This window comes from Mangrovactinospora gilvigrisea, assembly GCF_001879105.1.
GTDB lineage: Bacteria > Actinomycetota > Actinomycetes > Streptomycetales > Streptomycetaceae > Mangrovactinospora > Mangrovactinospora gilvigrisea.
This window is the reverse complement of record NZ_MLCF01000027.1, coordinates 1-53797: the sequence shown is the minus strand read 5'-3', so window position 1 is coordinate 53797 and position 53797 is coordinate 1. Positions and strand designations below refer to the sequence as shown.

The window sequence follows — 53797 nt, the reverse complement described above, 5'->3', positions numbered from 1 at the left end:
ACATACGAGACCGTCACCAGGTCCGCAGCGGGCACCGCGACCTCCGACGCCCCCTCCGCCACCAGGAACAGCTCCCACTCCGCCGCCCCCAGCCCCCCGGCCCGCGCCAACTCCCGCCCCACCGCGACCACCTCCGGCGACCGCTCCAGCACCCGGGCCCGCTCCAGCGACCCCGACGGCCCGCCGAACGCGTCGAACGCCGCCCACACAGCGGCCCCCGTCCCCCCGCCCACATCCACCTGGGTGACCGGCGCGAGCCCCGAGGGCCCGGCCCCGTCCGTCCGCAGCGCAAGCTCCCCCAGCGCCGCCCGGACGGCGGCGTACGTCGCCGGCATCCGGTACGCCGCGTAGGCCCGCGCCGCCCCCGGCGTGGCGAGGATCGCCTCCGGCGCCGCAACGTCCGCGCGGTACCGCGCGATCAGCGCCTCGACGTCGCGCGCCAGCCGCGCCCCGCCGGCACCGCCCCCGACGACCCCGTCCAACGCCCCCCGCAGCGCCTCCGGAAGCTCCCACATGTGTGACTCGTCCGCCTTTCTCCGCCTATCGCACCCGCGTCGGCCGCGTCACTCTATCCGCCCGCCCCTCCCCACACCCGCGCCCCGGCGGTACGGTCCCCCTCATGTCTCTCGACGCCCAGACCCACGCCCTGCTCACCGCCGTGGCCCGCAGGTCGGCCGCGGAGACCGACGGCTCCGCCTACGACATCCTGGAGGCGGTCGGGGAGTTCGCCCAGGAGCGCGGCATACCCGCGTCCGCCGCGGAGATGGAGCACCTCGCCGACGCCGCGGCCGTCGAGCACACCGCCGCCCGCTTCGTCGCCGAGGGCTACGCCGCCTTCGACGAGGTCTGCGAGGACGTCACCACCACCATGGCCGAGGAGGAGCAGATCACCCTCGCCCCGGCCACCGTCCAGGCCATCGTCGCCGCCGCCTGGGACGCCCGGCTGCAGGAGCAGCGGACCTGGCCGGACGTCACCGACAACGATCGCCTCGCCCGTGCGTTCGACGACCTGGAGGCCTCCGGCATCGTCGCCCGCGAGGACTTCACCTGCTGCGCGCAGTGCGCCGCCAACGAGATCGACGACGAGATCCGGCCCGGCTCCGCCCCCGAGGGCTACGTCTACTTCCACAACCAGGACACCCAGCGCGCCGTCGAGGGCGGCCCGCTGCTGCTCGGCTTCGGCAGCTTCGTCGCCGCCGGCCACCCCGACTACCCGGCGCTCTCCCGAACGGTCGGCACCCGCGTGATGGCGGCGCTCTCCGCGCACGGCCTCACCGCCGACTGGGACGGCGACCCCGGCCGCCGCATCGCCGTCACCCTCGCCTGGCGCAAGCGCCTCCCCTAGCCCGCGCCGGGCCGCCCCGATCCGGCCACACCGGCCCTCCCAGAGCTAGCAATCCGCGCAGACCAGCCGAACTCAGCCCGTTTCCCCCGGGGTTGCCGCATCATGGGCACTAAGGAACCGGCGCACGCAACGCCCTCCGGCTGGAGGCCGCCCCCCATGAGCCTGCACCAACCCCTGACCCTCTCGGACGCCGCCACCGGGTACGGAGCCACCACCTCGGCCCACCCGCGCAGCGTTCTCGCCCGGCGCTGGAACCGGCTGCGCCACGGCCCCGAGGCCGAACCCGGCCCCGATCCCGACACCGGGACCCGTCAGGTCCTCTCCCTCCTGGAGATCGCCGAGCAGGCTCTCGCCGTCGTCCCCGAGTCCACCCGGATGGTCACCTCCTGCGGCACCGCCGCGATGGTCCCCGTCACCGTCGGACGCCGCTGCGGCGAGCAGCTCAACGCCGTGCAGCAGCTCCGCTCCCGCCTCGAGGACCTGGACGTCAGCGCCGAGTACGCCACCGTCGCCGACCGCCTGGTGCGGCTGCTGACGCAGCACCAGTGGCTCGTCCACCGGGCGATCGGCCTCGCCTTCACCGCCCGCCCGGAGGACCGCACGGACGCCTACCGCGCCCGGGTGCGCGGCTGGCCCCCGGCCGGCGAGGGCGATCCGGCGGCGGAGCTGGTCGCCATCCGGGACGAGCTCCGCCGCTGGTGCGCCGACATCCGCCTGCCGGGCCGCCGGCGCCGCGCCGGCTAGCGCACCGTCACCCGGGTGTAGAAGGACGGCTTGTAGCCCCAGGAGATGGCGGTGATCCGCACCTTCTTCCCGGGCCGCGGCGCCTCGATGTACTTGCCGCCGCCGAGGTAGATGGCGATGTGGTACGCCCCGGACGCCTTGCCGTTGTTGGACCAGTGCACCAGGTCTCCCGGGCGCAGCCGGCTCGCGCTGATCCGGGTGGTCGCCGCCGCCTGCTGGGCGGTCACCCGGGGCAGCCGCACCCCGGCCCGCAGATACGCCTGCTGGACGAGCCCCGAGCAGTCGAAGGCCCGCGGCCCGTTGCCTCCCCACGCGTACGGCTTGCCGAGCTGGGCGCGGGCGTAGGCGATCGCCCGCCCGGCCGCGGTCGCGGTGATCGCCCGCGCCCCCGGGCGCGCCGTGTCCGACGAGGACCGCCCGGACGGCCGGGACGCGGGAGGCGGCGCCGGCCGCGAGCCGCGCGAGAAGTCCGGCCCGCGCGTGCCGTTGCCGGTCCCGCCGGCGTCGACCCAGGCGCGATATCGGTCGTAGTGGCTGGTCCAGTACCAATGCCCGTGCTTGAGGTACCAGTAGTGCGGCCTGCTGGACGCCACCGCCGGCGCCGCCTCGGCCGAGGCGGGCGCGGCCGCCGCGCCGGCCGTCGCCGCCGCCGCGGCGAGCAGCACCGCGGCGGTGCCGCCGCGCAGCCCGCGGACGCGGCAGGTCCTGGTGGCGGTGCGGACCTGCGCCGTCCGCCCGACGTGCGTGCCCCTGCGGGGGTCGCTGTGATCGTTCATGACGCCATGTCAGCACGGCGCAAGGGCGTTATCCGGTAAATCGGACTAATTACCCCGTTAGGCGGCATCCCGGTGGCGGACCCGCGCCGGAGTCCGTAATGCGCTAGCCCTCCAACTCCCCGACCTGCGCAAACCTTGACACGCCGTCACGCCGTCACGCCGACGGACCGTCAGGCCCGGATCGGCCGGAGTCAGCCGTAGAGCCGCCGCATGGTGAAGTCGACCATCTCCTCGACCGCCCGCGCGTCGAAGACCGCCCGGTGGTCCCCCTCCACGTCGAGCACGAAGCCGTACCCGGTCGGCAGCAGGTCGAGCACCTCGGCGCCGGTGATCACGAAGTACTTCGACTCCTTGCCCGCGAACCGCCGCAGCTCCTTGAGCGAGGTGAACATCGGGATCAGCGGCTGATTGGTGTTCGGCATGGCGAGGAAGCCCGGGGTGTCGGCCCGCGGGCAGTAGATCCGGGAGGCGATGAAGATCTCCTGGAAGTCCTCCGCCGTCATCGCCCCGCCGGCGAAGGCGCGCAGCGCGTCCGCCATCGTCGGCCCCTGCGGTTCCGGGTAGCGGCCGGGTTCGGGGGCGCCGCCCTGCTGGGGGGCACCCTGCTGCGGGGGCGGGTAGCCGTAGCCGCCCTGCCCCTGGTAGCCGTTCTGACCGGCGTCCTGGTAGCCGCCGCCCTGGGGATACCCGTAGCCGGAGCCGCCGCCGGCCTCGTAGCCGCCGCCGTACTGCGCACCGTTGTGCGCCCCGGGACCCTGCGGCCCGCCGCTCGGGGTCGTGCGCTCGTAGCCGTACACCCGACCAGGCTAGCGAGTCCCCGGGGGAGCAAGCTAACCCCTGGGGGATTGCCTATGGTTACCGACGGGTAGCATAATCGTGGCTACCCACGGGTATCGAGCACGCGTCTAACCCTGCGCCTACCCTTCCCGACGGCAGACACGATCGACCGGAGAGCAACGCCATGGGGCATTACAAGTCCAACCTCCGCGACCTGGAGTTCAACCTCTTCGAGGTCTTCGGCCGCGACGACGTGTACGGCAAGGACGCCTTCGCCGAGATCGACCCGGACACCGCGCGCTCGGTGCTCTCCGAGGTCGAGCGGCTCGCCACGGAGGACCTCGCGGAGTCCTTCGCCGACGGCGACCGCAACCCGCCCGTCTTCGACCCGGACACCCACACCGCCACCCTCCCGGACACGTTCAAGAAGTCGTACCAGGCCTTCATCGACGCCGAGTTCTGGCGCCTCGGCCTCCCCGAGGAGCTGGGCGGCACCACCGCCCCGGCTAGCCTGCACTGGGCCATCGCGGAGCTGGTGCTGGGCGCCAACCCGGCGGTCTGGATGTACGCCGGCGGCCTCGACTTCGCCACCGTCGTGCTCCGCCTGGGCACCGAGGAGCAGGGCAAGGTCGCCCAGCGGATGATCGACCACAAGTGGGGCTCGACCATGGTCCTCACCGAGCCGGACGCCGGCTCGGACGTGGGCGCCGGCCGCACCAAGGCGTCTCTGCAGGACGACGGCACCTGGCACATCGAGGGCGTCAAGCGCTTCATCACCTCGGGCGAGCACGACCTGAGCGACAACATCGTGCACCTGGTGCTGGCCCGCCCCGAGGGCGCCGGCCCCGGCACCAAGGGCCTGTCGATGTTCATCGTGCCGAAGTACCGGTTCGACTGGGAGACCGGCGAGCTGGGCGAGCGCAACGGCGCCTACGTCACCAACGTCGAGCACAAGATGGGCCTCAAGGTCTCCACCACCTGCGAGCTGCGCTTCGGCGAGGAGCGCCCGGCGGTGGGCTACCTGCTCGGCGAGGTGCACGACGGCATCCGCCAGATGTTCAAGATCATCGAGTCGGCGCGGATGATGGTCGGCACCAAGGCCATCGCCACCCTCTCCACGGGCTACCTCAACGCCCTGGAGTACGCCAAGGAGCGCGTCCAGGGCGCGGACCTGACGCAGTCGACGGACAAGTCGGCGCCGCGCGTCACCATCACGCACCACCCGGACGTCCGCCGCTCGCTGATGTTCCAGAAGGCGTACGCCGAGGGCCTGCGCGCGCTGGTCGTCTACACGGCCTGCGTCCAGGACCGGATGCTGCAGGCGGACCCGCTGGGCATGGGCAAGAACGCCGACCCGGCCGACGTCCGCCTCAACGACCTGCTGCTGCCGATCGTCAAGGGCTACGGCTCGGAGAAGTCCTACGAGCTGCTGTCGCAGTCGCTGCAGACCTTCGGCGGCTCCGGCTACCTCCAGGACTACCCGCTGGAGCAGTACATCCGGGACGCCAAGATCGACACCCTCTACGAGGGCACCACGGCGATCCAGGGCCAGGACTTCTTCTTCCGGAAGATCGTCAAGGACCAGGGCCAGGCGCTGGGCGCGCTCGCGAACGAGATCAAGGAGTTCACCGGCTCGCTGGCCGAGGGCTTCGCCGCCGAGAAGGACGCGCTGGCGCGCGCCACGGCGGACCTCGAGGGCATCGTCGGCGCGATGATCACCCAGCTCGCCGCGACCGAGCAGGACGTCACCAGCCTCTACAAGGTGGGCCAGAACACCACCCGCCTGGTGCTGGCCTCGGGCGACCTGATGGTCGGCTACCTGCTGCTGCGGCAGGCCGTGGTGGCGACGGAGGCGCTGGGCGGGGACGTCTCGGAGAAGGACCGGGCGTTCTACCAGGGCAAGATCGCCGCGGCGCGGTTCTTCGCGGCGAACGTGCTGCCGCTGCTGACCGGCCAGCGCAAGCTCGCCGAGCGCGTCGACAACTCCATCATGGAGCTCCCCGAGGACGCCTTCTAAGCGGGTTTGGCGAAGCAGGGTGCCTTTCCGCGTCGTTCGGTGCGTGCAGCCGCAAGGCGCCCGAGCTCGTTCGTAGTGGTTCTTACGTACGTGCTTGGGCAACGCCGCAGATGCGCGTGCCGGGCGGCGCGGGGAGTGTGCCCTACTTCGCCAAGCCCGCTCGGGCCGCTCGCCGTCTGCCGCCCCTCGCCCCGGCTCCCCGCCCGGCCAGGCCTCGCCTGGCCGGAGGGGTGCCGGGGCGGACGCGTAATCTGGCCCCCATGAGCCACTTCGACCGCGCGCACACCGCCGACCTCATGGCCTTCACCGGGGCCAGCCCGACGCCGTACCACGCCGCCGCCTCCGCCGCGGCCCGGCTGGAGGCCGCCGGCTTCGCGCGCGTCGAGGAGACCGACCCCTTCCCCGCCGAGCCCGGCGGCCGCTACCTGGTCCGCGGCGGCACGCTCGTCGCCTGGTACCTGCCGCAGGCCGCCGCCGGCGACCCCGCCGCGCCGTTCCGGATCGTCGGCGCCCACACCGACTCGCCGACGCTGCGCGTCAAGCCGCAGCCGGACTTCGCCGCGCACGGCTGGCGCCAGCTCGCCGTCGAGATCTACGGCGGACCGCTCCTCAACTCCTGGCTCGACCGCGACCTCGGCCTCGCCGGGCGGATCGCGCTGCGGGACGGCTCCGTCCACCTGGTCGACTTCCACCGGCCGCTGCTGCGCGTCCCGCAGCTCGCCATCCACCTGGACCGCGGGGTCAACGACAACGGCCTCAAGCTCGACAAGCAGCGCGGCATGCAGCCCATCTGGGGCCTCACCGGCGCCTCGGACGAGCGCGGGCTGCTGGACTTCCTCGCCGCCGAGGCCCCCGAGCTGCGCGCCTCCGGCGCCACCGCCGCCGACATCCTCGGCTGGGACCTGTCGCTCTACGACCTCCAGCCGCCCGCCTTCCTCGGCCAGAGCGAGGAGTTCTTCGCCTCGGGCCGCCTCGACAACCAGCTCTCCACGCACGCCGGCACCGCCGCCCTGGCGGCCGCCGCCACAGCGCCCGGCGCGGACGCGCTGACGCACATCCCCGTCCTGGTCGCCTTCGACCACGAGGAGAACGGCAGCCAGTCCGACACCGGCGCGCACGGCCCGCTGCTCGGCACCGTGCTGGAGCGCAGCGTGCACGCCCGCGGCGGCAGCGTCGAGGACCGCGCCCGCGCGCTGGCCGCGTCCGTCTGCCTCTCCTCCGACACCGGCCACGCCGTGCACCCCAACTACGCGGAGCGGCACGACCCGACGCACCACCCGATGCCCAACGGCGGCCCGATCCTGAAGGTCAACGTCAACCAGCGGTACGCCACCGACGGCGTCGGGCGGACCGTCTTCGCCGCGGCCTGCGAGCGGGCCGGGGTGCCGTACCAGACCTTCGTCTCCAACAACGCGATGCCCTGCGGCACCACCATCGGCCCGATCACCGCGGCCCGGCACGGCATCGCGACCGTCGACATCGGCACCGCGATCCTCTCGATGCACTCCGTCCGGGAGCTCTCCGGCTCGGACGACCCGCATCTGCTCGCCTCCGCACTGAAGTCCTTCCTGGACGGCTGAGCGGCGGCGGCCGCCGCTCGACGGTCCGGTCGCCCGACCCTCCGGTCGCCAAGACCTCGCCAAGGAAAAGTCAAGGTGAGGTAATGTCGGCGGCGCCGTCCGACGGTTGCAGCGATCGGGGGTGTCACGCGGCATGGACGGGAACGACTGCCTGGACCTGCTGGCCCGGGTCTCCAGGACCGGCCGCCGGCCCCGCCGCGACGAACTGGAGGAGCTCCGGCTGCTCGGCGAGCGGGCCGCCGAGTCCGGGCTCGGGCTGCGCGAGCTGATCGGGGGTCAGCTGCGCTCCGCGCGCGCCGCCTGGCCCGAGCTGCCCGGCATCGCCGGCGCCGCCACCGCCGCCGAGGCGCGCCGCGCCGGCGGCGACGTGCTCGCCGCGCTGGACGCCGCCGTGGAGGCCGTCGTCACCGGCTACCAGCGGGCCCAGCGGCTCGCCGCGCACCGCGAGGAGACCGAGCGGCGGGAGTTCGTCGACGACCTGCTGCACGGCCGCAGCGGGCTCGGCCGGCTCGCCGAGCGGGCCGACCGGTTCGGCCTGCGCCTCGCCCGCACCCACCGCGTCGCCGTCGCCGCCGTGGCGGAGGGGCCCGGCTTCGACGACGGGCACCCCGTCACCCGGCACGTCGACCGCGAGCTGACCGCGCGGCTGCGCTCCCGGCATCCGCTGCTGGCCACCAAGGAGGGGCGGCTGGTGTGCGTGGCGCCGGGCGGCGACCGGCGGGTCACCGAGGCGTTCGCGGCGCTCGCCATGGCCGGCGCGCGCGGCGCGGGCGGGGCGGTGCGGGTCGCGGTGGGGCGGCCGCACCGCGGGCCGGGCGGGGTGGCGCACTCCTACGAGGAGGCCCTCAGCGCGCTGGACACCGCCGAGCGGCTCGGCCTGGCGGCCGATCTGCTGGACGCGGCCGAGCTGATGGTCTTTCCGGTGCTGCTGCGCGACCGGGCGGCGATGGCCGATCTGGTGCGCACCGTACTGGGCCCCCTGACGGGGGCGCGGGGCGGGGCGGAGCCGCTGCTGGAGACGCTCGCCGCGCATGCCGAGGCGGGCTACAACCGCAGCGAGACGGCGCGCCGGCTGAGCCTCAGCGTGCGGGCGCTGACCTACCGGCTGGCGCGGATACGCGAGTTGACGGGGTACGACCCGGACGACGCGCTGCACCGCTACACCCTCCAGACCGCGGCGCTCGGCGCCCGCCTCCTCCGCTGGCCCGAACACGCCCTCTGAACCCGCCGGGTACCGCCGCGGCCCGGCGGCCCCCCGTCCGCCGACACCGCGACCGCACCGCGGGGCACCGCGGTGCGGACCGCCCCCTCGACTCCGGTCCGCACCCGCACGCGCCACCGCCGGCGCCGCGCCCCGCGCGCCGTCATCGTGCCCCGCGCCTTCCGTCCGCCGCATTGCCGAACCTCGGCAGTCTTTATGCGCCCTTGACGACATCGCCGGGCACCGCCGCGCGGCCAAGCCGCGGCCCACCCCGACGACATTTCCGGGAACGGATGGTGATCCAGCTCACCGACGGGATAATGCCTGCAGTCCTACTCCTGCCTTCCCGCCGCGTCGCCGAGGGACCATCCGTGACATCCATACCGAATTCCCGCCGAATCCCGCACGCCTCCCACATCCTGCAGCCCCTCGTCGACGCCTGGACGCAATCGACGGAGGCGATCCAGGAACTCGTCGCGCCCCTCGCGGAGCCCGACTGGAACCGCGCCACGGAGTGCCCCGGCTGGTCGGTCCGCGATGTCGTCTCGCACCTGATCGGCACCGAGCTGGGCCTGCTGGGCGATCCTCGCCCGATCCACACCCTGCCGCGCGACCTGCGCCACGTCGTCGACGAGCCGACCCGCTACAACGAGGTCCCGGTCGACGTGCGGCGCTGCCACACCGCCCCGGAGATGACGTCCGAGCTGGAGCTCGCGCTGATCCGCCGGCGCCGCTCGCTGCGCGACCTCACCGACCCCGACCAGGAGGTCCTCGGCCTGATGGGGCGCCAGATGCGGCTCGGCTCCCTGCTGCGGCTGCGGGCGTTCGACGTCTGGGCGCACGAGCAGGACATCCGCCGGGCGATCGGCGTCCCCGGCAACCTCGACACCCCGGCGGCCTACGTCGCGCGCGACTCCATGGTGGCGGCCCTGCCGGAGGTCGTGACGCGGGCCGGCGCGGCCCCGCACACCGCGGTGAGCGTGGACGTCCACGGGCCCATCGAGTTCATGCGCACCGTCGAGGTCGACCCGGTCGACCCGGCGCGCGCCGCGGTCGGCGAGCACGCGCCGTTCTCCCCGCGCGTCACCCTCACCACCGACTGGGAGACCTACGCCCGCCTCGCCTGCGGCCGCATCCGGCCCGAGCGCGCCGACGTCAAGATCGAGGGCGACACCGCCCTCGCCACCAAGATCCTCGCCGAATTCTCGATCACGCCGTGACCGCGCGAGGGGCGCGGGGCCGCAGGGCTACTCGCGCTCCCCGCGCAACTCCCGCTCGATGCGGTCTATGTGGGTGCCCGCCAGCTCCGCCGCGCCGACCGCCTCGCCCGAGCGCAGCGCGTGCAGGATCGCCTCATGGTCGTCGATGGAGCGCCGCACCCGGTCCGTCGTGCTGCGCGCGAACTCCACGCCCATCCGCAGCTGACGGTCCCGCAGCTGGTCGTACCAGTTCTCGATGATCACGTTGCCCGCGGCCACCACGATCGCGCGGTGGAAGGCCCGGTCCGCCTGGGCGAAGCCCTCGCCGTTGCCGGCCGCCTCCGCGGCCTTCTGCTCGGCGACCAGCTCCTCCAGCTGGTCCAGCAGCTGCACCGGTGCCGGGATCGCCGCCCGCACCGCGAACTGCTCCACCAGGCGCCGCGCCTGCATCACGTCGGCGATCTCCTGGGCGCTCACCGGAAGGACGAGCGCGCCCTTCTTCGGGTAGAGCTTGAGCAGCCCCTCCATCTCCAGCCGGAGCAGCGCCTCGCGCACCGGAGTCCGGGAGACGCCGACCTCGTCGGCGAGACCGCCCTCGGTCAGCAGGGACCCGCCCGCGTACCTGCGACTCAGAATGGCTCGCTTGACGTGGGCGTACACGCGTTCGGCGGCTGGGGGCATAACGCATACACCTTAGATGCAATCAGGCGGCCCGGCAATGGCTCGCAACGGAAGTGTCGGCTTGGCTGAGACGAATGTACTCAGCCCACCGACCAGTTGACGATCCGGGTCATGGACCTGCGGCGGAACGCCTCGTCCCGGACCCAGGGCGTGGCGTCCCGGACCACCGCGGAGACCCGGTGCCGGCCGGGCGGCAGCCACCCGGTGTCGAAGGTCGCCCCAATGGAGCAGCCGCGGCAGCCCGGACGGCTCCACGCGCGCCCGTCGACCGTCCAGCGCACCCGGATCCAGGCGTGCCCGATCAGGTGCAGCGGCCGCACCCAGAGCAGATGCCCGCCCCGGCCGCGCCGGCCGTGCGCGACCAGCGGCGAGGCGACCCGGTAGAACTCCTCGATCAGCGCCTCCCGCGAGGGCAGGTTGTAGACGCTGCCGAGCGTCCGCATGATCGAGTCGCGGGTGGGGCGCAGCACCCCGTCGGCGCCGGCGTAGGCGCCCACCCGCCCGCCGCTGGGGTCGCGGGCGCCCAGCCAGCGCCGCCAGGGCACCGGCCGGCCGGGACGGCCCAGGTTGGGGTAGTCCAAACGGGCGGGGTCGTCGCCGTAGGCGCCGTCGTACTCGTCGCCGAGGCCGCCGAGGGTGTGGCCGATCTCGTGCTGGAAGACGGGCCCGGCGTCCGGGTTCCCGCCGCCCACGGTGGTGGACGCCGAGCCGCCGGCGCCGCCGTAGGTGGTGGAGTTGGCGACCGCGATGATCCGGCGGCGGGGCTCGTTGCCGCCGGTGACGGCGGCGACGCGGTGCTCGTCCGCGCAGAGCAGCCGCTCCACGCCGTGGCACCAGTAGTGCATTCCGAGCGGGGTGGCGCGCTCCCGGCTCCCGACGCCGGCGAGCGGGGAGGCGAGGTCGAGGCGGCGCTCCCGGAAGACCTCGCGGTAGGTGCGGTACGGCTCCTCCGCGGCGAAGGCCCGCCAGAGGCGGTCGACGTCCTGCTGGAACCGCGCCTCCTGGCCGCGGGTGAAGCCGTCGCCGACGAAGAGGAGTTCGATGCGGGCGCCGTCGCGGGCCGGCGGATCGGGCGGCCAGGCGGCACCCACCAGGCCGGCCACGGCGACCAGCAGCAGCCCCGTCCACAGGCGGCGCAGCCGCCATCGCGGACGTTCCGGGGATCGCAGCACGGACCAACGGGTACCCGCTTGCTCATCTCATCTGACAACCCGTCAGCCCGATTCCCCCGGACGGCCCCCGCACCGCCGCGCCGTCCCTATAGTCAGTACATACTTGAGTCCAGAAAAAACATTGACGCAGTACAAGTTCGGCGTCTACGGTTCTCCCCATGACGCCGATCAGCACCTCCTCCGCCGCCCCCGCCCGCACCGCGCCGTATGCGCACCTGGCCCCCCTGGTGGTCGACCTGGTGCTGCCGCTGGCCGGCTACTACCTGCTCTCCCGGGGCCTCGGCACGAGCACCACCACGGCGCTCGCCGTCTCCAGCGTCCCGCCGGCGCTCAGCACCGTGTGGATCGCGGTGCGGCACCGCCGCCTGAACGCGCTGGGCGCGCTGGCCCTGCTGGCCACCGGCGCCGGCCTGGCCCTCGCCGCGGTCGGCGGCGACCCCCGGCTGATGCTCGCCAAGGACGGCCTGGTCAGCAGCGTGATCGGGATCGCGATCCTGCTCTCGGTGGCGGCCGGGCGGCCGCTGATGTCCCGGGTGATGCGACCGATGATCACCAAGGGCGACCGGGCGAGGCTCGCTGCCTGGGACCGGCTCTCCTCCGGCCCGGACGCCTCCGCGGAGTTCCGCGCCGCCGAGCGGACCTTCTCGCTGATCTGGGGCGGCGCGCTGCTCGCCGAGTGCGCGGCCCGGGTGGTCGGCGCCTACACCCTGCCGGTGGGCACCATGCTCTCCGTGCACAGCCTCTTCGTGGTCGCCGGGGTCCTCGCCGCCGTCAAGCTCTCCAAGCCCCACGCCGAGCGCATCGGCGCCCTGCTCAGGCAGGCCTGAGCCAGCACTGCGCCCCGGCACCCCGCCCGCCCTGCACACGCAGGACGGGCGGGGTGCCGGGGCGAGGCGGCGGCTTGCCCGCTACGACCAGGCGATCAACCGATCGGGGTCGCCGAGCACGGCTCCCACGTCAGCGAGCACCCGCGAGCCCAGCTCGCCGTCGACCAGCCGGTGGTCGAACGAGAGCGCCAGCGTCGTCACCTGACGCGGCCGCACCTTCCCCTTGTGCACCCACGGCATCTCCCGCACCGCGCCGAAGGCGAGGATCGCCGCCTCGCCCGGGTTGAGGATCGGCGTCCCCGTGTCGACGCCGAAGACGCCCACATTGGTGATCGTCACCGTGCCGCGCTGCATGTCCGCCGGCGCGGTTCTCCCCTCCCGGGCGGTGGCCGTCAGCCGGCCCATCTCCTGCGCCAGCTCCAGCAGCGTCAGCCGCTGGGCGCCCTTGATGTTGGGGACGATCAGGCCGCGCGGCGTCGCCGCCGCGATGCCCAGGTTGACGTCCCCGCGGACGACGATCTCCTGGTTGGGCTCGTCCCACGAGGCGTTGACCTCCGGGTGCCGCCGGATCGCCGTCAGCAGCGCCCTGGCCACCATCAGCAGCGGCGAGACCCGCACGCCCTCGAAGTCCTTCGACTCCTTGAGCTTGCGCACCAGCTTCATCGTCCGGGTGACGTCGACCTGGAGGAACTCCGTCACATGCGGGGCGGTGAACTTGCTGGCCACCATCGCCTGGGCGGTGGCCTTCCGCACCCCGCGGATCGGGATCCGGACGTCCTCCGCCGCCGCGGGCGCCACCGGGGCGGCGGCCACCGCGGCCGCGGGCGGCGCCCCGGCCTCGGCGTGCAGCCGGACGTCCTCGCGGGTGACGAGCCCGCCGGGCCCGGTGGGGCGCACCTCGGCGAGGTCCACGCCCAGGTCGCGGGCGAGCTTGCGCACCGGAGGCTTCGTCAGCACCCGGCCGGACGGCCGCCCGTTGGCGGCCGGCGCCACCGGGGCCGCCGGCGTCGCCGCGGCGGGCGCCTCGGGAGCCGCCTTCGGCGCCCGGCGCCGCACGGGCGCGTCGCCGCGCAGCCCGTAGCCGACCAGCACCTCGTGCTTCTCCTCCGGCTCGCCCTCCGGCGCCGCCGGAGCGGCAGGCGCGGCCGGAGCCGGCTCCGCCGCGTCGGTGCCCACCGTCACGATGGGCGTGCCGACGTCCACCGTGGTGCCCTCGGCGAAGTGCAGCTTGCGCACCACCCCGTCGTAGGGGATCGGCAGCTCGACGGCGGCCTTGGCGGTCTCCACCTCGCACACCACCTGGCCGTCGTGGACGGTGTCGCCCTCGGCCACGTACCACTTGAGGATCTCGCCCTCGGTCAGTCCCTCGCCGATGTCGGGCATGAGGTAGTCGCGGTCCATATGAACTCCTCAGCTCCCCTCAGTACGCCATCGAGCGGTCGACGGCCTCGAGCACCCGGTCCACGCCGGGCAGGTACTCCTCCTCGGCCTTCGCCGGCGGGTAGGGCGCGTGGTAGCCGCCCACCCGCAGCACGGGCGCCTCCAGCGAGTAGAAGCAGCGCTCGGTGATGCGCGCCGCCACCTCGCCGCCGATGGCGCCGAAGACCGGGGCCTCGTGCACCACCAGGGCGCGGCCGGACGCCTCGACGCAGGCCTGCACGGTGTCGAAGTCGATCGGGGAGATCGAGCGCAGGTCGACGACCTCCAGCCGGCGGCCCTCCGCGGCCGCGGCGGCCGCCGCGTCCAGGCAGGTCTTCACCATCGGGCCGTAGGCGATCAGCGTCAGGTCGGCGGGCGCGTCCCCCTCGAAGGGGCGGTGCACCCGGGCCTGGTGCAGCCCGATCGACGGCTCGGCCGCGGTGTCCAGCGCGCCCTTCTGCCAGTAGCGGCGCTTGGGCTCCAGATAGAGCACCGGGTCGTCGCTGCGGACGGCCTGCTGGAGCATCCAGTAGGCGTCCGAGGAGTCGGACGGGCTCACCACGCGCAGGCCCGCGGTGTGCGCGAAGTACGCCTCCGGGGACTCGCTGTGGTGCTCCACCGAGCCGATCCCGCCGCCGTAGGGCATCCGGATGGTCACCGGCATCCGGAGCTTGCCGAGCGCCCGGGCGTGCATCTTGGCGAGCTGGGTGGTGATCTGGTCGAACGCCGGGTAGACGAACCCGTCGAACTGGATCTCCAGGATGGGCCGGTAGCCGCGCAGCGCCAGGCCGATCGCGGTGCCCACGATGCCGGACTCGGCGAGCGGGGTGTCCACGACCCGCTCCTCGCCGAAGTCCTTGTAGAGGCCGTCGGTGACGCGGAAGACGCCGCCGAGGCGGCCCACGTCCTCGCCCATCAGCAGGGTCTTGGGGTCTTCCTCCAGCGCCTTCCGCAGTCCGGCGTTGATCGCCTTCATCAGCGGCATGGTCTCGGTCGCCATCTCAGCGGCCCCCTTCCTGCTCGGCGTCCGCCAGGCTCTCGGCGAAGCGCCGGTAGGCGGCGCGCTCCTCGTCCACCAGGGCATGCGGCTCGGTGTAGACGTTGTCGAAGATCAGCGAGGACGGCTCGGGGTTCGGCATCGAGCGGACGCCGTCGCGCAGCCGCTTGGCGAGCTGCTCGGCCTCCGCGTCCACCGTCTCGAACCAGTCGTGGTCGGCGATCCCCTCGCGCGTCAGGAGGGCCTTCAGCCGCGCGATCGGGTCCTTCAGCTTCCACTGCTCCTGCTCGGCGCTGAGCCGGTAGCGGGAGGGGTCGTCGGTGGTGGTGTGCGCGCCCATCCGGTAGGTGTACGCCTCCACCAGGACGGGGCCGCCGCCGGAGCGGGCGTGGTCGAGCGCCCAGCGGGTGACGGCCTCCACGGCGAGCACGTCGTTGCCGTCCACCCGCACGCCCGGGAAGCCGAAGCCGGCGGCCCGCTGGTAGAGCGGCACGCGGAACTGGCGCTCGGTCGGCTCGGAGATCGCCCACTGGTTGTTCTGGCAGAAGAAGACGACCGGCGAGTTGTAGACGGAGGCGAAGTTGAAGGCCTCGCTGACGTCGCCCTGGCTGGAGGCGCCGTCGCCGAAGTAGGCGGTGACGGCCGCGTCCGCGCCGTCCTTGGCGATGCCCATGGCGTAGCCGACCGCGTGCAGCGTCTGCGAGCCGATGACGATCGTGTAGAGGTGGAAGTTGTTCTCGTTGGGGTCCCAGCCGCCGTGGCTGACCCCGCGGAACATGCCCATCAGGGTCAGCGGGTCGACGTCGCGGCACCAGGCGACGCCGTGCTCCCGGTAGGTCGGGAAGACGTAGTCGTCCGGGCGCATCGCCCGGGCCGAGCCGATCTGGGCGGCCTCCTGGCCGAGCAGCGAGGCCCACAGGCCCAGCTCGCCCTGGCGCTGCAGGGTGACGGCCTCGCCGTCGAAGCGGCGCACCATCACCATGTCGCGATAGCGGTCGCGCAGCTGTTCGGGGGTCAGATCGATGGAGTAATCGGGGTGCTCGGCCCGCTCGCCCTCGGGGGTCAGCAGCTGCACCAGCTCGGCGGCCTCGGTGGCGGGCCGGCCGGAGGCCGGGGCCGTCGAACCGGTGCGGCGGCGGCCGCCGCCGCGGGCGCCCTTGCCCCCGGCGCGCACCGAACTGCTCTTCGTGGTCACGTCTCGCTCCTCCGTCTGTCCGGCCCCGGGTTCGCCGGTCGGCCGGTTGCGGTCGCACGCCCCGGCGCGGCTCACGGGGTGTGTGGGCGGGCCGGGACGAGCGTGACAGGTCGTCCGGCGGGAGGTCGGCGACATGCCGGACGTGCCGCGACCGCGGTGGCGTCCGAACGCCTTGTCGACCCCGTCACCTGCGATTTTGTGGGAATTCCTAGTAGATCGCTGTTGCCGCAGGTTGCCGGGACATCCGCACGGTATCCCGACGCGCGCTCTGTTGTAAGAGGTTCTCTTCCGCCGCCCGCTCCTACTTCCTCGTTCGGCTCCCGTCCATGGCGAAGCTCTACAAGATGCTGTGCCAAGCTTGTCGGTGTGACCGAATCAGCACAAATCAGAGTTTTCCTGCTGGATGACCACGAAGTGGTACGCCGGGGGGTGCACGAACTGCTCTCCTCGGAGGACGACATCGAGGTGGTGGGGGAGGCGGGTTCGGCCGCCGACGCCCTGGTGCGCATCGACGCCACCCGCCCGGACGTGGCGGTGCTCGACGTCCGGCTGCCGGACGGCAGCGGTGTGGAGGTGTGCCGCGAGGTCCGGTCCCGCAACGCCGACGTCAAGTGCCTCATGCTCACCTCGTACTCGGACGACGAGGCGCTCTTCGACGCGATCATGGCGGGGGCCTCGGGCTACGTCCTGAAGGGCATCCGGGGCACGGACCTGCTCACCGCGGTCCGCGACGTGGCGGCCGGCAAGTCGCTGCTGGACCCGGCGGCCACCGCGCAGGTGCTGGAGCGGCTGCGGAACGGCCGGGGCCGCGAGGACGAGCGGCTCTCGGGCCTCACCGACCAGGAGCGGCGCATCCTCGACCTGATCGGCGACGGGATGACGAACCGCCAGATCGGGCAGCAGCTGCACCTGGCGGAGAAGACGGTGAAGAACTACGTCTCCAGCCTGCTGGCCAAGCTCGGCATGGAGCGCCGCACCCAGGCGGCGGCGTACGTGGCGCGGATGAAGGCGGGCGAGGAGCGGCGGCGGGACTGACGGCCCCCGCAGCGCGACGGCACCCCACCACGAGGGTGGGGTGCCGTGCTGTGCGGCCGGTCAGCGGTCGGTCACCCGCCGGTGAGCGGGGTCTCCGTGCTGCCGCCCGTCGGCGAGGGGGGCGCCGAGCCGCCGCCGCCCGAGGTGTGCGAGACCGTCGGCTTCGGGCTGCTGGTGCCGGTGCCGCCGCCGCCCGAGGTCTTCGTCGGCGAGGACGTCGGCGTGGGCTGCGTCGACTGCGTCGGGCTGGAGCTGTGCGTCGGGGTGTAGCTCGGCGTCTCGCTCTGCGTGCTGCTCGAGGTCGGCGACTGGGTCGGCGAGGAGGTGTGCGACGGCGTCGAGCTGGACGAGGTGGTCGCCGACTGCGTGGGGCTCTGCGTGGTGCCGCCGCCCCCGCCGCCGCCGCTGTTGTTGGTGGCCGCCCAGACGCCGATGGCGATCGCCGCGATCGCCGCGATCACCACGATGGCCGCCACCAGCGCCTTGCGGCTGCGCCGCGGGCCGCCGCCGTCCGCCCCGTCCAGCTCGACGGGGGCGCCGGGGCCGCCCGCGCCGCCCATCGCCGTGGTGGGCTGGGTGGCGCCGACGCCCGGCGTGCCGGCGTAGGGCGTCGCCCCGCCGTAGGCCGGGTCCATCCGCTGGGTGGGGGCCGCCGCCATGCCCGCCACGCCGTACATGCCGGTGGCCAGCTGGGTGGAGCCGGTGCCGGTGAGCGCCACCAGGGCGTGCTGGATGGCGCCGCGGAACTCGTCGGCGCTCTGGAAGCGCTCGTCCGGGTCCTTGGCGAGGGAGCGCAGCACCAGGCCGTCGAGCTCCGGGGGGACGCGCGGGTTGGCCTGCGAGGGCGGCACCGGCGGGTCCTGGACGTGCTGGTAGACCACCGACAGCGGGGTCTCGCCGGTGAACGGCGGACGCAGCGTCAGCAGCTCGTAGAGGAGGCAGCCGGTGGCGTAGAGGTCGGAGCGCGCGTCGACGCCCTTGCCGAGCGCCTGCTCGGGCGAGAGGTACTGCGGGGTGCCCATCACCATGCCGGTCTGCGTCATGGTGGAGGCGCCGCCGCCCAGCGCGCGGGCGATGCCGAAGTCCATCACCTTGACGGCGCCCTGGTTGGTGATGATGACGTTGGCGGGCTTGATGTCGCGGTGGACGATGCCCATCCGGTGGCTGTAGCCGAGCGCCTCCAGCACCCCGGAGGCGACGATCAGGGCCTGCTCGACCGGCGGCTCCTCGGCGTCGATCAGCAGGTCGCGGATGGTGCGGCCCTCGACGAGCTCCATCACCATGAACGGCAGCGGCTCGCCGTTGACCATGTCCTCGCCGGTGTCGTAGACCCCGACGATGGCGTGGTGGTTCAGACCGGCGACGGACTGCGCCTCGCGCGTGAAGCGCTGCCGGGCAACGGTGTCCTGGGCGAGGTCGGCTCGGAGCAGCTTGACCGCGACGGGGCGGCCCAGGCGGACGTCCTCCGCCGCGAAGACCTCGGCCATACCGCCCCGGCCGATGCGCTGGATCAGCCGGTAGCGGCCGGCACCCACGGTGCCGAACTCGCCGCCACCGCCGCTCATGCCGTTCGGGTTGCCCTCAACGCCCTCGGGGGGCTGCGTTGGTCCCATCACTCCTCGCCGTGCGGTTCATCACCGTGGTGGTGTTCTGCTGAACGGTACCGTCTCCCGCTGTCGGTAGGGCAAACGAACCAGCCTCGGCCGGCGTTCGCCACCCGTCCGGGGAGCCCTGCTCCCGCCCCCACCCCCCGGCGGCCTCGGGCCCGGTGGATCACGGCCCGGAGGACACCGTCAGGGTGACCGTGGACCCCTTCTTGACCTGTGAGTTCTGATCGGGCTTCTGCGACAGCACGGTGCCCTTGCGCCACACCGCGCTCGGCGACTCCACCGTCTTGACCTTCAGGCCGACCGCCGGGCGCTCGGCGCACTCGGTCGACCACTTGACGGTGTTGAACGACAGGTTGGGCACCGTCACCGTGTTGTTCTGCCCGGGGAAGGTGTTGTCGCAGTCCTTGAAGTCGGAGGCCTTGTAGCCGCCCTTGGGGTCGACCGGCCCCTGCAGCCCGTCGTTCGACTTGGCCGCGGCGGAGTGCGAGGAGGAGGTGTGCGGGTTCGGCTTGCCGCCCCCGCCTCCGGAGTTGGCGAGCATGAGGCTCACCCCGGTGATCGCGCCGGCGGCCACCACGGCGGCCACCACGATCAGCGGGCCGCGCTTGCGGCTCGCTCCGGACGGCGCGCTCGGCGCTCCCCCCACCGGCTGCTGTTGGTACGGGTTGGGCGTCGGCGGGCCGCCGGCCTGCGAAGGCGGCCCGTAGCCCGAGTACACCTCGGAGATCGGGGCGCTGTAGCCGGACTGCGGGCCGCCGGGGGCGCCCTGCTGGATCGGGCCGAAGGCGTACTGCTGGCCGCTGGCGGCCTGCGAGGGGTGGACGCCCGGGTGCGCGCCGCCGGTGACCATGGGGGCGGTGCCGCCCAGGGTGTCCGGGGAGTTGATGCGGCGGATCTCCGCGATCATCTCGTCGGCGCTCTGGAAGCGGTGCGCCGGATCCTTCGCGAGCGCCCGGTTGACCAGCGCGTCCACCGCCGGGGGGATGGCCCGGTTGATGCCGGACGGCACCGGCGGCGGCGTCTGCACATGGTGGTAGGCGATGGAGAGCGGCGAATCGCCCTCGAAGGGGAGCTGCCCGGTGAGCAGCTCGAAGAGCATCACACCGGTGGTGTAGAGGTCGGAGCGGGCGTCGACGGCCCGGCCCAGCGCCTGCTCGGGGGAGAGGTACTGCGGGGTTCCGACGACCATGCCGGTCTGCGTCATCGAGGTGACGCCGGACTGCACGGCGCGGGCGATGCCGAAGTCCATCACCTTGACGACGCCGCGCCGGGTGACCATCACGTTCCCGGGCTTGATGTCGCGGTGCACCAGGCCCATCTCGTGGCTGGCGGCGAGCGCGGCGAGCACATCGGCCGTGATGGTCAGGGCCCGGTCGGCGGGCATCGCGCCGAACTGCTCGATGTCGGCGTTGAGGACGTCGCGCAGCGGATCGCCCTCGACGTACTCCATGACGATGTACGGGACCGGGGCGCCCTCGTCGCTGGGCTCCTCCCCGGAGTCGTACACCGCCACGATGTTCGTGTGGTTCAGCCGGGCCACGGCCTGGGCCTCGCGGCGGAACCGCTCCCGGAACGACTGCTCCCGGGAGAACTCGGAGTGCATGGTCTTGATCGCGACATTGCGGTCGAGGACCGTGTCGTACGCCCGGTGCACGGACGCCATGCCGCCCTCGCCGAGCAGCCCCTGGATGAGATAGCGGCCGCCCGCGCCGAGCGTGCGACCCGCCTCGCCCTGTCCGTCGGTTCCGTTGACCATGCGCCCCTGACTCTCCCCGTAAGTGGCTGCCCGAGCTCGGGTTGATTGCCGGACCAGTCTGCCCGACCGCGCCGACAGCGAAAAAGCGGGTTGACCGTTCCGTCACGAAGTCAGGACACGGCCGTGCCGCGCCGGTTGGCGTCCGGACCCCGGCAGACCGTGGTCGACGCGTCCGGCGCGGTGGCCGCTCACAGTATTACAAGTACGGCCCGGACGTGGCTTCCGGACGCTCGTGCCCCTCGGCGGCGACGCCGGGCGGCAGGGCGCGGCGCATCTGCTCCAGCTGCGCGCGGGCGGCCATCTGCTGCGCGAAGAGCGCCGTCTGGATGCCGTGGAAGAGGCCCTCCAGCCAGCCCACCAGCTGGGCCTGCGCGATGCGCAGCTCGGCGTCGCTGGGCACGCCCTCCTCGGTGAAGGGCAGCGAGAGCCGCTCCAGCTCCTCGATCAGCTCGGGGGCGAGCCCCTGCTCCAGCTCGCGGACGGAGCTGGCGTGGATCTCCTTGAGGCGGACCCGGCTGGCCTCGTCGAGAGGTGCCGCGCGGACTTCCTCCAGCAGCTGCTTGATCATGCTGCCGATCCGCATCACCTTGGCCGGCTGCTCGACCATCTCGGCAACGGACTCCTCGCTGCGGCCTTCCCCGCCCTCCCCGCCGCCGGCGCCGGGGACGGAGCCGACGGCCATGCCGTCCGGCCCCACGACGAGGACGTGCGGGCTGCCGCCCTCTTGGGGGATGTCGTTCGTCGGCGTATTCATGCGTTCCATCCTCTCTCACCGCGCGCCGTGGCGGGGTAAGAGGAGGATGACGGTTCAGCGGCGGCGGAACCTCAGCGCGAGCAGGAAGGCGCCGCCGCCCATCAGGGCGAGGCCGGCGCCGAGCGGGACCGGGTCGAGGGCGCCGCCCTCGCGGCGCGAGGCGGCGGCGTCCGCGGCGGGGACGGTCGCGGCGGCCGGCTGCCGCGCGGTGCCCGCCGGGGGGCGGCCGACGGGGGCGCCGTCCGGGAGCCAGGGCAGCGCGGCGGTGCCGTCGTCGGCCTGGTCGCGGGGGGCGGCGGCGGCCGTGCGGCGCGGCGCGTCGGGGGTGCGGACGGCCTGGCGGGCCGGCTGCTGCCGGGTCGGCAGCTGCTGCTGGGGCCGGAGCTGGACCGGCGGCGCCTGCTCGGCCTGCGGGGCCGCCTGGCGGGTGGGCCGGGCGATCGGGGCGGTGGACGGCTGCGGGGCGGGGGCGTGGTGCGCCGGCTTGGCGGTCTTGGCGGGCTTGGGCTGGTGGGTCTTGGCCGGCTTCGGGGTCGCGGCCGCGTGGTGCGTCTTCGCCGGCTTCGGGCCGGGGGCGGGGTTCCGGCTCGGCTCGTGGTCCTCGCCCTGCTGGCCCTGCTGGCCCTGCTGCCCCTGCTCGTCGGGCGTGGTGGGAAAGGGCCAGGCGGGCGGGTAGGTGGTGGTGACGACGTCCGGCGCCGACGTCCGCGCGGCATGCGGATGCGGATGCGGGTGGGGGTGCGGGTGCGGGTGGGGCTTCGCGGCGCGGCTCGGGCCGGGCGGCGGGGCCGAGGCGGCCGCCGCGGAAGGCGTCGAGGACGCGACGGTCGCCGCCGCGGCGACCGCCACGCACGCGGCCCGGACCCGCTGTACCCGCACGCCGATCCGTCCTCTCCCCGACCGAGTCTGACGCCCCAAAGCGTGACATAGGTCTCAAGGAGTGGCATTTTGGACAGTTCTGAGCGGAGCGAGCCGACGGCCGCTCAGGAGACGCGCATCAGCACCTTGCCGACCGCGCCGGGGCCCTCCAGCACCCGGTGGGCGTCGGGCGCCTCGGCGAGCTCCAGCACCCGGTCGACGACCACCGCCACCTCGCCGGACTCCACCCACGGCCAGACGTGCTCGCGCACCGAGGCGACGATCGCCGCCTTCTCCTCGGGCGGACGGGCCCGCAGCGTCGTGCCCATCACCGCGGCGCGCTTGGCCATCAGGGCGCCGAGGTCGAGCTCGGCCTTGCGGCCGCCCTGCAGCCCGATGATCACCAGGCGCCCGTTGACCGCCAGCACGTCCAGGTTCCGGGCCAGGTACTTCGCCCCGATCACGTCGAGGACCACATCGGCGCCCCGGCCCGCGGTCGTCTCCCGGACCTCCTCGACGAAGTCGGACTCGCGGTAGTTGACGGCCGCGTCCGCGCCCAGCTCGCGGCAGCGCGCGCACTTCTCCTTGCTGCCCGCGGTGACCACCACCCGCGCGCCGAGCGCCTTGCCGATCTGGATCGCCGCCGTCCCGATGCCCCCGGCACCGCCGTGCACCAGCAGCGTCTCCCCCGGACGCAGATGGGCGATCATGCCGATGTTGGACCAGACGGTGCACACCACCTCCGGCAGGCCCGCCGCCGTGACCAGGTCCATCCCCTCGGGGACGGGCAGCAGCTGGCCGGCCGGGACGGCGACCTTCTCGGCGTAGCCGCCGCCGGAGAGCAGCGCGCAGACCCGGTCGCCGACCTGCCACCCCGTCACCCCCGGGCCGAGCGCCGCGACGGTGCCGCTGCACTCCAGGCCGGGGTAGGGGCTGGCGCCGGGCGGCGGGTTGTAGAAGCCCTGCCGCTGCAGCAGATCGGCGCGGTTGACGGCGGTGGCGGCGACGTCCACCAGCACCTCGCCCTCGCCCGGCACCGGGTCCGGCGCGTCGTCGATGAGCGTCAGGGCCTCCGGGCCGCCGGGTTCCTCGATCGTGATGGCACGCATGGGGCCAACCTAGTGCCGGGGAGGCTCAGTCCGCGTCCGGGCGGGAGGCCGGCCGTGTTTCACGTGAAACCGTGCCGGGCGGGCCGATCCCGGTGTCGTGGACGATGATCACCCGGTCGTCGGCGCGCAGCGCGGCCGCCGCCGGGTCGCCCACCGCGAGCATCCGGTGGCCGCGGACCACCGCCAGCACCGGCTCCTCCAGGGCCCGCGGGGAGGCGCCCGTCTCGGCGCGGGTCACCGGCCGCTCCTCGACGTCCAGCCCGGCGCCGTAGCTGAGCAGGTCCTCCAGGACCGCCGCCACATTGGGGCTGGCCATCGACATCCCGAGCAGCCGGCCGGCCGAGGCCGCGGTGGTGACCACCGCGTCCGCGCCGGACTGCCGCAGCAGCGGGGCGTTCTCCTCCTCGCGCACCGCGGCGACGATCTTGGCCCGCGGGTTGAGCTGCCGCACCGTCAGGGTGGCCAGCACCGAGGTCTCGTCCCGCTGCGGCGCCACCACCACCTTGCGGGCCCGCTGCACCTCGGCGCGGGCCAGCACCTCGCTGCGGGTGCCGTCCCCGGCGACCCCGGTGAAGCCGTCGTGGTTGGCGAGCTCGACGGCCTTGTGGTTGGGGTCGACCACCACGATCAGCTCGGCGGCGCAGCCCTGCTGATGAAGCGTCTGAGCGGCGGAGCGCCCCTTGGTGCCGTAGCCGACGATCACGATGTGGTCGCGCAAGGCGGCCCTCCAGCGTTTCTGGCGGAACTGCTCGCGGGTGCGCTCGGTCAGCACCTCGAGGGTGGTCCCGACCAAGATGATCAGGAAGAGCACGCGGAGCGGGGTGATCACGAGGATATTGACGACCCGGGCCGCCTGGGTAGACGGGGTGATGTCGCCGTACCCGGTGGTGGAGAGGGTGACGGTGGCGTAGTAGGCGGCGTCGATGAAGGTCAGGGTGCGGCCGGGGTGGTCGCTGTCCCGGTAGCCGTCCGCGTCCAGCCAGACGATCAGCGTGGTGACCACCAGCACCAGCAGCGCGATCGTGAAGCGGCGCAGCACCTGGCGTCCGGGGCCGGCGGCGGGGCGCGGCATCAGGACCTGAAGCGCCGGGGGCTTGCCTCCGGACCGCCGGCCGCCGGAACGGCTCACGCGGCTCCCCAGCGCAGCGGCAGGTGCGGGACGGCGGCCCCGGCCGGCGCGCCGGCGGCGGGGACCACGGCGAACGCGTCGGCGAGCGCCAGCGAGCGCAGCTGGGCGGAGCCGTGATAGCGCAGCGGCTCCAGGCCGTGCGGGCCGAGCGCGGCCGGCAGCAACCGGGTGCCGGTGCGGGACCCGCTCCCCGGGACCTCCGCGACGAGCGGCGCCTCCGGGTCGGGGCGGGCGTCGGTGCCGTTGCGCGCCGCCAGCAGCGGGGCGAGCAGGGTGAGCACCCCGGCCACCGCGGCGAGCGGGTTGCCGGGCAGTCCGACCAGGTGGGCGCCGTGCGGCAGCCGGGCCAGCAGCATCGGGTGGCCGGGCCGCACATCGACGCCGTCCACCAGCAGTTCGGCGTCCAGGTCGGCGAGCACGGCGTGCAGGAAGTCGCGCGGCCCGGCGGCGGTGCCGCCGGTGGTGACCACCACCTCGGCTTCCTCGGCGGCGCCGGCGAGCGCCTCGCGCAGCGCCTCCGGGTCGTCCTTGACGCGGCGCGGCGCGGCGATCGCCTCGGCGCCCAGCTCCGGGAGCCAGGCGGTGAGCAGCGGGCCGAGCGCGTCCCGGACGCGGGCGCCGGTCGGCCGCCCCTTGACGAGCAGCTCGTCGCCGAGGACGAGCAGCGCCACGGACGGCAGCGGGGGCGCGGCGAGCGCGTCGTGCCCGGCGGAGGCGGCGAGGCCGAGCACCGCGGGGGTGATCCGGGTACCGGCCGGCAGCAGTTGCTCGCCCGCGCGGCACTCGCTGCCGCGCAGCCGGATGTCGCGGCCGTGGTCGGGGTCGCGGTGCCGGGCGCGCAGCCGGGCGCCGTCCTCCGCGGTGTCCTCGGCGATGCCCTCCTCGCTGCGCAGCACGGCGGTGGCGCCGGCCGGGAGGCGGGCGCCGGTGGCGACGGCGACGGCGCGGCCGTCCGGCAGCGGGCGGGGGGCGCGGCCCGCGGTGAGCGCGGCGCCGGAGCCGGCGAGCCGCCAGGGGCCCGGGCCGGCCACCGCCCAGCCGTCCATCGCGGCGGTGTCGAAGGCCGGCAGGTCGCTGAGGGCCTCCAGCGGGGCGGCGAGGCGGCGGCCGAGGGCGCCGGGCAGCGGCAGCTCCTCGACCTCGTCCTCGGCCTCGGCCTCGGCGTGCCGGGCGGCATCGCGTCCGGCGTCGGCGGCGATGCGGCGCGCCTCGTCCCAGGGCACGGCCGCGGCGGACGCGGAGGCCTCCGGGTCGGCGGACGCGGCCGGGTCGTGCCCGGCCTGCGGCTCGGGCGAACGCGGCGGGCGCGGGGCCGGGTTGGCCAGCGCCAGCGCGACGTCGAGGGCGTCGGCGGTGCGGGTTCGGGGAGCAGTCATGCGCGGTTCCTGGGGTTTATGACGAGGCGTCGGGCGCGGGATGGTCCTGGGGCCATTGCTCGGCGAGGGCGGCGGCCTTGCGGGAGGCCTCGGCGACGGCCTCCGGGCCGCCGCCGGCGCGGGCCGCGGCATAGCCGACCAGGAAGGCGGTGAGGGGGGCGGCGGGGCGATCGACGTTGTGGGCGACCGTCTTGGTCAGGTCCAACAGGCCCTTGGCGTCGACGTCCAGGTCGAGGCCGAGGGTTCGGCAGGCTTCGGCAATCCATTCGTCCAGCACGGCTCCAGTGTCCTCGATGGCCCACCGCTCCCGGCAGGGGCCACGCCGGACATGCTCAGCCGCGGTCGGCGCCGGGGTCCGCCATGGCGCGGGCCGCCTCGACGTCCTCCCAGGTGTCGCAGTCGAAGACGGCGCGGCCGTCGCTGCCGAGGCACACCGTCCGGACGGACCGCAGCAGGCGGCGCAGCGAGGCGCCGGCGCCGCCGTCCGGGAGCCCGGCGAGGGCGGCCCGCAGCGCGTCGGCGCGGTAGACCGCCGTCAGGTACTGCTCGCGGCCCTCGGCGTCGACCGCCAGCACGCCCTGGGCGTCGGGGCAGGTGCCGCCGTCGACGGCCTCGGTGAGGGCGTCGGCGAGTGCGGAGACCACTTCCGCGGTGATGAACGGCAGGTCGGCGGCGAGCACCGCCACCCGATCCTCCGTCACCCCGCAGTCCAGGCCCGCCTTCAGGGCGGCGACGGGGCCGCCGCCCGGCGGCTGCTCGCGGGTCAGCGCCGCCTCCGGGGGCAGCGCCAGGCCGTCGCGCGGCGGCCCGACCACCACGATGCGGCGCACGCCCGCCCCCCGGCACGCCTCGACGGCCCGCTCCAGCAGGGCCGGGCCGCCGTCGGTGAGGCGCAGGGCGGGCTTGTCGGCGCCGCCGAGCCGCGTCGCGGCCCCGCCGGCAAGGATGATGGCGTCCACGCGCTCGAGGCTAGGCGGGAGCCCTCCCGATTGTCAGCCCACCCTGGCCCGCCCCGGCGGCCACGCATACGCGCCGGAGCCGCGGATTCTTCGGGCCCAGCGCCCCATCGGGACGCGGCCGAGACCGCCCAGCGGATCCCCCGCACAGCCGGCGCCAACGCCGACGAAGGCGCCCTGCCGCGGCGCCGTCGCGGATCCAGCGCTGGTCGTGCCTGTGCGGCGAAGCCGGCCCCGCGCGGGGCCGCTCAGAGGTGCCGCAGGAGGGTCAGCGGGTCCTCGGACGCTCGGCGACGAAGCAGAGAAAGGCGCCCATCGCAGACCCACCGCTGGCCGCGCCCACGCGGCGGAGCCGCGGAGTCTTTGGGCCCCGCGCCCATTCGGGCGCGAGCAGGACGGCTCAGCGGCGCCGCAGGAGAATCAGCGGATCCTCCGCACAGCTAGCGACAACGCCGACAGCGCCTGCCACGCCGCCGTCGCAGGGTCAGCGCTGGCCACACCCACGCGGCGAAGCCGGCGCCGCGCGCCATCGGGACGCGAGCGGGTCCGCTCAGCGGTGCCACAGGGGGCCTCGGCGCAGTCGGCGGCGACGCCGACCAAGGCGCCCGCCACGCCGCCGTCACGGACCCAGCGCTGGTCGTGCCTGTGCGGCGAAGCCGGCCCCGCGCGGGGCCGCTCAGCGGCGCCGCAAGAGGGTCAGCGGGTCCTCGGGCGCTCGGCGACGAAGCAGAGAGAGGCGCCCGTCGCGGACTCAGCACTGGTCGTGCCCACGCGGCGGAGCCGCGGACTCTGTGGGACCCGCGCGCCATCGGGACGCGAGCGGGTCCGCTCAGCAGTGCCACAGGAGCCTCGGCGCGGTCCGCGGCGACGCCGACCAGGCGCCCGCCACGCCGCCGTCGCAGACCCAGCGCTGGCCGTGCCCACGCGGCGAAGCCGGCCCCGCGCGCCATCGGGACGCGAGCAGGTCCGCTCAGCGGTGCCGCAGGGGCCTCGATGCAGTCAGCGGCGACGCCGACGAAGACGCCCGCCACTGCGCCGTCGCAGACTCAGCGCCGGCCCCGCGCGCCGTCGCTCAGAGGTGGCGCAGGAGGGTCAGCGGGTCCTCGGTGCAGTCGGCTACGAAGCGGAGGAAGGCTCCCGCGACGATGCCGTCGCAGACCCGGTGGTCGAAGGTGAGGGAGAGCTGCACGACCTGGCGGAGCGCCAGCTCCTCGCCGTGCGCCCAGGGCTTCCTGACGATCCGCCCGACCCCCAGCATCGCCGCCTCGGGGTGGTTGAGCAGCGGCGTCGACCCGTCCACCCCGAAGACGCCGTAGTTGTTGACGGTGAAGGTGGAGCCGGTGAGCCGCCCGAGCGGCAGCGTCCCGGTGCGGGCCGCCTCCAGCGTCTCGCCGATCTCCGCGCCGAGCCGCTCGGTGCTGAGCGCCGAGGCGTCCCGCACCACCGGGACCAGCAGGCCGCGGTCGGTCTGCGCGGCGACGCCGAGGTGCACGGCGGACTGCCGCAGCACCTCCCCGCGGGCCGCGTCGAAGGACGCGTTGAGCTCGGGGTGGCGGGCCAGCGCGGCCACCGCGATCCGGGCGAAGAGCGGCAGCACGCCGACGCCGAGGCGCTCGCGGGCGGCGAGCAGTTCGGTGGCGTCCGCGTCCACCCAGCAGGTGACGGCGGGGACTTCGGCGTGGACGCGGGCGAACTTCTCCGCGGCGGCGCGGGCGATGCCGGTGAGGGCGACGCGCTCCGCGGCGGCGGCCGGCTCGGGGGCGGAGGGGGCGGCCGCCGCGGCGGAGGCGATGGCCCGCTCCACGTCGGCGCGCAGGATCAGGCCGTCCGGGCCGCTGCCGGACACCGCGCGCAGGTCCAGGCCGTGCTCGCGGGCGCGGCGGCGGACCAGCGGCGAGATCACCGGAACCGGCCCGCGCTCGACGGCGGGCTCGGGCACCGACTCCGGCGCGGGACGAACCTCCGGCTCGGGCCGGGACTCGGGCGCGGGCTCCGGCGGGCGGCCGCCCGGACGGATCCGCCGGCGCCGGCGCGGCGCCGCGGACGGCCCCGAGCCCACCAGCACCGCGGGCGCGGCCTCCTCCTCCGCCGGGGCGGTCACGGCCCCCGCGACGGCGACGCTCAGCAGCGGGCGTCCCACCGCCAGCGACTCGCCGGGCTCGCCGTAGACCGCCGTCACCACGCCCCCGTAGGGGCACGGCACCTCGACGGACGCCTTCGCCGTCTCCACCTCGACGACCGGCTGGTCGACGGCGACCACGTCGCCGGGGCTCACCAGCCAGCGGACCACCTCGGCCTCGGTGAGGCCCTCGCCCAGGTCGGGCAGGGTGAACTCGCGCACCTCGGGCATCGCGCTCACGCCTCCTCGTCCCACTGCAGCCGGGCCACCGCGTCGAGGATGCGGTCCACGCCGGGCAGGTGGCGCGACTCCAGCATCGGCGGCGGATAGGGGATGTCCAGGCCGGTGACGCGCAGCACCGGGGCCTCCAGGTGGTGGAAGCACTCCTCGGTGAGCCGGGCGGCGATCTCCGCGCCGGGCCCCGCGAAGCCGGACGCCTCGTGGACGACGACGGCGCGGCCGGTGCGCCGCACCTCGGCGACGACCGTCTCCTCGTCGAAGGGGACGAGGGTGCGCAGGTCGACGACGCCCAGGTCCCAGCCCTCCTCGCGGGCCGCCTCGGCGGCCTCCAGGCAGACCGGCAGGCTGGGCCCGTAGCTGACGAGCGTCGCGGAGCGGCCGCTGCGCCGCACCTCGGCCCGGCCGAACGGGGCCGCGGGGGTGGGGTGTTCGGGGTCCCAGGGGGCCTTGGCGCCGTGGTAGAGGCGCTTGGGCTCGAAGAAGACCACCGGGTCGTCGGAGGCGATGGCGGCGCGCAGCAGCGCATAGCCGTCCTCGACGGTGCCGGGGACGGCGACCTGGAGGCCGGGGGTGTGCATGGCGTACGCCTCGGAGGAGTCGCCGTGGTGCTCGACGGCGCCGACCCCGCCGCCGTAGGGGACGCGGATGGTGATCGGCAGCGGCAGCTTCCCGGCGGTGCGGTTGCGCATCTTCGCCACATGGCTGACCAGCTGCTCGAACGCGGCGTAGGAGAAGGCGTCGAACTGCATCTCCACGACGGGGCGCAGGCCGTACATCGCCATGCCGACGGCGGTCCCGAGGATCCCGGCCTCGGCGAGGGGCGTGTCGGCGCACCGGTCGCTGCCGAAGCGGTCGGCGAGGCCGTCGGTGATGCGGAAGACGCCGCCGAGCGTGCCGACGTCCTCGCCGAGGACGTAGACGGACGGATCCTCCGCGAGCGCGTCCGCGAGGGCGCGGTTCAGCGCCTTCCCCATCGTCGTCATCTGCGCCCCCGCCGCCGGCGAAGCCGACCGGGCGCCCTCGCCCGCACCCTCCGCGGCCGGCCGGGCAGGGTGCCGGGGCGAAGCGGCGGCAACCCCCTCGGCCTCCAACTCCGCCGCAACCATGGAACGTTCCCGCTCAAGCTGCGGCGTCCGCTCCGCATACACGTGGTCGAACAGCGACAACGGCTCCAGCACAGGCTCGCGGTGCAACCGCTCCCGCATCCCCGCCGCCAGCGCCTCCGCCGCCGCACGCGCCTCCGCCGCATCGGCCTCGCCCAGCAGCCCCGCCGCGCCCAGCGCCTCCTCCGCTACCCGCAGGGGATCGCGCTCGCGCCACGCCTCGACCTCCCCGCGAGAGCGGTAGCGAGACTCGTCGTCCGTGTTGGTGTGCGCCTCCAGCCGGTACGTCAGCGCCTCGATCAGCGTCGGGCCGCCGCCCGCCCGGGCCCGCTCCAGCGCCTCGGTGACGGCGACGTACACCGCGGCCACGTCCATCCCGTCCACCAGCACGCCGGGTATGCCGTAGCCGACGGCCTTGTCCGCGAGCGACGGCGCCGCGCTCTGCTCCTCCAGCGGCACGGAGATCGCGTAGCCGTTGTTCTGCACCAGCACCACCAGCGGCGACCGCTGCACGGCGGCGAAGTTCAGCGCCTCGTGGAAGTCGCCCTCGCTGGTGCCGCCGTCGCCGACCAGGGCCAGCGCGCACACGTCGTCGCCGGCCAGCCGGGCGGCGTGCGCCAGCCCCGCGGCATGCGGCAGCTGGGTGGCGAGCGGGGTGCACAGCGGCGCTGTGCGCCGTTCGCGCGGGTCGTAGCCGCTGTGCGCGTCGCCGCGCAGCAGGGTGAGCGCCTCGACGGGGTCGGTGCCGCGGGCCTGCACCGCGAGGGAGTCGCGGTAGCTGGGGAAGAGCCAGTCGGTGGCGCGCAGCGCCAGCGCCGCGCCGACCTGGCAGGCCTCCTGGCCTGCCGAGGAGGGGTAGATGGAGAGCCGGCCCTGCTTGGCGAGCGCGGTGCTCTGCTCGTTGAAGCGGCGGCCGGCGACCAGCGCGCGGTGCAGGCCGCGCAGCAGCTCCGGGTCGAGGTCGTCCTGGGCGGGGGTGCCGAGGACGCGCAGCGGCTCGCGCGCGGGGAGCAGCGCGCCGGCGTCGGGGCGTGCGCCCCAGTGGTGGCGGAGCGCGGCCGGCGGAACGGGCGGCGGCTCCCGGCGGGTACGCCGTGGGGCGCGGGTGGAAGAACTGGTACGACTGGACTGAGGTGGCGTCATCGCCGATGCACCTCCTGGTTGGAGCTGTACCCGGATGGGGCCGCGCCGCTGGGTGGTGGCGTGGGTCACACGCCGTGGAAGCATCCTCGGTCGGCCGATGAATTTCGGCCATAGAGCGGCGGCATCGCTGGACGAACGGTTTCGGCGAAGCACCGTTGGCGTCAGAGTGTCCATGGAGGGGAGGCGAGGGCGGATGTCGACTGGACGGATGGCCGAGCCCGGCGGGGACGCGTCGGGGGCCGGGGCCGAGCAGGACCGCGAGCCGCGGCCGCTCGACGCGATCGATCGGGCGATCCTGCGGCTGCTGCAGGAGGACGGGCGGGCCTCCATACGGTCGGTCGCGGACCGCGCCCATGTCTCGCGGGCCAACGCCTATGCGCGGATCTCGCGGATGGTGGAGGACGGGGTGATCCGGGGCTTCACCGCCCGGGTGGACCACGAGCGGGCCGGCTCGGGCGCCTCCGCCTACATCACCCTGAAGATCGTCCAGAACTCCTGGCGCGATGTGCGGGCGGAGCTGCTGAAGCTGACCGAGGTCGACCACATGGCGTTGGTGAGCGGCGATTTCGATGTGCTGCTGCTGGTGCACGCCGCCGACAACCGGGCGCTGCGCGAGCTGGTGCTGACCCGGCTGCACAACCTTCCCGGGGTGCTGAGCACCCGCACCCTGCTGGTCTTCGAGGAGACCGACCGGCGGCCGGGGGACGGGGACTGACGCGGGCCCGCCGGGTTATCCACAGCTGTGGATAACCCGGCGGCGCACTGATGCGGACCGGGGCGCGCGGCGCGTTCCGCACGCTCGGCGAAACGGGTGCCCCCGGACGGCCGGACGGGGCCGCAGGGTACGCCGAAGCCGCACGTCGGAGGCGGGATTCGGGAAAACGGCGGCGCGTCGCGGGGTGCTGTGCCGGGCGCGGCCGGCGCGCAACGGCTGTGACGGATGCGCCGTTCGGGTTATCCACAGGCAAGTGCCCAGCTCGGGGCGCGGCCTGTGGACAACTCGCGGCAATCGGCCGTCAGTATTCCGCGTGCCGGCGGATCCAGCTGTGCATCGCGATGGCCGCGGCGGCGCCCGCGTTGAGCGACCGGGTGGAGCCGAACTGGGCGATGGAACACGTCAGGGAGGCCGCCTCGCGGGCCTCGTCGGTGAGGCCGGGGCCCTCTTGGCCGAAGAGCAGCACGCAGCGGCGCGGCAGCTCCGTCCGCTCCAGCGGGACGGCGCCCGGCAGGTTGTCGATGCCGATCAGCGGAATGCCCTGCCCCGCGGCGAAGGCGGCGAGCGCGGCGGCGTCCGGGTGGTGGCGGACGTGCTGGTAGCGGTCGGTCACCATGGCGCCGCGGCGGTTCCAGCGGCGGCGGCCGACGATGTGCACCTCGGCGGCGAGGAACGCGTTGGCGGTGCGCACCACCGAGCCGATGTTGAAGTCGTGCTGCCAGTTCTCCACCGCCACATGGAAGCCGTGCCGGCGGGTGTCGAGGTCGGCGACGATCGCCTCGCGGCGCCAGTAGCGGTAGCCGTCCACGACGTTGCGGCGGTCGCCGCCGGCCAGCAGCTCGGGGTCGAGCCGGGGGTCGTCCGGCCACGGCTCGGGATGCGGCCCGACGCCGACCTCCCCGGGAGCGGGCGCGAAGCCCTCGTCGTACTGGAGCGGTTCCGTGGAATCGCCGGTGCTGCTGGTCGTCACCCCTTGAGGGTAAGGGCCTCGGCGGGGCGGGCCGCGGGGGCCGGCGCGCGGCGGCGGGCGGTGGCGCGGCCGAACGCGGCGCCGAGGCGGCGGAGCCAGGCGGTGGGGAGGAAGAGGGCGTCGGCGACGATCATCGTGGCGGAGAAGAACGGCAGGCCCAGCACTACGGCGATGCCCAGATGCTCGGCGATCATCAGTGGCAGCAGGACGTTCTTCAGCCGCCGCTGGAAGACCGTGAACGGGAACGCCACCTGCATCGCCACCGAGCCGTAGGCGATGGCCAGCAGCGCGAAGCTGCTCCCCGCCAGCAGGCTGTCCAGGGCCGGCCAGGGGCGGAAGTAGTCGAGGTGCAGCACGTAGTAGACGGCGGTGCCGTCCTGCCACTTGTCGCCCTGGATCTTGTACCAGCCGGCCGTGGCGTACACGAGGCAGACCTGCGCGGCGATCACGCCCATCGCGCAGTTGTGCGCCATAGTGGCGATCCCGTCGCAGACGGCGCGCGCCTCCGACCCGCGCCCGCGCGCGCTCCGGTTGAGGATCCCCCACGCGCCGTGCACCGCCCACAGCGCCCACAGCACCACCGCCCACGCCCCCGGCGTCCGCGCGCCGAACCCGCTGAGCTGGGCGGCGGCCAGCGCCAGCCCGCAGCCCGCCCACAGCCCGACGGCCGTCCCGCCGGGCGCGTCCGCCGTCTCCGGATCGCGCCGCAGCGCCGCGCGGCGGCGCCGCGCGTCCAGCGACCAGACCCGCCCGCAGCGCGCGAAGACCAGGTAGATCGCCATCAGATGGACGACGTTGTCACCGCCGTCCCCGGTGTAGAGCGAGCGGTTCTGCACGGAGAGCACGCCGACCAGGAAGAGCACCGACACGGCCCGGGTGTGCCAGCCCAGAGCCAGCAGCACCGCGGCGGCGACGGCCGCGGTGTAGACCAGCTCGAACCAGAACCGCGAGCCGCTCCACACCAGCAGCGTGAAGAGGTGGTCCAGGGTGGCCTGGCGCCGCACCAGGTCGAGCCCCCAGGGGCTCCGATCGCCGTAGAGCGCAAGGCGGTTGGGCCACTCGCGGACCAGGAAGAGCGCGAAGAGCCCGCCGAACCCGATCCGCACCACGGCGGCCTGGTAGGGGGCGAGGACGGTCCCGGTGAAGCGGTCGACGAGCCTTCTCACGGTCTGCTCCCCGGGATGCGGTCGCCCGGTTCGACGTCCCACCAGGGCATCGTCCGGAACCAGGGTTTGACGCCGCGCTCGGAGGCACGGGCGGTGTCCCAGGCGGGCGGGCCGATCAGCGCGAACCGGCCGCGCACCTGGACGCGGATGATGCGGTCGCCGGCGGCGTCGGCGGCGTCGGCGTCGGCTTGCACGTGCTGCTGGAGGCGCTGCAGCACCACGCGGCGCAGATAGGTGGTGAGCAGCACGCCGTGCGCGTCCTTGCCGCGCTCCGGGCCGGAGACGGACTGGCCGTAGGCGTCCCAGGCGCGGCGCAGCTGGTTCTGGTCCAGATGCCCGGGGAAGGGGTTGCCGCGGATCGCGGCGACGTCCTCGGCGGTGAGGTCGCGCCACGGGGTGGTGCGGAAGTCCCCGGCGCCGGTGCGGACGGTGGCGCGCGCCCACACCGTCTCGTTGCGGGCCAGCGGGTTGGGCGCGAACAGCTGCCAGTTCTGCTCGAGTTCGGGGTAGATGTAGTCGTTCACCGCGTCGGCCGCCTTGCTGGAGGCGGCGTTGCGGGGGGCGACGGCCAGGAAGGTGAGTGCCAGGTGCCCGCCGGCGGCGAGCAGCAGCGCGCAGCCGGCGAGGCCGAGGACGGCGCGCGCCGGGCGCGAGAGGGAGGCTCTCATGGGGGGCCGTGGTTCCTGGAGGGCGGATAGCGAATCCGGGGAATGCTGCACCTGAACCGTACTGGGCGTGGCCGGAGGGGTGTTGGCAAACCCTTGGTTCTGCCGGTCCGCCGGAACAGGTTAGGTTGTTCCGCGGCCCCGGAGCGGGGCCTTCCACGGGGGGAGAACGGGGAGAACGGTCCCACCATGACGGTGAAGATCAAGCATGTCCAGGCGCTGCTCGGCGGCATGGGCGGCGAGCAGCTGGAGTTCCAGGGCCGGTACATCCGCCCGCAGGGCATGGCGGAGCTGGCGTTCTGCGCCGAGCAGTACGGGTACACGCTGCTGGGCGTGGAGACCCGGGGATTCCGGTTCCCGGTCAATGTGCTGACGTTCCACCGGGATCCGTCGCCGGCGGCGCAGGCGCGGGCGGCGGCGACGATGCAGCAGTACCCGGGCGCCGGGCAGCCGGGGCAGCCCGTGCCGGGGCTGGAGCCGGCCGGCGGGGCGAAGCTGCGCGGGCCGGCGGCGGCGGCGCGCGAGCTGGCGGTCCTGAAGGACCGCATCAACTACGACCTGACGGGCAAGCAGGCGACGCAGCGGGTGCTGCGGGTCGGCGCGTGGCTGGCGGTGCTGCTGGTGCTGCGGTTCTTCGCGTACGGCGCGGGGACGAGTGCGCTGGTGATGGTGCTGGTGGTGGCGGCGCTGTACGCGGTGGCGCTGGGGGTGGCGCTGGTCGTCAACAAGGCGCGGAACACCGGGTGCGGGGAGCGGTTGCAGGCGGCGGGCTACCAGAAGGTGGAGGGGGCGCAGGGGCACAAGTGGCTGCCGCCGCACGCGGTGGCGGCGCCGCAGCAGGCGTACCCGCCCGCGCAGCAGGGGTACCCGCAGCAGCAGGCGGCGCCGGCTCCGGCTCCGGTGTATCCGCAGCAGCAGGCGGCTCCGGCTCCGGTGTATCCGCAGCAGCAGGCGGCGCCGGGCCAGCCGCAACCGCAGCAGCCCGCGGACCCGCGGGCCGGGTGGGGCAACCCCTACCAGCAGTAACGCTCCCGGTGGATCGCCCCCACCGTCGCCGCCCCTCCGCCCCGGCACCCCACCCGCCCTGCTCCGCAGGGCGCGGGGTGCCGGCGCAGGGCACCCGGCGGGGTGGGGTCAGTACAGTCGCCGCCGACGGATCTTCCGGGACCACGGCCCCTATGCCGCTCCACCCCGTCAGCCGACATCCGGCCGCGACCACCCAACGCGCCTGCTGTGCAGCGCGTCGGCCCAAACCGCACGGCCGGCGCGGAGCGCCCCGGCCCGGGCCCGAGCGACAGCCACGCCACCGGTCGCCCATCAGGCACAGCCAGCCCGCCCTGCTCCGCGGGACGCGGGGTGCCGGCATCATCGGCAGGGTGCCGTCGCCACCGACGGATCTTCCGGCACCACAGCCCCCTCGCCCCTGCTCCACAGGGCGCGAGCCGTGGCATCGCCGTCAGCCGACATCCGGCCGTGACCACCCAACGCGCCTACTGTGCAGCCGCGCCGCCGGTCGGCCGTCAGGCACAGCCCGCCCGCCCTGCTCCGCGGGACGCGGGGCGCCGGCATCATCGGCAGGGTGCCGTCGCCACCGACGGATCTTCCGGCACCACAGCCCCCTCGCTCCGGCGCGAGCCGTGGCATCGCCGACAGCCGACATCCGGCCGTGACCACCCAACGCGCCTACTGTGCAGCCACGCGGCCGGTCGGCCGTCAGGCACAGCCCGCCCGCCCTGCTCCGCGGGACGCGGGGCGCCGGCATCATCGGCGGCCATCCGGACACGTCTACTCCACCCGCGCTGCTCCGCGGCTTTCAGGCGCGGGGCGGTTGGGGTCAGAGGATGAAGGGGGCCTCGGGGCCGTCCGCCTTGAGGGGGCGGCCGGTGGCGGACCAGGACTGCATGCCGCCGTCGACGTTGATGGCGTCGAGGTCGTGCTGGCGGAGGTAGTTGACGACCTGCGCGCTGCGTCCGCCCGCGCGGCAGACCACGTAGAGCGGGCCGTCCGCGTCCGCCGCGGTCTGCTGGATCTCGTCGAGCCGCTGGACGACCTCGCCCATCGGGATGTGCAGCGCACCCTCCGCGTGCCCCGCCGCCCACTCGTCCGGCTCCCGGACGTCCAGCAGCGCGGCGTCCCCCGGGACCTTGTCGACGCCGATCTCCGGCACCTGGTGGAACATCTCCGTCACCCTCCTTCGCATTGGCGCAATCCTCCCCGCAACCTACTCCCCCGCACGGGGGAGCCGATCACCCCGCCGCCCGACGCCCCGCGCCGCCGGTCCGCGGGAGCGTCGAGGCATGACACCGCGCACCGTCCTCGCCACCACCGCCGCCGCGGCCTGCGCCCCCTATCTCGCGCTCAAGGCCGCCTGGGTGTGCGGGTTCCGGCCGGGCGTCGACCACCTGCCGTTCCCGCACGCCGTGTGGGTGGTCGGCAACGCCGCCACCATCGGCATGGACCTCGCCGCCGCCCTGCTCGCCCGCGCCCTCGCGGACCCGCGCCGCGCCGGGCGGCTGCCCGCCCCGCTGCTGGCGCTGCCGATGTGGGCCGCGACCGGGCTGCTGTCGATGATCCTCATCGACGTCCCGCTGGCGGCCGCCGCCGTACCGTGCGGCGCCCCGAACCCCTTCGCCGCGGACGGCGACGGTGCCCTCCGCCCCTGGGTCTTCGCCGTCGTCTACAGCGGCTTCATCGCCCAGGGCACCGCCTTGATCGGCGCCTACGCGCTGCATCTGCGCGACCGCCACGGCGCGCTGCTGCGCACTCCGCTGCGCGCGCTGCCCGCGCCCGGCCGGGCCTTCCGACCCGCGCTCGCCGGCACCGCCGCCGTCCTCGCCGCGGTCGGCGTGCTGCGCCTCGCCATGGCGTCCGGCCTGCGCGCCGGGCTCGGCCCGGCGTGGCCGTCCGAGCTGCACGGCATCATGCGGCTGCTGGTCGGCACCCTCGGCGTGCTCGCGCTGCTGGGCGCCGCCGGCCTGGCGCTGGCCGCGGCCGGACGGGGCCGGCTCGCCGCCGCCGCGGGGGCGGTCTGGGTCGGGGCGGGCGGCAGCGCCTTCTGCGGCGGGTGGGTGGCGCTCTCGATGTCCGTCCGCGCCGGCGGCGGCCTGTGGACCCCGCTGACGGTGAGCCTTTGCGCCGGTGAGGCGGGCGCCGGAATCATGGTGCTGTGCCTCGGATGGACGGCCCTGAGCCGGTGGTCCCGCAGCGTCCCGCGCGGCGCGGCACCGGCCGCACCGGCCGTGCGGTGAGCGCGGTGCTGGGCCGCCGCGCCCGGCTGCGGTGGCTCCATCTGCTGCTCGGCGCGGCCCTGCTGACGCCGTTCCAGCTGCTCACCACGACAATCATCGACGCGGCGCGGCTCGCCGGGACGGGCCCGTCCGCGCCGCTCCTCGTCCAGCTGCTGGGCCTGGCGATGGCCGTGCCGCTGGTCGCCGCCGCCGGGCTGCTGCTGCCCGTGCTGCGCACCCTGGAGGGCGGCGCGGTGCGCACCCTCGGCGGGCTGCGCCCCGCGGATGCCGCGCTGGTGCGCGCCGAGCCGGCGGCGGGATGGCCGGCGCGGCGGCGCACCTCGGTGTGGTTCACCGTCCACGCGGTGCTCGGGGGGTGCGTGGCGGGCGCCTCGCTGGCCAGCCCGCCGGCCGCGCTCGGGCTGCTGCTGATGCCCTGGTGGCCGGCGGTGGGACGGCTGCCCTGGGCGACGCCGGCCGCCGGACGGCCGGTCGTCGCGGTGGCGGGCGCGCTGCTGCTCGTCGCCGTGCCGGTGGTGATGTCCTGGGCGGCGGGCACGCTGCTGGCCCGGCTCGCCCCGGCGCTGCTGGGGCCGACGCCCGCCGACCGGCTGGCCGCCGCCGAGCGCCGGGCCGCGCGGCTCGCCGAACGCAACCGGCTGGCCGGGGAGTTGCACGACGCGGTGGGGCACGCGCTGTCGGCGGTGACGATCCAGGCGGGGGCGGCCCGCACCGTGCTGGGCTCCGACCCGGAGTTCGCGGAGCGGGCGCTGGGGGCGATCGAGGAGACGGCCCGCTCGGCGGTGGCCGAGCTGGACCGGGTGCTGGGCCTGCTGCGCGAGGAGCGGGACGGGGGCGAGGCGGCCGGTCCCGGGCTGGAGGCGGTGCCGGAGCTGGTGGCGCGGATGCGCGCGGCGGGCGCGTCCGTGGCGTGCGCGCTGCCGGACGGCCCGCTGCCCGACGCGGTGTCGCGGGAGGCCTACCGGATCGTCCAGGAGGGCCTCGGCAACGCGCTTCGGCACGCGGGCGCGGGCGCCCCGGTCGCGGTTCGGGTGGCGGCGGAGGACGGGGAGGTGGCGGTGGAGGTGCGCAACGGCCCCGGCGCAGGCCCGGGTTCGGAGCCGCGGCGCGGTCCGGGCGCCGGACGCGGGCTGCCCGGCGTCCGGGAGCGGGCGGCCCGCCTCGGCGGGGCGGTGGAGGCGGGACCGGACGGCGACGGCGGCTGGCGGCTGGCCGTCCGCCTTCCGCTGGACGGCGGCGAGCGCAACGGGAGCGGCGAGCGCGACGGGAGGGGCCGGCCGTGATCCGGGTGCTGGTGGCGGACGACGAGCGGCTGGTCCGCACCGGCCTGCGGGCGATCCTCGACGCGGAGCCGGACATCGAGGTGGTCGGCGAGGCGGCGACCGGGGCCGAGGCGGTGGCGGCGGTCCGGGCCGCGGGCACGGGCACGGGCGCTTCGGTGGACGTGGTGCTGATGGACGTGCGGATGCCGGAGCTGGACGGGATCCGCGCCACCGAGCTGGTCGCCGCGTCCGGCGCGGCCAAGGTGGTCGTGGTGACGACCTTCGAGAACGACGACTACGTCTACGAGGCGCTGCGCGCCGGCGCCTCGGGCTTCCTGCTGAAGCGGGCCCGCCCGGAGGAGATGGTGCAGGCGGTGCGGGTGGTGGCGGCGGGGGAGTCGCTGCTCTTCCCGGCGGCGCTCCGCACGCTGGCCCGCGGCCGCTCGGGCATGGGCTCCGATCCCGGCCCCGCCTCCGACCCCGCCCCGGCGCGCGGCCTGACGGACCGTGAGCGCGAGGTGTGGCGCCTGGTGGCGGCCGGCCTCAGCAACGCGGAGATCGCGGAGCGGATGGGCGTCGGCCCCGAGACGGTGAAGTCCCATGTGGCGGCCCTGCTCGCCAAGCTCCGCGTCCGTGACCGCACCCAGGCCGCGATCCGCGCCTGGGAGTCCGGCTTCGTCCGGCCCTGAACGACGTGGACGCGATCCACCGCGATCGCCCGCGCGCTTCGGCGCTCAGCCCAGGACGACGGCCAACTGCTGCTCCTTCTCGGCGACTTCGCCGAGCAGCTGCTCGGCGAGCATCTCCAGCAGCCCGTCCGGGTCGTCCGGGGCGAGGCGCAGCAGGCCGGCCATCGGGCCCGCGTCGAGGCGGGCGTGCTCCTCGGTGAGCGCCGTGATCCGGGCCTGCATCCGCTCCAGCCGGCCCAGCAGCCAGCCGGCCCGGTCCTCGACGGCCTCCGCCGGGGGCGCCGACTCGGGATCGGCCATCCACTCGTCGGCGAGCGCCAGCAGCGCCGACTCGTCGCCGGCCGCGTAGGCCTCGTTGACGCGGGCCAGGAAGGCGCTGCGCCGCTCCTTGCTCGCCCCGTCCCGCACCAGGTCGGGGTGGACCCGGCGGGCCAGCTCGCGGTAGAGGCGCTGCGCCTCGCGGCCGGGCCGCACCCGGCGGGGCGTCTGCGCGCCGTCCTCCTCGGGGGACGGGGCCGCCGCCGGGCCGAGCCGCCCCTCCAGCTCGTCCAGCTCGCGCAGCAGGTCGGCGTCGAGCCGGCCGCGCGCCTCGACGGCGAGCCGAACGTCGTCCGCGGCGCCGCTGCGGGCCGCCGTCGCCTCGGCGATCAGCGCGTCCAGCTCGTCCAGGCGGCGGTAGAGCGGGCCGAGGCGCCGGTGGTGGGCGTGGGCCAGGTTGTCCAGCTCGACCCGGAGCGTCTCGACGGCGACCTCGGCGTCGAGCATCGCGGCCTCCACCTTGGCCACCTGCTCCTCGAGCCGGGCCAGCCCCTGATGGGCGGCGGGGCCCCCGGCGGCGTTCTCGTTGCGCGCGTCTTCCATGGTCCCGCCACCCTAGTGCCGCGGCCGGACACATTCACCGTGTCCCGGCACCCGGCACGGCACCGCGCGGCGCTGCCAACCGGCGGGAGCGGCTCTCCGCCGAACACCCGGCGCGGCAAACGGATCCGGTCGGGGCACTGGCCGCCGCGGCTGCGGCGGCCGGGTCAGACGCCCGTCTCGGCCGGCATCCGGCCGTCGCGGACCGCCTTGGCCAGCTCGGTGTGATCGGCCTCGACCACGTCCGCGTAGGCGGTGGCGAAGGCGCCGATCGCCTCGTCCAGCTGCTCGCCGCGCCCGCAGTAGCCGGCGAGCAGCCGCGGGTCGGCGGTGTGCGCATGGGCGCGGGCCAGCAGAACGCCCGTCAGCCGCCCGTAGTCGTCGAGCAGATGGCCGGGCAGCGCGCCCGGGTCGACGCTGCCCTTGCGGTTGCGGAACTGCCGCACCTGGAAGGGGCGTCCGCGCACGGTCGTCCAGCCCAGCAGGATGTCGGAGACGACCTGCATCCGCTTCTGCCCGAAGACCACCCGGCGCCCCTCGTGGCCGCCGTGCTCGGCCGCGTCCGGCACCGGGAAGCCGGCCTCGGCGAGGTGCGGCAGCAGCGCGGACGGCCGGGCCTCCTTCACCTGGAGCACCAGCGGCTCGTCGAGGTGGTCGCGGAGCAGCACCACATAGGAGCGGGTGCCGACGCTGCCGCAGCCCACCACCCGGAACGCCACGTCGTGGACGGCGAACCGGCCGAGCAGCGGGCGTCGGTCGGCGGAGACGGTGGGGACGTAGTCGGCGAGCGAGGAGGCCACCGCCTCGGCCTCGTCGTCGGGGACGCGCCGCAGCACCGGCGGGGCGTCGACGAACCGCCAGCGCCCGTCCGGGCCGCGCTCGGAGGACTTGGCGGCGAACTTGGCGCTGGTGTTGCGGCGGGCCTTCTCGGCGACCCGGTCGACGGTGTCGCGCAGCTGGTGCGCGGCGGCGGCGCCGACGGGGCCGATCAACTCCCCGTCGGCGACGGCGTTCCAGGCGTCCATGGCCGGCAGCCGGGCGAGGGTGCGCAGCGTCTCGCGGTAGGCGGCGGCGGTGTCGCGGGCGGCGTCGCGGCACTCGGCCTCGCTGGCGCCGGAGACCCGGCCGGCGAGCACCAGGGAGACGGCGAGCCGCTTGAGGTCCCACTCCCAGGGGCCGGGGACGGTCTCGTCGAAGTCGTTGATGTCGATGGTGAGGCGGCCCAGCGCGTCGCCGTAGATGCCGAAGTTGCCGGCGTGCGCGTCCCCGCACAGCTGGGCGGCGACGCCGGTGGCGGGGGTGGCGGCGGCGAGGTCGGCGGCCATCAGGCCGGCGGTGCCGCGCAGGAAGGTGAAGGGGCTGGCGAGCATCCGCCCGGTGCGGATGGGGATCAGGTGCGGCAGCCGTCCGGCGTTGGACTCCACCACGGCGCGCACCGGGTCGCGGCCGTGGCGGTGCGCGCCGTTGCGGGCGAGCGCGAGCCGGGCGTGCGCCGAGCGCGGCACATGGGCGCGCAGCGCGCGGCCGACGGCGGCGGGGTCGGCGCCGCCCCCCTCCCCGGGGCGGGCCCAGCCGGGTGCGAAGCCGTCCACCGGGAAGCTGCGGTAGCGGTGGGTGAGTTGGGCCGTCGCTGTGCCGTCCATGAGGCGCATGGTAGTTCTCGCGGGTGAACGGTGAGTGACCGGACGCCCAGCGCCGCCAACGGACGGTGTCCGCGGGGAACGGGTTTCCCGAGAGGTCTCCCCCCGGCGGATACCGGCGAGTAACATCGCGTCATGGCCACCACTGACGATCACACCATCGACCACCCGCTCCGCCAGGCCGTCCCCTTCGTCCGGACGCTCGGGCTGGAGTTCCTGGAGGCGAGCGCCGAGCGCGCGGTGCTGCGCCTGCCCGACGTCCCGGAGCAGCGCAACCACATCGGCGGCCCGCACGCCGGCGCCATGTGGACGCTCGCGGAGGCGGCGTCCGGCACCATCACCCTGGAGGCGTTCGGCCACCGGCTGGGCGACCTGCTGCCGCTGCCGGTGCACTCCGAGATCCAGTTCCTCAAGCCGGCGATGGGCCGGATAACCGCGACCGCGGTGCTCGGCCGCCCGGCGGACGAGGTCATCGCGGAGTCGGACGGCGGCACCCGCCCCGAGTTCCCCGTAAAGATCGACCTCACCACCGAGGACGGCACCGTCACCGGCCGGATGAGCATCACCTGGACCCTGAAGCGCGTCCGCGCCTGACGGCCCGAAGGGCCGTCCAGGGGCGCGAGGAACTGCGCGAGTGAGTAAAGCGCACCGCTCGGACGGCAACCGGGCCGCACCCCCGCGGCGCAGACCCGGCTATGAACGCGGGCCAGAATGGCCCAATGCGCCGTGCCCCGCTCGCCCTGGCCGTCCCCGGACTGCTGGCCGTCCTCCTGCTCGCCGTCCCCCTCCTCGGCGTGCTCGTCCACACCCCGTGGACGCACCTGCCCGAGGAGTTGGGCGCCCCCGGCGTCCTCACCGCGCTGCGCCTGTCCCTGGAGGTCTCGCTCGCCGCGCTCGCCGTCGCGGTCGTGCTGGGGGTGCCGCTGGCGTGGCTGCTGGCCCGCGTCCCGTTCCGCGGCAAGGCGGTGCTGCGCTCGCTGGTGCTGCTGCCGATGGTGCTGCCGCCCACCGTCGCGGGCGTCGCGCTGCTGCTCGGCTTCGGACGGGAGGGCCTGCTCGGCGGCGTCCTCGACGACTGGTTCGGGGTGACGCTGCCGTTCTCCACCGCGGGCGCGGTGCTCTCCTCGGCCTTCGTCGCCCTCCCCTTCATGGTGATCACCACCGAGGGCGCGCTGGAGGGCCTGCACCCCCGCTACGAGGAGGCCGCCGCCTCGCTGGGCGCCGGCCCGCTGCGGGTCTTCTGGACGGTCACCCTCCCGGTGCTGGCGCCGGGGCTGCTCGCCGGGGCGGCGCTCACCTGGGCCCGCGCGCTCGGCGAGTTCGGCGCGACGATCACCTTCGCGGGCAATCTGCAGGGCGTCACCCAGACCCTCCCGCTGGAGGTCTACCTGCTCCTCCAGGACGACGCCCGGGGCGCCACCGCGGTCTCCCTGCTGCTGCTGGTGGTGGCGATGGCGGTGCTGGTCGGCCTCCGCGGCCGCTGGATCGGCGGCGCCGCACGCCGCCCCGCCGCGCCGCGGCCCCCGGAGGAGGAGCCGGACCCGCCGGCCGCCGACGGCACCAGCACCGACGCCGACCCGGTCGGCGGGCGGGGCGACAAGGCGCCCCCGGCAGGGGCCGACGCGCTGGCCGCGTCCGTCGTCGGCGCCGTCGAGGCCGAGCTCACCGCCGCCCCCGGCACCACCGTCGCCGTCGTCGGCCCCAACGGCGCCGGCAAGACCACCCTGCTGCGCGCCCTGCTCGGCCTCACCCCCCGCGCCCGCGCCGAGCGCCTCGAACTCGGCGGCGCCGATGTGACGCGCCGTCCGCCGCACCGCCGCGGGGTCGCCTGGGTGCCCCAGGACGGCGCGCTCTTCCCCCACCTCACCGCGCTCGGCAACACCGCCTACAGCCTGCGCGCCCGCGGCGTCCCACGCGCCGAGGCCCGCCGCGAGGCCCGCGCCTGGCTGGACCGCCTCGACGTCGGCCACCTCGCCGAGCGCCGCCCCGGCCAGCTCTCCGGCGGCCAGGCCGGACGCGTCGCGCTGGCCCGCGCGCTGGCCGCCCGCCCCCGGCTGCTGCTGATGGACGAGCCCACCGCCGCGCTCGACCAGACCAGCCGGGCCGCCGTCCGCCGGCTGCTCCGCACCCACCTCGCCGGCTTCGACGGCGCCTGCCTGATCGTCACCCACGACCCGGTGGAGGCGGTCTCGCTCGCCGGCCGGGTGCTCGTCCTGGAGGACGGCCGCGCCGTGCAGGACGGCACCCCGGCCGACGTCGCCCGGCACCCGCGCTCCCCCTGGGTGGCCCGGATGATGGGCCGCAACGCGCTGGCCGGCGAGGCCGAGGGCGACACCGTCCGGCTGGCCGGCGGCGCCCGTGCCGTCGGCGCCTCCCCGGTCGCCGAACCCGGGCCGGCGCTCGCGGTCTTCGGGCCGGAGGCGGTCTCCGTGCACCGCGAGCGGCCGGCCGGCAGCCAGCGCAACGTCTGGCGCGGCCGGGTCCGCGAGGTGACAGCGCTGGGCGGACGGATCCGGCTCCAGGTCGGGCCGCCCGACCGTCGCCCGACCACCGCCCCTCGTCGGCAGGCTTCGCCCGGCGCCACCCAGGAGGACCTCCCCGAGCCGGGCGTGGTGGCGGAGGTCACCGCGGCGGCCGCCGCCGAACTCGGGCTCGCCGAGGGGGAGTCGGTGTGGGTGGCGGTCAAGGCGACGGAGCTGGCGCTGGTGCGGCTCTGAGGGGTGCTGCGGCCCCGGTACGGTGGGGCGCATGAACAACGGGCAGCCGGTTGTCGAACTGGCGTTTAACCCTCCGGTTTTCAGCGTCGACTGGTACCGCGACGTGACGTCCTTCGCCGCGTCCACGCCCGGCTGGGTGCAGTCGCTCGCCGATCTGTTCACCGACGCCGGCCTGCTGCTCTTCGTGGTGCTCTTTTGCCTCGGCTGGTGGCGGGCGCGGCGCGGCGACGCCCGGGCGATGACGCTGGCGCTGGTGGCGCCGGTCGCCACGGTGGTCGCCTACCTCGTCAACTCCGTCGTCAAGGACGAGTTCCGGGAGGTGCGGCCGTGCCGGGCGCTGGCGCACGCCGCGCACATCGCGGCCTGCCCGGCGGCCAACGACTGGTCGTTCCCCAGCAACCACGCCACCATCGCCGCGGCCGCCGCGGCGGCGATCGCGGTGGCCTGGCGGCAGCTGGCGGTGCTCTCGCTGCCGATCGCGGCGCTGATGGCGTTCTCCCGGGTGTTCGTCGGGGTGCACTACCCGCACGACGTGATGGCGGGCTTCGTGGAGGGCGCGGTCGTCGCCGCGGTGGCGTCGCTGCTGCTGACCCGGCTGCTCACCGGCACGGTGGCACGCTGCCGGGGCGTCCCGGCGCTGCGTCCCGCGCTCTCCGCGCGCCGGCCCGCGCACGCCCGCGCCTAGGACTCCGACACCTTCCTTTACACCCGTTTACATGCTGTCCTGAGCGCCATGCCCCTCCCACGCCGCGCTCTGCTGCAACTTCCCCTCGCCGGACTGCTGTTAACGCTTCCGTCCATCGGCGCCGCCGACGCCGCCGACGCCGCCGACGCCGCGGACGACCCCTACGCCCCGCTCCGCACCCGCTGGCTCACCCTCCTCACCGGAGGCGACGCCGTCGACCCGGGCGACAGCGACTACGCCACCGCGCTCGCCGCGCTGGACGCCGCGGCCGGCCCGCTCTGGCAGTCGATGGACCGCTCGGCCGGAGCGACCACCCCCTGGCCCGACATCCCGCTGCCCGGCAGCAGCGGCGCCGTCAACGCCAACGCCTGCTACAACAACCTCCGCACGCTGGCCACCGCCTGGGCCACCAAGGGCACCGCCCTCTCCGCGGAGGCCGGCGTCCCGGACGCGCTCGCGACCGCCCTCGACCTCGTCACCGCCGCCGCCTACCACCCGTCCGCCAAGGAGACCGGCAACTGGTGGAACTGGGAGATCGGCTGCCCGCGCGCGCTGGCCGACACCTGCGTCCTGCTGCACGACCATCTGACGGACACCCAGCTCGCCGCCCACCTCGCCGCGATCGCGCACTTCGTCCCGAACCCGGACCGCCGCACCAACTACCCCACGCTCGCCGAGACGGGCGCCAACCGCATCGACAAGTGCGTCATCACCGCGCTGCGCGGCATCCTCGCCCAGGACGCCACCGTCCTGGCGCTCGCCCGGGACGGCCTCTCCGACACCCGCGACAACGGCGAGTACAGCATCTTCGCCTACGTCACCGGCGGCGACGGCTTCTACGCCGACGGCTCCTTCGTCCAGCACGGCACCCTCGCCTACGCCGGCGGCTACGGCACCGTGCTGCTCGACGACGCCTCCCGCATCCTCTACCTCCTCGCCGGCAGCACCTGGGCCGTCACCGACCCCGGCGTCTCAGTGGTGCTCGACTCCGTCGCCCGGACCTTCGCGCCGTTCCTCACCAACGGCCTGCTGATGGACTGCGTCCGCGGCCGGGGCGTCGCCCGGGAGCACTCCACCGACCACGACACCGGCGCCGGCGCGGCCGCCTCGGTACTGCGCCTCGCGCCGAGCGCGTCCGCCGCCGACGCGGCGCGCTACCGCGCCCTCGCCAAGGGCTGGATCCAGCGCGACACCGCCCGCGACTACCTGGCGCGCGCCGCCGTCCCGGACATCGCCGCCGCCAAGGCGGTGCTCGCCGACGCCTCCGTCGCCGCCGCGCCCGAGCCCACCGCCCACCTCGGCTTCGCCGACCAGGACCGCTTCGTCCACCGCCGCCCCCGCTGGTCGTTCACCGCGACGCTCTCCTCCACGCGGATGGGCCGCTACGAGGCCGGCAACGACGAGAACCACTTCCCCTGGTACCAGGGCGACGGCATGACCTACCTCTACCTCGCCGAGGACCTCGCCCAGTACAGCGACGGATTCTGGCCCACCGTGGACCCCTACCGGATGCCCGGCACCACCGTCGGCACCGAGCCGCGCACCCCGGTCACCGGCGCGGGCACCGGCATCGTGCTCGCCCTCGACTCCTGGGCGGGCGGCGCCTCGGACGGCACGATCGGCGCGGCCGGGCTCGACCTGATCTCCTACGACAGGACGCTCACCGGCCGGAAGTCCTGGTTCTGCCTGGACGACGCGGTGGTCGCGCTCGGCGCGGGCATCACCCGCACCGGGGACACCCACCCGGTGCAGACCGTGCTGGAGAACCGCAATCTGCACACCGGCGCCGCGGCCGACGCGGCCCTGACCGTGGACGGGCGGCGGCAGCCGTCCGGCGCGGGCTGGAGCGCCGTGCTGCCCCGGGCCGGCTGGGCCCACCTGGACGGCGTCGGCGGCTACGTCTTCCCCGGCGGGGCGGACGTCCACGGGCTGCGCGAGGACCGCACCGGCACCTGGTACGCCATCGACTCCGGCGCGGACACCTCCGGCGACACCGTCCCCGTCACCCGCCGCTATCTGACGCTCTGGCTCGACCACGGCGCCGAGCCGTCGGACGCCTCCTACGCCTATGTCCTGCTCCCCGGGGCGGACGCCGGGCGCACCGCGGCCTGGGCGCGCCGGCCCGCTGCGCGGATCGTCGCCAACTCGCCCACGGTGCAGGCCGTCTCGGTGGGCGGCGCGCTGCTCGCCAACTTCTTCGCGGCGGGCGCGGCCGGCGGGCTCGCCTCGGACGGCCCGGCGTCGGTGGTCCTCACCCGCCGCGGCGGACGGCTGGACGTGGCGGTCGCCGACCCCAGCCGGACGGCGGACGCGGTGACGCTGACGCTGCCGCACCCGGCGCGCACGCTGCTCTCCGCTGATCCGACGGTGCGGTTGGTGGCGGGCGCGCCGCGCGCGGTGCTGCGGATCGCCACGGCCGGCACCCGGGGGCACGTCCAGCACGCCGAACTGGCCCTCTGACGGGGCGGCCGGGGCGGCCGTCCGGCAGTACCGTGAACCATGGCGGATCCCCAACTGCCGCTCGTCGTCGGCGTGGACGGCTCGGAGTCGGCCTCGCTGGCCGCGGTCTGGGCCGCCACCGAGGCGCGGCTGCACGCGGCACCGCTGCGGCTGGTGCACGCGGCCGGCTGGCGCAGCCACCCGTCGCTCGCGCCCGACTACCCGCAGGGCGGGCTGATCTCCCGGGCCCGCGCGGAGAGCGTGCTCGCCTCCGCCGCGCACCGGGCCCGGCGGGCGGCGGAGCTGCTGGAGCCCGAGGTGGAGTCCGTCCCGGAGGACGCGGTCGCCGCGCTGGTGCGCGAGGCGCGCACCGCGCGGCTGCTGGTGCTGGGCGCGCCCCGGCCGGGGCGGCGGCTGCGCCCGGGGACCGCCCCCGCGGTGGCGGCGCGCGCGGCGTGCCCGGTGGTGGTGGTGCGCGGGACCGAGGCGGGCGGCGGGGCCGGCGGGGCCGGCCGGCGGCAGCAGCGCACGGGGCTGCCGGTGGTGCTGGCGGTCGGGCCGGACCCGGTGCCGGAGGCGGTGGAGTTCGCCTTCGCGGAGGCCGCGGCGCGCGGCGCGGAGGTGCGGGTGGAGGCGGTGCACGCCTGGCGGGCCCCGATGAACCCGCCGATGGCGGACCCGGCGGCCTGGTACCTCTCGGCCCGCGCGGACGACCCGGCGGTGGAGGCGATGCGCCGCCGCGCGCTGCGGACGCTGGACGAGGCGCTGCGCCCGGCGGCGGCGCGCCACCCGGGGGTCGCGGTGCTGCGGCGGGCGGTGGAGGGGCCGACCCGCCGGGTGCTTCTGGACGCCTCCACGGGCGCGGCGCTGCTCGTGCTGGGCGCACGATGGCGGCGCGGCCCGCTGACCCGCCAACTCGGTCCGCGCATCCACGCCGCCCTGCACCACGCCCGATGCCCTGTAGTGATCGTCCCGGAAGGCTGACCGAGAGCCCCGGGCCGGAACCGCCCGAACCGGGGCGCGGCGCCCCCGCCTACAGCCCCGTCGTCGACCCGTCCAGGTTGCTCGCGAGCCACGGCAGCGCCTGCGGCAGCTCCCGCGACCACGTGTTACTGCGGTCCACCGGGGAGCGACCCCCCGAACCCCCACGGACAACCCCCCGGGGCGGGCCGGAACCGCCCGAACCGGGCGCGGCGCCCCCGCCTACAGCCCCGTCGTCGACCCGTCCAGGTTGCTCGCGAGCCACGGCAGCGCCTGCGGCAGCTCCCGCGACCACGTGTTACTGCGACCCACCGGGGAGCGACCCCCCGAACCCCCACGGACAACACCCGGGCCGGGCCGGAACCGCCCGAACCGGGCGCGGCGCCCCCGCCTACAGCCCCGTCGTCGACCCGTCCAGGTTGCTCGCGAGCCACGGCAGCGCCTGCGGCAGCTCCCGCGACCACGTGTTGAAGCTGTGGCCGCCGCTCGGCAGCACCATGCCGGAGATCTGCATCGGCGCCTTCACGGCCTTGATGAACTTCATCGTGGTCGCGTAGTCGTCCTCGCCGTGCTTGGTCGTCGTCACCAGCAGCTTGATGTGCGGCGCCGGCAGGTGCTTCAGCCGCCAGAAGAGGTCGTTCTCGTTCTTCACCCGCCGGCTGCCGCCGAACAGGTCGCCGGTGGTCGGGTCCTCCGGGGTCTTGAAGTAGCCGGAGAGCGCCACCGCCGAGGAGAAGGTCTTCGGGTACTGCATGGCCAGCTTGGCCGCGGTGTAGCCGCCGGTGGAGTCGCCGATGATGCCCCAGCTGCGGGCGTTCGTCCCGGTCCGGTAGGAGCGGCTCACCACGGACGGCACGTCCTGCGCGAAGTACGTCGCGGTCTGCGGGCCGTGCGGAACGTTCATGCCCTCGGTGTCCCGCGGCGGGGCGACCGTCGGCCGCATCATCAGCAGGATGGTCGGCTTCATCTTCCCGGCGCGCATCGCGTTCAGCTCGACGCCCGGGTAGTTCAGCCGCGTCACCAGGTTCTCGGCGGTGCCCGGGTAGCCGGTCAGCACCTCGATCACGGGGAACTTGGCGTTCTTGAACTGCGGCTGGAAGTACTGCGGCGGCAGGTAGACCATCGCCGGGGAGGAGATCCCCGAGCGCGGGCCGGCGATGGTGACGTTCTCGATCCGGCCGGCCTTGGCGGGGTCCTGGCTGCCCGGCGCGTTCACGCTCTGGCTGCCGGTCACCGTCAGGTCGCGCGTCTCGGCCGCCGAGGCCACCGCGTGGCCCGGCCCGGTCGCGTCGCCGTTGCCGTCGACGCCCGCGCCCTTGCTGTAATTGACGATCTTCGCGCCGCCGGTGTCCGTCCCCAGCAGGTCGCCCCAGGAGGAGTAGAACCCGAAGTAGGAGTTCGCCGCGGTGAGGATCGTCCCGACGATCAGCAGCTGGGAGACGACCATCATCCCGATCCGCCCCAGCACGGCCAGCACGGACTTCCTGGCGGCCCTGGGCCAGAGCACGATCGTGGCGACCATGCAGAGCACGGTCAGCACGATCATGACGACCTCGAATGAGGTGCTCGTGAGCCCCATGGCGTTGCTCCCTCTAAATCCCCGTCCGACCCAACATCATCCGACAGTAGGGAGCAGACGTATCGGTCTGCCTGCGCGGCGCCGCTCGGTCCTGGCGCGGAAATCGCGCAAATGTGTAACGCCTGTGCGGCCGGACGGGCCGCACAGGCGTTCACGGTTCAGCCATACGGCCGTCGCTCAGACGTTCACACCGAAGTCCTGCGCGATGCCGCGCAGGCCGGAGGCGTAGCCCTGGCCCACGGCCCGGAACTTCCACTCAGCGCCGTTGCGGTACAGCTCGCCGAAGACCATGGCGGTCTCGGTGGAGGCGTCCTCGGAGAGGTCGTAACGGGCCAGCTCGGTGCCGCCGTTCTGGTTCACCACGCGGATGAACGCGTTCCGGACCTGCCCGAAGTTCTGCTGGCGCTCGTCGGCCATATGGATGGAGACCGGGAAAACGATCTTGTCCACATCGGCGCCGACGCCCGCCAGGTTCACCTTGATCTGCTCGTCGTCGCCCTGGCCCTCACCGGTGAGGTTGTCGCCGGTGTGCTCGACCGAGCCGTCGGAGCTCTTCAGATTGTTGAAGAAGACGAAGTTCTGGTCGGAGGAGACCTTGCCGTCCGCCCCCACCAGCAGGGCGCTGGCGTCCAGGTCGAAGTCCGTGCCGGTGGTCGTGCGCAGGTCCCAGCCGAGGCCGACCACGACGGCGGTGAGGCCCGGGGCCTCCTTGCTGAGGCTGACGTTGCCGCCCTTGGAGAGGCTCACACCCATGGGGTCATCCCGTCCGATCCCGGCGCCGGGCGCGCCGCTTTGACTGCACATTGCTTACCAGCTGAAACGGGTTCGGACCGCAGTCGGTTCCCACCGGCTGCCACAAGCACCGCAGAAACCACCGCAGAAACGGTTCGGTGCGGACGCACCGTTCCCAGGCGCCCGGAGCACCGCCATCCTCGAAATGACCGGAAGCATCCGGACAGCACCTGGAACGTACCCGCCCGACAGATCCCGACGAGGGGAGAATCATCATGCGGGTTGGCGTCCTCACCGGCGGCGGCGACTGCCCCGGACTCAACGCGGTGATCCGCAGCGTCGTCCGCAAGGGCGTCCAGGACCACTCCATCGACTTCATCGGCTTCAAGGACGGATGGCGCGGCCCGCTGGAGGGCCTCACCGTCCCCCTGGACGTCCCCGCGGTCCGCGGCATCCTGCCGCGCGGCGGAACCGTCCTCGGCTCCTCCCGCACCAACCCGCTCTCGGTGGAGGGCGGCACCGAGCGGGTGCGCGCCAACCTCGAGCGGCTCGGCATCGACGCGCTGATCGCCATCGGCGGTGAGGACACCCTCGGGGTGGCCGCCGAGCTCTACCGCCGGGGCGTCCGCGTGGTCGGCGTCCCCAAGACCATCGACAACGACGTGGACGGCACCGACTACACCTTCGGCTTCGACACGGCTGTGAACATCGACACGGAGGCCATCGACCGGCTGCACACCACCGCGGAGTCGCACATGCGGACCCTGGTGGTGGAGGTGATGGGCCGCCACACCGGCTGGATAGCGCTGCACTCGGGGATCGCCGGCGGCGCCAACGCCATCCTCATCCCCGAGCTGCCCTTCGACATCGAGGAGGTCTGCGGCTGGGTGGAGAGCCGCTTCCGGATCAAGTACGCGCCCATCGTGGTGGTCGCGGAGGGCGCGACGCCCAAGGGCGGCCGACCGGTCGTCAAGGACGAGTCGCTGGACGCGTTCGGCCACATCCGGCTCTCCGGGATCGGCGACTGGCTCGCCGCGGAGATCGAGCACCGCACCCGCAAGGAGGCGCGGACGGTGGTCCTCGGCCATATCCAGCGCGGCGGCACGCCCAGCGCGTACGACCGCTGGCTCGCCACCCGCTTCGGGCTGCACGCGGTCGGGGCGGTGGTGGACGGCGACTTCGGGAAGATGGTCGCGGTGCACGGCCGCCGCATCGAGCGGGTGCCGCTCGCGGATGTGGCCGGAAAGCTGAAGACGGTGGACCCGGAGGTCTACCGGGAGGTGGACGTCTTCTTCGGCTGACCCCGACCGCCGCGGCACACGACGAAGGCCCCGGTCGGATCGCTCCGGCCGGGGCCTCGTTGGTGCGCGAGGGGGGAGTTGAACCCCCACGTCCTTTCGGACACTGGAACCTGAATCCAGCGCGTCTGCCTATTCCGCCACCCGCGCATTGGGTGTATCGGCTGAACATTCTGGACGATCCGGTGCCGCTCTGGCAAATCGATCTTGCGGACCGATCTTCCTGGTGAGAGGCCGCCGGGCCTGCACTTCCGTGCCCCTGCCGACACCAGAACAGTAGCACGCCAGCGGGGCCGCCTTCACATCCCTTATCTTGCGGGGACCGGCCGCCCGGCAGGATCGAACCGGCTCGTTTGGGGGAGGATGGAGCAGTGCGGTACGACAAACGGGTCGGGGCCGAACGACTGATCCGGACTGACGGGCCGTCAAGGAGTATCGGAAGGGGTCCGGGTGTGAGTGGTGACACGTCGGACCCGGCCCCGCCCGGGGAACCGACGGGAACCCAGCGGCGTGGATACGATCAGTAAGCAGTACCGGGCCCGGAGCACGTCCGCGGCACACGGACACGATCGGAAGGAGGTGCCCGATGGGGGCTCTGCGCAGGTTTGAACAGAAGCTCGAGGGACTGGTCAACGGCACCTTCGCCAAGGTCTTCAAGTCCGAGGTGCAGCCCGTCGAGATCGCCGGCGCGCTGCAGCGCGAGTGCGACAACAACGCGAGCATCTGGAACCGCGACCGGACGATGGTGCCCAACGACTTCACCGTCGAGCTGAGCACCCACGACTACGAGCGCCTCAGCCCCTACGCCGTGCAGCTCGGCCAGGAGCTGGCCTCGATGGTCCGCGACTACGCCAAGCAGCAGCGGTACTCCTTCAACGGTCCGGTCACCGTCCACCTGGAGAAGGCGGACGACCTGGGCACCGGGCTCTACCGGGTGCGCAGCCGGGCCATCGCCGCCTCCTCCTCCGGCCCGGCCGCGGGCCCGCAGCAGCACGGCGGCGCACCGGCGCCCGCGTACAGCCCCGCGCCCCCGCC

General features: G+C 74.9%; 45 protein-coding genes, 1 tRNA gene and 2 pseudogenes. 20 read left to right on the top strand and 28 right to left on the bottom strand.

The window, feature by feature from the left end:
- Nucleotides 1-515: small ribosomal subunit Rsm22 family protein (locus BIV57_RS07325; protein WP_217651703.1), on the bottom strand; the 515-nt coding region annotated here is incomplete at its 3' end.
- 104 nt (nt 516-619) lie between these two features.
- Here BIV57_RS07325 and BIV57_RS07320 point away from each other — a divergent pair.
- On the top strand, nt 620-1345 hold the full coding sequence (locus BIV57_RS07320) for a DUF6891 domain-containing protein (protein WP_071655848.1): 726 nt from the start codon (nt 620-622) through the stop codon (nt 1343-1345).
- 156 nt (nt 1346-1501) lie between these two features.
- Nucleotides 1502-2089: a hypothetical protein gene (locus tag BIV57_RS07315; protein WP_071655847.1), complete on the top strand. Its 588-nt coding sequence runs from the start codon at nt 1502-1504 to the stop codon at nt 2087-2089.
- Here the strand turns inward: BIV57_RS07315 and BIV57_RS07310 are convergent.
- Both BIV57_RS07310 and BIV57_RS25905 read right to left on the bottom strand, forming a co-directional pair.
- Complete coding sequence (locus BIV57_RS07310) at nt 2086-2865, bottom strand: C40 family peptidase (protein WP_071655846.1); 780 nt, start codon at nt 2863-2865, stop codon at nt 2086-2088. The two genes, BIV57_RS07315 and BIV57_RS07310, sit on opposite strands and share 4 nt — an antisense overlap.
- A 191-nt stretch (nt 2866-3056) precedes the next feature.
- The gene (locus BIV57_RS25905; RefSeq protein ID WP_245797465.1) at nt 3057-3662 is read right to left on the bottom strand and encodes an SseB family protein; all 606 of its coding nucleotides are present in this window, start codon (nt 3660-3662) and stop codon (nt 3057-3059) included.
- 164 nt (nt 3663-3826) lie between these two features.
- Between BIV57_RS25905 and BIV57_RS07300 the strand changes: the two genes are divergently transcribed.
- The 4 genes from BIV57_RS07300 (at nt 3827) to BIV57_RS07285 (ending at nt 9660) form a co-directional block, all read left to right on the top strand.
- Nucleotides 3827-5659 carry an acyl-CoA dehydrogenase gene (locus BIV57_RS07300; protein ID WP_071655845.1) on the top strand — a complete coding sequence of 611 codons (1833 nt, stop codon included), beginning with the start codon at nt 3827-3829 and terminating at the stop codon, nt 5657-5659.
- Nucleotides 5660-5910: 251 nt separating this feature from the next.
- Nucleotides 5911-7239 carry a M18 family aminopeptidase gene (locus BIV57_RS07295; protein WP_107409497.1) on the top strand — a complete coding sequence of 443 codons (1329 nt, stop codon included), beginning with the start codon at nt 5911-5913 and terminating at the stop codon, nt 7237-7239.
- A 133-nt stretch (nt 7240-7372) separates the two neighbouring features.
- Nucleotides 7373-8461: a PucR family transcriptional regulator gene (locus BIV57_RS07290; protein ID WP_071655843.1), complete on the top strand. Its 1089-nt coding sequence runs from the start codon at nt 7373-7375 to the stop codon at nt 8459-8461.
- A 350-nt stretch (nt 8462-8811) separates the two neighbouring features.
- Nucleotides 8812-9660 carry a maleylpyruvate isomerase family mycothiol-dependent enzyme gene (locus BIV57_RS07285; RefSeq protein ID WP_419185691.1) on the top strand — a complete coding sequence of 283 codons (849 nt, stop codon included), beginning with the start codon at nt 8812-8814 and terminating at the stop codon, nt 9658-9660.
- 27 nt (nt 9661-9687) lie between these two features.
- On the opposite strand, the gene BIV57_RS07280 is transcribed toward BIV57_RS07285, so the two are convergent.
- Both BIV57_RS07280 and BIV57_RS07275 read right to left on the bottom strand, forming a co-directional pair.
- Complete coding sequence (locus tag BIV57_RS07280) at nt 9688-10320, bottom strand: GntR family transcriptional regulator (RefSeq protein WP_071655842.1); 633 nt, start codon at nt 10318-10320, stop codon at nt 9688-9690.
- Nucleotides 10321-10400: 80 nt separating this feature from the next.
- Nucleotides 10401-11492, bottom strand: coding sequence for a M64 family metallopeptidase (locus BIV57_RS07275; RefSeq protein WP_071655841.1), 1092 nt, complete (start codon nt 11490-11492; stop codon nt 10401-10403).
- A gap of 158 nt (nt 11493-11650) precedes the next feature.
- On the opposite strand from BIV57_RS07275, the gene BIV57_RS07270 reads away from it, so the two are divergent.
- Complete coding sequence (locus BIV57_RS07270) at nt 11651-12319, top strand: VC0807 family protein (RefSeq protein WP_071655840.1); 669 nt, start codon at nt 11651-11653, stop codon at nt 12317-12319.
- Between the two features lie 81 nt (nt 12320-12400).
- On the opposite strand, the gene BIV57_RS07265 is transcribed toward BIV57_RS07270, so the two are convergent.
- From BIV57_RS07265 to pdhA, 3 genes are read right to left on the bottom strand one after another with little or no spacing between them, the layout of a single operon-like run.
- Entirely contained in the window at nt 12401-13720 is a 1320-nt protein-coding gene (locus tag BIV57_RS07265) for a dihydrolipoamide acetyltransferase family protein (protein WP_071655839.1), read from the bottom strand.
- A gap of 19 nt (nt 13721-13739) precedes the next feature.
- Nucleotides 13740-14738: an alpha-ketoacid dehydrogenase subunit beta gene (locus tag BIV57_RS07260; RefSeq protein WP_071655838.1), complete on the bottom strand. Its 999-nt coding sequence runs from the start codon at nt 14736-14738 to the stop codon at nt 13740-13742.
- 1 nt (nt 14739) lies between these two features.
- Entirely contained in the window at nt 14740-15930 is a 1191-nt protein-coding gene (gene pdhA, locus BIV57_RS07255) for a pyruvate dehydrogenase (acetyl-transferring) E1 component subunit alpha (protein WP_071655837.1), read from the bottom strand.
- Nucleotides 15931-16296: 366 nt separating this feature from the next.
- Here pdhA and BIV57_RS07250 point away from each other — a divergent pair, with 366 nt between their 5' ends.
- The gene (locus BIV57_RS07250) at nt 16297-16965 is read left to right on the top strand and encodes a response regulator (protein ID WP_071655836.1); all 669 of its coding nucleotides are present in this window, start codon (nt 16297-16299) and stop codon (nt 16963-16965) included.
- 71 nt (nt 16966-17036) lie between these two features.
- Here BIV57_RS07250 and BIV57_RS07245 read toward each other — a convergent pair whose 3' ends face one another.
- The 11 genes and pseudogenes from BIV57_RS07245 to BIV57_RS24965 all read right to left on the bottom strand — a co-directional run.
- On the bottom strand, nt 17037-18578 hold the full coding sequence (locus BIV57_RS07245; RefSeq protein ID WP_079170099.1) for a protein kinase domain-containing protein: 1542 nt from the start codon (nt 18576-18578) through the stop codon (nt 17037-17039).
- Nucleotides 18579-18738: 160 nt separating this feature from the next.
- Nucleotides 18739-20331 (bottom strand): protein kinase domain-containing protein, encoded by a 1593-nt coding sequence (locus BIV57_RS07240; RefSeq protein WP_071655834.1) that lies wholly within the window; start codon nt 20329-20331, stop codon nt 18739-18741.
- 196 nt (nt 20332-20527) lie between these two features.
- Entirely contained in the window at nt 20528-21085 is a 558-nt protein-coding gene (locus BIV57_RS07235) for a bacterial proteasome activator family protein (protein WP_071655833.1), read from the bottom strand.
- 54 nt (nt 21086-21139) lie between these two features.
- Nucleotides 21140-21964, bottom strand: a complete 825-nt coding sequence (locus tag BIV57_RS07230) for a hypothetical protein (protein WP_139275503.1) — start codon at nt 21962-21964, stop codon at nt 21140-21142.
- A 104-nt stretch (nt 21965-22068) separates the two neighbouring features.
- A complete protein-coding gene (locus BIV57_RS07225) occupies nt 22069-23052 on the bottom strand; it encodes an NAD(P)H-quinone oxidoreductase (RefSeq protein WP_071655831.1) in 984 nt (327 codons plus the stop codon).
- Nucleotides 23053-23077: 25 nt separating this feature from the next.
- Nucleotides 23078-24124: a potassium channel family protein gene (locus BIV57_RS07220; RefSeq protein ID WP_079170100.1), complete on the bottom strand. Its 1047-nt coding sequence runs from the start codon at nt 24122-24124 to the stop codon at nt 23078-23080.
- A gap of 53 nt (nt 24125-24177) precedes the next feature.
- Entirely contained in the window at nt 24178-25557 is a 1380-nt protein-coding gene (locus BIV57_RS07215) for a molybdopterin molybdotransferase MoeA (RefSeq protein WP_071655829.1), read from the bottom strand.
- Between the two features lie 16 nt (nt 25558-25573).
- Nucleotides 25574-26516, bottom strand: a pseudogene (locus tag BIV57_RS07210) (NTP transferase domain-containing protein).
- Nucleotides 26517-27585: 1069 nt separating this feature from the next.
- Nucleotides 27586-28863, bottom strand: a complete 1278-nt coding sequence (locus BIV57_RS07205) for a dihydrolipoamide acetyltransferase family protein (protein ID WP_071655828.1) — start codon at nt 28861-28863, stop codon at nt 27586-27588.
- A 5-nt stretch (nt 28864-28868) separates the two neighbouring features.
- On the bottom strand, nt 28869-29855 hold the full coding sequence (locus BIV57_RS24970) for an alpha-ketoacid dehydrogenase subunit beta (protein WP_071655852.1): 987 nt from the start codon (nt 29853-29855) through the stop codon (nt 28869-28871).
- A 303-nt stretch (nt 29856-30158) separates the two neighbouring features.
- Nucleotides 30159-31118: pseudogene (locus BIV57_RS24965) on the bottom strand (thiamine pyrophosphate-dependent enzyme); the annotation flags it as partial.
- Between the two features lie 208 nt (nt 31119-31326).
- On the opposite strand from BIV57_RS24965, the gene BIV57_RS07190 reads away from it, so the two are divergent.
- The gene (locus BIV57_RS07190) at nt 31327-31833 is read left to right on the top strand and encodes an Lrp/AsnC family transcriptional regulator (RefSeq protein WP_071655827.1); all 507 of its coding nucleotides are present in this window, start codon (nt 31327-31329) and stop codon (nt 31831-31833) included.
- Nucleotides 31834-32134: 301 nt separating this feature from the next.
- Here the strand turns inward: BIV57_RS07190 and BIV57_RS07185 are convergent, their stop codons facing one another.
- From BIV57_RS07185 to BIV57_RS24545, 3 genes are read right to left on the bottom strand one after another with little or no spacing between them, the layout of a single operon-like run.
- Nucleotides 32135-32803: a TrmH family RNA methyltransferase gene (locus tag BIV57_RS07185; RefSeq protein ID WP_071655826.1), complete on the bottom strand. Its 669-nt coding sequence runs from the start codon at nt 32801-32803 to the stop codon at nt 32135-32137.
- Nucleotides 32800-33969 carry an HTTM domain-containing protein gene (locus BIV57_RS07180; RefSeq protein WP_071655825.1) on the bottom strand — a complete coding sequence of 390 codons (1170 nt, stop codon included), beginning with the start codon at nt 33967-33969 and terminating at the stop codon, nt 32800-32802. Before BIV57_RS07180 ends, BIV57_RS07185 begins: the two co-directional genes overlap by 4 nt.
- Nucleotides 33966-34637, bottom strand: coding sequence for a DUF5819 family protein (locus BIV57_RS24545; RefSeq protein WP_071655824.1), 672 nt, complete (start codon nt 34635-34637; stop codon nt 33966-33968). Before BIV57_RS24545 ends, BIV57_RS07180 begins: the two co-directional genes overlap by 4 nt.
- Nucleotides 34638-34823: 186 nt before the next feature.
- On the opposite strand from BIV57_RS24545, the gene BIV57_RS07170 reads away from it, so the two are divergent.
- Nucleotides 34824-35660, top strand: coding sequence for a hypothetical protein (locus BIV57_RS07170; RefSeq protein ID WP_071655823.1), 837 nt, complete (start codon nt 34824-34826; stop codon nt 35658-35660).
- 808 nt (nt 35661-36468) lie between these two features.
- Here BIV57_RS07170 and BIV57_RS07165 read toward each other — a convergent pair.
- Nucleotides 36469-36813, bottom strand: a complete 345-nt coding sequence (locus BIV57_RS07165) for a rhodanese-like domain-containing protein (RefSeq protein WP_071655822.1) — start codon at nt 36811-36813, stop codon at nt 36469-36471.
- A gap of 118 nt (nt 36814-36931) precedes the next feature.
- Here BIV57_RS07165 and BIV57_RS07160 point away from each other — a divergent pair, with 118 nt between their 5' ends.
- From BIV57_RS07160 to BIV57_RS25545, 3 genes are read left to right on the top strand one after another with little or no spacing between them, the layout of a single operon-like run.
- Nucleotides 36932-37882 (top strand): hypothetical protein, encoded by a 951-nt coding sequence (locus BIV57_RS07160; RefSeq protein WP_071655821.1) that lies wholly within the window; start codon nt 36932-36934, stop codon nt 37880-37882.
- Nucleotides 37810-39165, top strand: a complete 1356-nt coding sequence (locus tag BIV57_RS25550) for a sensor histidine kinase (RefSeq protein ID WP_107409494.1) — start codon at nt 37810-37812, stop codon at nt 39163-39165. The genes BIV57_RS07160 and BIV57_RS25550 overlap by 73 nt, the downstream gene beginning before the upstream one ends.
- Nucleotides 39165-39833: a response regulator gene (locus BIV57_RS25545; RefSeq protein WP_071655850.1), complete on the top strand. Its 669-nt coding sequence runs from the start codon at nt 39165-39167 to the stop codon at nt 39831-39833. Before BIV57_RS25550 ends, BIV57_RS25545 begins: the two co-directional genes overlap by 1 nt.
- A 45-nt stretch (nt 39834-39878) precedes the next feature.
- Here the strand turns inward: BIV57_RS25545 and BIV57_RS07145 are convergent, their stop codons facing one another.
- Nucleotides 39879-40694: a J domain-containing protein gene (locus BIV57_RS07145; protein ID WP_071655820.1), complete on the bottom strand. Its 816-nt coding sequence runs from the start codon at nt 40692-40694 to the stop codon at nt 39879-39881.
- Nucleotides 40695-40858: 164 nt separating this feature from the next.
- Nucleotides 40859-42334: a DUF2252 domain-containing protein gene (locus BIV57_RS07140; protein ID WP_245797464.1), complete on the bottom strand. Its 1476-nt coding sequence runs from the start codon at nt 42332-42334 to the stop codon at nt 40859-40861.
- Between the two features lie 132 nt (nt 42335-42466).
- On the opposite strand from BIV57_RS07140, the gene BIV57_RS07135 reads away from it, so the two are divergent.
- The 5 genes from BIV57_RS07135 (at nt 42467) to BIV57_RS07115 (ending at nt 49156) form a co-directional block, all read left to right on the top strand.
- A complete protein-coding gene (locus BIV57_RS07135; RefSeq protein ID WP_071655819.1) occupies nt 42467-42925 on the top strand; it encodes a DUF4442 domain-containing protein in 459 nt (152 codons plus the stop codon).
- A gap of 125 nt (nt 42926-43050) precedes the next feature.
- The gene (locus tag BIV57_RS07130; protein WP_079170095.1) at nt 43051-45048 is read left to right on the top strand and encodes an ABC transporter permease; all 1998 of its coding nucleotides are present in this window, start codon (nt 43051-43053) and stop codon (nt 45046-45048) included.
- Between the two features lie 31 nt (nt 45049-45079).
- Nucleotides 45080-45733, top strand: coding sequence for a phosphatase PAP2 family protein (locus tag BIV57_RS07125; protein WP_071655817.1), 654 nt, complete (start codon nt 45080-45082; stop codon nt 45731-45733).
- Between the two features lie 48 nt (nt 45734-45781).
- Nucleotides 45782-48193 carry a polysaccharide lyase 8 family protein gene (locus BIV57_RS26355; protein WP_071655816.1) on the top strand — a complete coding sequence of 804 codons (2412 nt, stop codon included), beginning with the start codon at nt 45782-45784 and terminating at the stop codon, nt 48191-48193.
- A gap of 39 nt (nt 48194-48232) precedes the next feature.
- Nucleotides 48233-49156: a universal stress protein gene (locus BIV57_RS07115; RefSeq protein WP_071655815.1), complete on the top strand. Its 924-nt coding sequence runs from the start codon at nt 48233-48235 to the stop codon at nt 49154-49156.
- 388 nt (nt 49157-49544) lie between these two features.
- Here BIV57_RS07115 and BIV57_RS07110 read toward each other — a convergent pair whose 3' ends face one another.
- Both BIV57_RS07110 and BIV57_RS07105 read right to left on the bottom strand, forming a co-directional pair.
- On the bottom strand, nt 49545-50732 hold the full coding sequence (locus tag BIV57_RS07110) for an alpha/beta hydrolase (protein ID WP_071655814.1): 1188 nt from the start codon (nt 50730-50732) through the stop codon (nt 49545-49547).
- 177 nt (nt 50733-50909) lie between these two features.
- On the bottom strand, nt 50910-51485 hold the full coding sequence (locus BIV57_RS07105; RefSeq protein ID WP_071655813.1) for a TerD family protein: 576 nt from the start codon (nt 51483-51485) through the stop codon (nt 50910-50912).
- A gap of 254 nt (nt 51486-51739) precedes the next feature.
- On the opposite strand from BIV57_RS07105, the gene BIV57_RS07100 reads away from it, so the two are divergent.
- Nucleotides 51740-52765: a 6-phosphofructokinase gene (locus BIV57_RS07100; RefSeq protein WP_071655812.1), complete on the top strand. Its 1026-nt coding sequence runs from the start codon at nt 51740-51742 to the stop codon at nt 52763-52765.
- A 60-nt stretch (nt 52766-52825) separates the two neighbouring features.
- Here BIV57_RS07100 and BIV57_RS07095 read toward each other — a convergent pair.
- Nucleotides 52826-52912 (bottom strand) — tRNA-Leu (locus tag BIV57_RS07095).
- A 436-nt stretch (nt 52913-53348) separates the two neighbouring features.
- Between BIV57_RS07095 and BIV57_RS07090 the strand changes: the two genes are divergently transcribed.
- The coding region (locus tag BIV57_RS07090; protein ID WP_139275501.1) for a DUF3662 domain-containing protein at nt 53349-53797 on the top strand (449 nt) is incomplete at its 3' end.

What these genes read in the sequence shown, in the direction of transcription:
- BIV57_RS07320 (WP_071655848.1), top strand. Translation starts at nt 620, where the DNA reads ATGTCTCTCGACGCCCAGACCCACGCCCTGCTCACCGCCGTGGCCCGC.
- BIV57_RS07315 (WP_071655847.1), top strand. Translation starts at nt 1,502, where the DNA reads ATGAGCCTGCACCAACCCCTGACCCTCTCGGACGCCGCCACCGGGTAC.
- BIV57_RS07310 (WP_071655846.1), bottom strand. Translation starts at nt 2,865, where the DNA reads ATGAACGATCACAGCGACCCCCGCAGGGGCACGCACGTCGGGCGGACG.
- BIV57_RS07300 (WP_071655845.1), top strand. Translation starts at nt 3,827, where the DNA reads ATGGGGCATTACAAGTCCAACCTCCGCGACCTGGAGTTCAACCTCTTC.
- BIV57_RS07290 (WP_071655843.1), top strand. Translation starts at nt 7,373, where the DNA reads ATGGACGGGAACGACTGCCTGGACCTGCTGGCCCGGGTCTCCAGGACC.
- BIV57_RS07280 (WP_071655842.1), bottom strand. Translation starts at nt 10,320, where the DNA reads ATGCCCCCAGCCGCCGAACGCGTGTACGCCCACGTCAAGCGAGCCATT.
- BIV57_RS07270 (WP_071655840.1), top strand. Translation starts at nt 11,651, where the DNA reads ATGACGCCGATCAGCACCTCCTCCGCCGCCCCCGCCCGCACCGCGCCG.
- BIV57_RS07265 (WP_071655839.1), bottom strand. Translation starts at nt 13,720, where the DNA reads ATGGACCGCGACTACCTCATGCCCGACATCGGCGAGGGACTGACCGAG.
- BIV57_RS07260 (WP_071655838.1), bottom strand. Translation starts at nt 14,738, where the DNA reads ATGGCGACCGAGACCATGCCGCTGATGAAGGCGATCAACGCCGGACTG.
- BIV57_RS07245 (WP_079170099.1), bottom strand. Translation starts at nt 18,578, where the DNA reads ATGGGACCAACGCAGCCCCCCGAGGGCGTTGAGGGCAACCCGAACGGC.
- BIV57_RS07240 (WP_071655834.1), bottom strand. Translation starts at nt 20,331, where the DNA reads ATGGTCAACGGAACCGACGGACAGGGCGAGGCGGGTCGCACGCTCGGC.
- BIV57_RS07235 (WP_071655833.1), bottom strand. Translation starts at nt 21,085, where the DNA reads ATGAATACGCCGACGAACGACATCCCCCAAGAGGGCGGCAGCCCGCAC.
- BIV57_RS07225 (WP_071655831.1), bottom strand. Translation starts at nt 23,052, where the DNA reads ATGCGTGCCATCACGATCGAGGAACCCGGCGGCCCGGAGGCCCTGACG.
- BIV57_RS07220 (WP_079170100.1), bottom strand. Translation starts at nt 24,124, where the DNA reads ATGCCGCGCCCCGCCGCCGGCCCCGGACGCCAGGTGCTGCGCCGCTTC.
- BIV57_RS07215 (WP_071655829.1), bottom strand. Translation starts at nt 25,557, where the DNA reads ATGACTGCTCCCCGAACCCGCACCGCCGACGCCCTCGACGTCGCGCTG.
- BIV57_RS07205 (WP_071655828.1), bottom strand. Translation starts at nt 28,863, where the DNA reads ATGCCCGAGGTGCGCGAGTTCACCCTGCCCGACCTGGGCGAGGGCCTC.
- BIV57_RS24970 (WP_071655852.1), bottom strand. Translation starts at nt 29,855, where the DNA reads ATGACGACGATGGGGAAGGCGCTGAACCGCGCCCTCGCGGACGCGCTC.
- BIV57_RS07190 (WP_071655827.1), top strand. Translation starts at nt 31,327, where the DNA reads ATGGCCGAGCCCGGCGGGGACGCGTCGGGGGCCGGGGCCGAGCAGGAC.
- BIV57_RS24545 (WP_071655824.1), bottom strand. Translation starts at nt 34,637, where the DNA reads ATGAGAGCCTCCCTCTCGCGCCCGGCGCGCGCCGTCCTCGGCCTCGCC.
- BIV57_RS07170 (WP_071655823.1), top strand. Translation starts at nt 34,824, where the DNA reads ATGACGGTGAAGATCAAGCATGTCCAGGCGCTGCTCGGCGGCATGGGC.
- BIV57_RS07165 (WP_071655822.1), bottom strand. Translation starts at nt 36,813, where the DNA reads ATGTTCCACCAGGTGCCGGAGATCGGCGTCGACAAGGTCCCGGGGGAC.
- BIV57_RS07160 (WP_071655821.1), top strand. Translation starts at nt 36,932, where the DNA reads ATGACACCGCGCACCGTCCTCGCCACCACCGCCGCCGCGGCCTGCGCC.
- BIV57_RS25550 (WP_107409494.1), top strand. Translation starts at nt 37,810, where the DNA reads ATGGACGGCCCTGAGCCGGTGGTCCCGCAGCGTCCCGCGCGGCGCGGC.
- BIV57_RS07145 (WP_071655820.1), bottom strand. Translation starts at nt 40,694, where the DNA reads ATGGAAGACGCGCGCAACGAGAACGCCGCCGGGGGCCCCGCCGCCCAT.
- BIV57_RS07140 (WP_245797464.1), bottom strand. Translation starts at nt 42,334, where the DNA reads ATGGACGGCACAGCGACGGCCCAACTCACCCACCGCTACCGCAGCTTC.
- BIV57_RS07135 (WP_071655819.1), top strand. Translation starts at nt 42,467, where the DNA reads ATGGCCACCACTGACGATCACACCATCGACCACCCGCTCCGCCAGGCC.
- BIV57_RS07130 (WP_079170095.1), top strand. Translation starts at nt 43,051, where the DNA reads ATGCGCCGTGCCCCGCTCGCCCTGGCCGTCCCCGGACTGCTGGCCGTC.
- BIV57_RS07125 (WP_071655817.1), top strand. Translation starts at nt 45,080, where the DNA reads ATGAACAACGGGCAGCCGGTTGTCGAACTGGCGTTTAACCCTCCGGTT.
- BIV57_RS26355 (WP_071655816.1), top strand. Translation starts at nt 45,782, where the DNA reads ATGCCCCTCCCACGCCGCGCTCTGCTGCAACTTCCCCTCGCCGGACTG.
- BIV57_RS07115 (WP_071655815.1), top strand. Translation starts at nt 48,233, where the DNA reads ATGGCGGATCCCCAACTGCCGCTCGTCGTCGGCGTGGACGGCTCGGAG.
- BIV57_RS07110 (WP_071655814.1), bottom strand. Translation starts at nt 50,732, where the DNA reads ATGGGGCTCACGAGCACCTCATTCGAGGTCGTCATGATCGTGCTGACC.
- BIV57_RS07105 (WP_071655813.1), bottom strand. Translation starts at nt 51,485, where the DNA reads ATGGGTGTGAGCCTCTCCAAGGGCGGCAACGTCAGCCTCAGCAAGGAG.
- BIV57_RS07100 (WP_071655812.1), top strand. Translation starts at nt 51,740, where the DNA reads ATGCGGGTTGGCGTCCTCACCGGCGGCGGCGACTGCCCCGGACTCAAC.